The organism is Schaalia suimastitidis DSM 15538 (assembly GCF_000429105.1).
GTDB classification, from domain to species: Bacteria; Actinomycetota; Actinomycetes; order Actinomycetales; family Actinomycetaceae; genus Pauljensenia; species Pauljensenia suimastitidis.
In genome coordinates, this window is the sequence record NZ_AUBF01000006.1 from 230,685 (window position 1) to 288,355 (window position 57,671).

Consider the following 57,671-nt stretch of genomic DNA (forward strand, 5'->3'; position numbering starts at 1 on the left):
ATTCCGTGTCCAACATGGCTTCCAACCGGCACGATTAACCTGTCAGGTGGTAGTCAACAAATCTTCGCTGGCAGAATTGATCTGCCAGCCGGACGCAAATTGGTACTAAAAGTCCCTGTGACCCATACCGTTCCCTGCGCCACCGCAGGCTCTCTCAGCATTAACAACCAAATAAGCGCTGATGCCCGACACATTACGGGCATCACGGTGATGCCGACACTTGCACGCGCAGATGTGACCGGTACTGTGACTACTGCACCGTGTACAGAGGCGACGATCGTTGTCTCCAAAACACAGGACAAAGCCGTCGTCGCTTCTGGGGAAACGTGACACTATCAGCTCGTCTACGAAAACCGTGGCCCTGCAGATCTTAACGGAATAAAGATTATTGACAACTACCGATTCCCACTCAAAGGAAGCACTGCCACGCTGTCAGTGAGCTGTGATGCCTCTAGCACCATTGCCTGTCCAACAGGGTTGCCTCAGGAAGTACACGGACATATACGGTGGTGTACGAAAACCTTGGCCCAACAGATCTCACTGGCGTTTTACTTTCCGATACCTACGGTTTTTCGCAAACAGGATCGACCGCCATCGCGACTGTCAGCTGTGAACCCTCCAGCACGATCCCCTGCCCATCATGGATACCCCAAGGAACCGTGACCTATCCCAGTGGTGCAGGTAGTACCTTTTACAGTCAACCAACAGATTTTCCCGCAGGCTCGCGCCTGGAACTGAAGATACGTGTGACCCATAACGTGCCATGTGCGGGAGGTGGCCTTATTGCCAAGAGCGCTTGGGCGGTGATGAGTGCCGCAAATGTTGTGGGTGTTGCGGTCATCCCGCCAACGGCACGTGCCGATGTGAGTGGGCGTGTCTTCTCAAATGACGTGACAACAGTGACCGCCGTGTCGGATTCACAGCCCCAGCCCTATGAACCTCTCACAGTGACGTCGACGATTACGAATGCATGCGGGGCTATCAGCCATGTGCCAATCGAAGTGATGCTACCTGAGGACGGCATTATCGTGGGCGGTGACGTACTGCCTCAATGTCAGGCGACGGGCACAGCTCAATGCCCCGCCGATTTAGCCTATGACCCCATTCGGCGCGTGATCACCGGCACCCTGACCGCATTACCAGCCAATACGCAGGTGCGTTTGAGTCTTGCTGCCCGTGCTGGAGTAGTTCCAAGTCCTACGTACTCCTATGCGGTCACAACCAACGCCATTTCACCAGGCGACACCAATACCAACAGTAACCTTTCAGATGCGACCTTCGGTTTTACTAATACGCAAACGACTGTTCGCCTCAACCATGAAGTCCGCGCCCTTCCCCCAGGTGGCGTACCAGCAGAAATGACCTTCACCGGCACGCTTGTCTGCGCAGAAAGCGGAACCTTCCCAGCAACCTTCACGGTCCCGCAAGGAGGCACTACCGCCGGGGCCATAGTGACCACCGAAGTCTGGCGTTCCGATACCTGCACCCTGACAACTGAGCGACCTTCCCCGCCTGAAGGCTTTGTGTGGACAGACAGTACTCCCGGCAGCACCACTGCCACCGATGAAGTCATCGTCAGTCCCGTGAGCCATTCCTACGTGTGGATGCTGACCAAACCTGCGGTGAATGTCACCGCTCCTGCTTTGCCACTGACCGGTGGGCTTGGCGCTGACTGGATTTACCTCCTCGGCACTGCCGTTGTTGCGCTTGGTGGTCTTCTCACACTTGCCCTACTCGCGGTGCGCCGCATCGCCCACTGACCCCTTCAACACACAACAAAGGAAAAGGAAATGATTGACACTCGCCCCACATTTTGGCGCAGTCTCATCGCAGTGACACTTGCCTGTGCCCTGACCATCAGTGCACTCCTGATGGCATGGCCAGCACAGGCAGCTGACCCCGCCGATATCGATACCTCTCGCACAGGCACGATCACCATCCACAAGTACGAGACCCCCGCATTCCAAGCACAGGCGGGTAACGGTACCCCCATCGACGTTCCCGTTGACGCGCGCATCGTCGCAGGTGTCACCTTTACAGTGTCAAAAATCAACGTTGATCTGGCAACCGCAGGCGGATGGACCGCGATTGCCTCAATGACACCAACCCAGGCGGCGGGCCAACTCGACACCACCTTCCAAACACAGACCCAGGTAACAGCAGAAAACACTGGTATTGCCACCTTCGCTAACCTTCCACTGGGTGCCTACCTTGTGCGCGAAACCAATGCTCCCGCCAATGTTTCTTCCCGCGCTGAAGACTTCATCGTCACGATTCCTTTCCCGTCAGAAGAAGTTGGCGGCACCTCGTCGTGGGTGTACGACCCACATGTGTACCCAAAGAACGCTGTGCGTGCTGTGCCCGAAAAATCCGTCAATGATGCTGCCGCAGTAAAAGCCGGTGACAACATCGTGTGGACGATCAATCAGACCATGCCTGCACAACCCGAGAACGACGCCCTCACCTCGGTGCTCTTTACCGATGTCCTTGATGCGCGACTCACCTATGTCAGTGCCCGCGTGTTGAAAAATGGACAGGCACTTACCAGTGACGTCCAAGTGACGCATGATGCGGGTAGCCGCACCGTGACTGCCACTGTCACTGGCACAACGCTCGACAACATCATCAAAGAGGATGTTCTCACCCTTGAAATCACAACGACGGCGAATAATGGCGGCACCATACCCAATACGGCGACTGTTGTCTTCAACAAGCCATCAGGCGCCATGAGCAACCAGACAAACGAGGTCAACACCGCATGGGGATACCTTGACGTCGAAAAGACCTCCGCGGAAGGTGAGGGCAAACTTGAAGGCGCCGTCTTCGAGATCTACACCGACGCTACTTGCACCACCGGTAAGGTCGACATCGCCCAGGCACAACTGACCACGGCTGATAACGGTGCTTTCCCAGCGCCCGTGCTCCTGAAAGCGGGTACCTACTACCTGAAAGAAACGCGCGCACCCCTGGGCTACGTCATCCCTGACCAGAACTGCGCCCTTGTTCAAGTCAACGCTGTTCAAGCAACGACGCCCGTGGCAGCCGTACTGCAAGTCACCAACAGCAAGACAAGCGTGCCGAGCCTGCCGCTGACCGGCGCTAACGGGCAGCTGCTCCTCACTATCGCAGGTGGAGCAACGGTCTTGCTGGGTGCAGGTATCGTATTCGTCCTCGTACGTAAGCGTTCACGCGCCTGACAACACGTGTGGGTGGGAGCCATCGTGGCCCCCACCCACACGCTGTTACCAACAAGGGGGTGCCGATGGGGCGACATATACTTGCCGGAGCAGCAGCCGTCGTCCTCATCGCAGGCGTGACGATGTTGCTGTACCCATCAGCTGCCCAATGGGTCAGTTACTACAACCAATCACGTACGACCTCGTCCTATGCTCAACAGATTGGCTACGTCGACCCACGACCAGACGAACAAATTGCTGCCGCGCAGCGCTACAACGATGCTTTGTCGTCCGGGGCTCTCATTGAAGCCAACACCAATGTGCCAACATCGTCGCAACCGAATCTCAGCGCTAGCATTGTCCCCTACGCCCAGCAACTGTACGTTGACGGCACTGGCCTCATGGCGCGTATACGCATACCGAAGATCAATGTCGATCTTCCTGTCTATCACGGAACCAGCGACGACGTTCTCCTACGAGGCGCAGGCCACCTTGAAGGTACCTCCCTTCCTGTCGGAGGGGTCGACACGCGGACGGTGATTACCGGCCATCGCGGCCTGGCCTCGTCACGCATGTTTACCGACCTTGATCAGCTACAGATCGGTGACAGTTTCACCATCGAAACCTTCGGATTGGTCCTGTCTTACCGCGTTACCGACATCATTGTCGTCGACCCTGATGACCGTGAATCTATCAGCACTGTTGCTGGGAAAGATCTTGCGACTTTGGTGACATGCACACCGCTAGGTATTAACTCCCACCGCATTATCGTCACAGGCGAACGTATCGTGCCCACGCCAAGTGCAGATCTCAAACGAGCTGGCCAAGTTGCCTCGGTACCTTTTCCCTGGTGGATGGTGATATGGGTGGTGTGTAGTGGGACGATAATAGTTGGCATTATGGCATTGACGCGCGACAAGAAACGTATGTCGGCGCGTCATCGTGGGTATGTGGGGCCACGTCATTTAAGGGCGAAATAATCCGGATACCGAATCGTATTTCCCCATCATCTTCTGGGCGGCTAGTCTGTAACTGTGAAGGTCCTGCTGGTGGGTAATGGGGGACGTGAACACGCCCTCGCCCGTGCCCTTGTAAGAACGTCCACTACTGAATCTCCGGTCGAACTTATCGTTCAGGCCGGAAATCCGGGTATCGACCCGCTTGGCGAAGCGCTTGTCTTCGATCCGCTCAACCCTGAGGTTGTGGCCGATATTGCGCGCAGTCGTTCAGTTGATCTCGTGGTGGTTGGCCCCGAGGCGCCCCTTGTTGCTGGGGTTGCTGACGCAGTGCGTGCGGCAGGTATCGCATGTTTCGGTCCCGATAAGGCAGCCGCACAGCTCGAAGCGTCAAAATCCTTCGCGAAAGACGTGATGAACGAGGCGGGGGTGGCCACCGCTCGGAGCTTTACGTGCACCACCATGGAGCAGGTGGAGGCAGCCTTTACGGATCTTGGTGCCCCTCATGTCGTCAAAGATGATGCACTGGCCGCAGGTAAAGGTGTCGTTGTTACGACTGACTGTGAGGTGGCACGTGCCCACGCTGCCTCATGCTTGTCGCGCCCTGGGGGCGCTGTGGTTATCGAAGATTACCTTGATGGCCCTGAGGTATCCCTTTTCTGTCTGAGCGATGGCTCTACCGTTGTGCCACTTGTCCCCGCTCAAGACTTTAAACGTCTCCTCGACGACGGGCAGGGCCCCAATACGGGGGGTATGGGCGCATATACGCCATTGCCGTGGATGCCTGAAGGTCTTATTGACGAGGTGGTGGCTGACGTTGCACTACCTACGATAACTCGCATGGCACAGCGCGGCACCCCCTTTATTGGGTTGTTGTACTGCGGTTTGGCTCTGACGAGTCGCGGCACGCGCGTTGTCGAATTCAATGTGCGTTTCGGTGACCCTGAGACGCAGGTTGTCCTTGAACGACTGGATTCGCCGCTGGCGCCGCTTCTGTATGCTGCAGCCACTGGCACGTTGGCGCACCTTGAAACGCCACGTTGGTCGCCAGATGCTGCAGTCACCGTGGTGATGGCCTCTGCTGGCTACCCGGGTGCTTTAAGTACGGGCAAGACCATCACAGGTATTGACGCTGCGGAACGTATTGATGGTGTCCACGTCATTCACGCTGGTACGCGCCTCCTTGTTGAGTCAGCCGATGAGGATGGGGGGCTGCCGGGCGGCGACCAGGAGGCTGCGCGTCTGGTTAATAGTGGGGGACGCGTGGTTGATGTGACAGCCCGCGCCGCCTCAATTGATGCTGCCCGCGATGCTGTCTATCAAGCAGTGGGAGCCATTCATTTTGAAGGCGCTCAGTACCGTTCAGATATTGGCACTTGGCCTGACCATTTAGGCGCCTGAGACTGGCTGCGCGGAGGATACAGCTATGACGACGACACTTTCGACACTGGACCAGTGGCAGCATGTATCCTCAGGGAAAGTCCGCGATATCTACGCGCCACGCGGTCAGGCGAATCCCGACCGTTACCTTATGGTGACGTCGGATCGTATCAGCGCTTACGACTATGTGATGGGCACCGAGGTCCCCGACAAGGGGAAGATTCTCAACCAATTGGCGATCTGGTGGATGGAACAGCTTGCCGATATTGTCCCTACTCATCTTCTGCGTGACGAGGCGGGGGCACTTCTCGCTGTGCCCGATGAGGTTGCTGGTCGCGCCGTTATTTGTCGTGCATTGGATATGTTGCCCATCGAATGTGTGGTCCGCGGCTACCTGACTGGTTCAGGATTGGCGGAATACCGTCAAAGTGGTACGGTGTGCGGCATTGCGTTGCCGGAAGGTTTGACGGAGGCATCGCGCCTGGCAGAGCCTCTTTTTACGCCTGCCGCCAAGGCAGATCTGGGTGAACATGACGAAAATATCACCTTCGCGCGTGCCGAAGAGATGGTTGGGCCTGACGTGGCTGCGCGTCTGCGCGATACGTCGATTGCGCTTTACCAGCGGGCGCGTGCCGCTGCTGCTGAGCGCGGCATTATCTTGGCTGACACAAAATTTGAATTCGGTATTGATCGTGACAGTGGCGCATTGGTGTTGGCCGACGAAATCCTCACCCCGGATTCCTCTCGTTTCTGGCCCGCTGATTTGTGGCGAGTGGGTGAGGTGACCCCCAGCTTCGACAAGCAGTATTTGCGTGACTGGCTGACCAGTGCAGAAAGCGGGTGGGATAAGAACTCGGGTGAGGTGCCACCTCCTCTACCCGCTGACGTCGTTGACAATACGCGTAGTCGTTACATTGAAGCGTTTACGCGCCTGACCGGCAAAGAGCCCCAACTCTAGACCACCCAAAAATCCCAAATATTCACACAACACAGGAGGAAGCGCCGTGGGGCGAATCATCGTTGAAGTCATGCCGAAGCCAGAAATCCTTGACCCGCAAGGTAAAGCAGTTGGCTCGGCATTACCCAGGCTAGGTATCGACGCATTCACTGCGGTACGTCAAGGGAAATGTTTCCATCTGAGTGTGGATGGTCCTGTCACCGAAGAGTTGCTTGCGCAGGCACGCCGCGCTGCTGAAGAGGTGCTGTCCAATCCCATCATCGAAGACGTTGTCCGCGTCGAAGCACTTGATGACGCTGCGTGTGCTTGCGGGGGTGACCAGTGAGTCGCATTGGCGTTGTCACCTTCCCCGGTACTCTCGATGACCGGGATGCTGCGCGTGCGGTGAAACTTGCTGGCGCAGAACCTGTTGCGCTATGGCATAAGGATGCTGACCTGCGCGGCGTTGATGCTGTTGTCTTGCCGGGCGGTTTTTCTTACGGTGATTACCTCCGCTGCGGTGCTATTGCAGCGGTGGCGCCTGTGATGAGTGAAATTGTGCGCGCTGCGAAGGCGGGGATGCCAGTGTTGGGTATCTGCAATGGTTTCCAAGTGTTGTGTGAAGCTCACCTGCTGCCTGGTGCACTGATTCGTAACGATCATCAGAAATTCTTCTGCCGTGATCAGATCCTCCGTGTAGAAAACGCATCCACGGCGTGGACGGCAGATTTTGCGTCCGGCGAGCTTGTTACCGTTCCGCTGAAAAACGGCGAAGGGAATTTCCAGGCGAGCGTCGATACGTTGGAACGTTTAGAGGGCGAAGGGCAGGTTGTCTTCCGCTACGTTGACATGAACCCTAATGGCAGTGCCAATGATATTGCTGGCATTACTAACGAAGCGGGTAATGTCGTCGGCCTCATGCCGCATCCTGAACACGCTGTTGAAGCAGGTTTTGGACCCATTTCCCGTGATGGTCAGATCTACGATGCGCATGGCGGTATCGGAGGTCTCAAACTTTTCACGTCGGTCCTTAGCACCCTCGTAGGATAAATACATACACAGCTGTCCACACCTCTATCCACAATGGTGGGCAGGACATATCTGTCCTATCACCATGCCTGTGGACAGCCTCTGTGAATATCGCGCTTTCTTCTTCACCACCCCTCAGCATCTAACGGAGCCTTCCATGAGTGAAACCCCGGTTAACCGCGAAGTACCGGATACCGTCACTGACGCCGCTGCAACCCCTGATAAAGATATGCCCTGGGCAGAACTTGGCCTCAAAGCCGACGAATACGACCGTATACGCGACATCCTTGGCCGACGCCCCACCAATGCCGAACTGGCCATGTACTCAGTGATGTGGTCCGAGCACTGCTCGTACAAGTCCTCCAAGAAACACCTAGTTGAACAGTTCGGCAAGCGCACCACCGAGGAGATGCGTCGCCACCTGCTGGTCGGCATGGGCCAGAACGCTGGTGTCGTCGATATCGGGGGCGGATGGGCGGTGACTTTCAAAGTCGAGTCCCACAACCACCCATCCTTCGTGGAGCCCTACCAGGGTGCAGCCACCGGTGTGGGTGGCATCGTGCGCGACATTATCTCCATGGGTGCCCGCCCGGTCGCCGTCATGGACCAGCTGCGTTTCGGTGCCCCCGATCACCCCGACACCGCACGTGTCGTACACGGCGTGGTTTCCGGCGTTGGCGGCTACGGCAACTGCCTGGGCCTGCCCAATATTGGTGGCGAAACCGAGTTCGACCCCTCCTACCAGGGCAATCCACTGGTCAATGCCCTGTGCTTGGGTGTACTGCGGCATGAAGATATCCACCTAGCCAATGCCGAAGGTGAAGGCAACCTGGTGGTCCTCTTCGGCGCACGCACCGGCGGTGACGGCATTGGTGGCGCCTCGATCCTCGCCTCCGAAACCTTCGAGGACGGCATGCCAGCAAAACGTCCCTCGGTGCAGGTCGGCGACCCTTTCATGGAAAAAGTCCTCATTGAATGCTGTTTGGAACTATTTGCTGCCGGGGTTGTCCAAGGTATCCAAGATCTTGGAGCTGCGGGTATTTCTTGCGCCACCTCTGAACTGGCGTCAAATGGTTCCTCAGGTATGCACGTTGATTTGGAAAAGGTTCTGCTACGCGACCCTACGTTGACAGCGGGCGAAATCCTCATGTCCGAATCTCAAGAACGCATGATGGCCATCGTGGCGCCCCACGATGAGGAACGCTTCTTTGACATTATCAATAAGTGGGATGTTGAAGCCGCTGTTATTGGTGTCCTCACCGGCGATGGGCGTCTCACCATTGACCACTTCGGTCATCGAATTGTCGATGTGGATCCTAAGACAGTGGCCCATGATGGCCCCGTCTATGACCGTCCTTACGCGCGCCCCAAGTGGCAGGATGCATTGGTTGCCGACACCTCCGCACGCTTAGCGCGGCCACATAGCGCCGCAGAACTACACGAAACCCTTGCAGTGCTGCTGTCTGACGTGAACCAGGCCTCTAAAGCATGGATTACCGACCAGTACGACCGCTATGTTCAAGGCAATACGGCTCTTGCTCAACCTGATGATGCCGGTGTGGTGCGGGTCGATGAAGAAAGCGGCCTTGGTGTTGCCCTTTCAACCGACGCCAACGGTTGGTACACGAAACTTGATCCTTACGCTGGTGCCCAACAGGCCCTGGCCGAGTCTTACCGCAATGTGGCTGTTGTTGGTGCTGAACCGTTGGCTATCACCGACTGCTTGAATTTCGGTAATCCTGAAGATACCGACGCCATGTGGCAGCTGGTCACAGCCATGACGGGCTTGGCTGACGGCTGTATCGAACTGGGCGTGCCGGTAACCGGTGGAAATGTCTCGTTGTATAACTCTTCGGGCACCGTTAAAGGCGAGCCGGATTCTTCAATTAACCCCACGCCGGTGGTTGGCATGCTGGGCGTGATGAACGATGTGCGCCGCGCTAATCCTTCAGGTTTCACTGAAGAGGGGCTTGCGGTGCTGATGCTAGGTACGACCCGCGAAGAACTGGACGGCTCTGCGTGGGCACGTATTATCCACGCACACCTGGGCGGGGTTCCCCCGAAGGTTGATTTCGCTGCCGAGGTGGCATTGGGCAATGTGGTGCGTGCACTGAGCGCTGTTGATGGCCCTGACGGCAAACCTCTGGTGCGGGCAGCTCATGACCTCTCGAATGGCGGCCTGGCGCAGGCTCTGACCGATATGGTTGTGCGTTTCGGCGTGGGTGGTTCCTTCGACCTGTCAGGCATTGTGGGCCGCGATCAGATTGATGATTTCACCGCGCTTTTCTCCGAGTCGCAGGCACGTGCACTCCTTGCCGTCCCCGAGGCGGTGGTGGCCGCCGTTCAAGCGGCAGCGGATGCTGAAGGCGTTGAAGTGGTCCGTATTGGCACCACAGGCGGGGATCTCCTGGTGCTTTCGGGTGCTGATCTGCTGGGTGAGGCCGCAGACGCTGAGGGCATGTCAGGCGCATGGATTATCGAGGTGGAACAGCTGCGTGCCCTTTCCGAGGCGCCGCTGCGTAGCCGTTTCTGAACGGCGGCTTTGGCGCACGGAGGTTGTGTCGCACGCTGTGTGCACGTTGATACCTACAGGAAATGGCGGATTTTCAAGGATTAGTGCCTTGAAAATCCGCCATTTTTGCGCTCGTCATATTGCCCTGACGTGACGCAGTTACAGGCCAAGAGCCTCGCGGGCGAGGTTACGAGCATCGCCCGCGTCACGTGCAGTAAGTACTGCTTCGGCGGCAGCGCGACACTGTTCAAGGCTGACTTGGCCAAGAGCGGCGCCAACGCCGGGGATTGCGCCAGCAGCCATGGACAGCGAGGTCACGCCCATACCGACCAAAACACAGGCCAACACGGGGTCAGATGCTGCTTCGCCACAGACACCAACAGGTGTTTGTGTCGCAGTACCTTCGGCTGCCACCTTACTGATCAAGGTCAGCGGTGCAGGCTGCCACGGGTCGGAGTATTCGGCAAGATCAGGGGAGAGGCGGTCAGCAGCCATCGTGTACTGAGTCAGATCGTTGGTGCCTAGTGACACGAAGTCAATCAAAGGCAGGAATTTCTCGGCCATCACTGCCACTGCGGGAACTTCCACCATGATGCCAGCTTTCAGCGTGACGCCTGCGGCCTCGGCGCGTTCGTGTACCAAGGAAGCAAACCATTCAGCTTCAGGAACGGTGGCCACCATTGGAGCCATCACCCACACTTCTGTTGTGGGGTTTTGCTGAGCAGCAAGGACAAGGGCGTCAACCTGGTGGTCAAGCACCTCCGGGTTGGGGCCGGTGGTACGCAAACCGCGCACACCCAGCGCTGGGTTAGGTTCGTTTTCCAAGGTGGCGTAGGGAACCGGCTTATCAGATCCAGCATCAAGGGTTCGTACGACGACCTTATGTCCATCGAATGCGGCGAAAACTTCAGAATAAATACGTGCCTGCTCGTGGATGGACGGTTCGAAGGGGGCGTCAAGGAAGGCCAACTCGGTGCGCATAAGGCCCACGCCCTCGGCAAGCCCCGCTTGGGCAGCTGAACGCGCGGCCGCGCCATCACCAACATTGGCGAGGAGCTGAACACGATGCCCGTCGCTTGTCTGAGCGGGCCCCTTCCATGCGCGGACTCGTTCGGCGCGCTGTGCGTCAATTTCGACGAGGCGTCGCGCCTTCGCCGGGTCAACACCAATGGTGAGGGTGCCTTCGTGAGAGTCGACAAGGACTGCCACATCTGACTCGATTTCAGACAGGCGTCGCACGGCAACGATGCAGGGGATGCCAAGTTGGCGGGCGATAATTGAGGTGTGCGAGGTAGGGCCACCCAGTTCGGTGGCCATTGCGACACAGACCTTAGGGTCGAGGCCAGCGGTGTCAGCTGGTGTGAGGTCGTCAGCCAGAAGCACATAGGGGCTGGCAAGGTCGGGGATACCCGGCTCTGGTTCACCTTGGAGGTGGGCTAATACGCGGTCGCGAACATCCTTAAGGTCGGTAGTGCGTTCAGCCATAAGGCCGCCTGCCGCTTCGAAGGCGGCGACGAATTTGTCGGTTGCGGCGATCACTGCTTGGATGGCGGGGACGCCGGAGTTAATGCGTTTGGTGACATCCTTGACCCAACCGCGGTCTGTGGCCATAGATGCGGTCATGACGAGCACTTCAGCTGCTTGTCCTTGGGCACGTGAGGCACGCGAGTAAAGGTTGTCGGCAACTTTACGGGCGCATTCGGTAAAGCGTTCGACTTCTTCGGCGCGATCCTCCTCTGGGACAATTTCGCTGGTAAAGGTGGGGAGCTCGGGTCGACGTACCCACACTGCGGGAGCGTATGCGACACCCTGTACGACTGGCGTTCCGTTAATGATCGTCGTCATTGTCGAGGCCTTCCATGGAAGCAGAGGTGAAGTGCTGTGAGCGGTCGCTCACATTGTCTCTTGTGAGTGTAGGCGACAATGGCCCACAACGGAATGGGTGGCCACCACTTGTTCACTATTTTCTGCGATAAATAAAATATTAGCAATGTTTTTATGATGATGACGTAAAGTTCCCTGATGGTAACGATTGACATAAAGAAGGGCTGTGAGCTGTACAAAGGCTGCTCTGGTGTGGATTTAGTGGGTAAAGCATTGGGTGAGGAACAGTCACAGTTCCTCACCCAATGTCACCCATAGCAGTGCCGCCTATGGGGTGGTGCTATCCCAACGGACCACTTGGGGCCGTTGCCTCTTGGAGGTGAAGAGCGAATTCATACCACTGGCTTACTCGGTGGCGAGTGCTTCCACGGGACTGGTGCGCGCTGCACGACGGCCCGGCAGATACGAAGCAACCAGCGCAGCCACGACAGACACAGCGGCCATCACGGCCACGCTCACCCAGGGGAATACGATAATCGTCTGTCCCACACTGATCGGCAATGCGTGGATACCAGCAATTCCGAAAACCGTTCCCAGGCTCACCCCGACAATCGTTCCAGCCAACGCAAGAAGTAGTGCCTCAACGGCAAGCATGGCCCGCATCGCACCACGTTTCATGCCAAGAGCACGCAGAAGCCCATTTTCGCGGGTCCGTTCATGGACCGATAGCGACAATGTGTTGGTGACCCCGACGAGCGCCACCACGATAGACACCCCCAGCATCGCGACGACGGTAGCCAAAACGGCGTTAATCATCTTTTTATACATCGCGCGTTCGGCAGCGGTTCCTGAGACAGATAGCTGCGGATCTAAGGCGTTGATATCAGCTGTGACCTTGTCAAGGTCAACATTATCTGCCAACTTAATAATGACCTCCCCTATAGCGGCCTGCGGATCAAGGGCAGCAAGGGTTGGGGCTGACACGCTGGCACTACCCCACGGTGCCTTCTCGTTAATTGTTGCTCGAAGGTCAATACAGGTATGAGTTGCTGAACATAGAGTCACCACATCGCCATCGCTGACACTGGCCTCAAAGAGCTCTACCACACCATCGTCAAGAGAGGTAACTGGCGAATGCGCCACCGACTGCAGATCCGGCATGCCAAGTACTGCCCATTGGGTGGTATCACCTTCGGTTTGTCCTTCCCAGTTGAGCGTAGCGGTGGATCGGCGAATAGGTACCGTTGCCTCGACGCCTTCCACCTGTGCGATTTGTGCAGCAAGTTCTTCGCTCATCCCAGCGCCGGTATGTGTAGCACTCAGATCAAAGGGACGACGAGCATCCACTTCACCAACGAGCGTTGCTTCCATAGATGCTGCCCCCACGGACATCATGGTGATGAGGGTGACGCCGATAGTGATGGCGACAGCAGTTGCGCCACTACGGCGGGCCGAACGCATGACATTCTCACGAGCCATCTGGGTCACCACACTGCGGCCAAGTAAGCCAAGCCCAAGGGCGAGGCGGGGAAGTAAAGCTGTGCAGAGCACCATGGCACACACAAGGGCGACAATGCCACCAAAGAAGGCGATCAGGAACGACGCAGAGTCGGATCCTTGGAAGAAAGCTGCCCAAATCATTGCCACGGTAGCGAGGCCACCTAGCACCGATGCAACGACAAGGAGTACGGTGCGTGGGCGGCGTTCAGTTACCGATGCCGCTTCCACTGGAGACAGCGCAACGATGGGTGATACCCGGGCCACCGATAATGCTGGCCGCAATGCCATAGCAAGAGTCATGAGGGTCCCCGCAGCCCAGGTCGCAATGGCTGAAGCAGGGGCAAAGACCGCGCTCAAAGCCGTGAGCGGACTAGTCGAGGCGAAATACGACAACCCCACGACCGTCAATAATCCACCACCAAGGATGCCGAGAGCAGAAGCGGTGGCGCCCACAACGAAGGCTTCTCGTATGACAAGGCTGCGAACCTGTGCTGATGTTGCCCCGACAGCGCGCAAAAGGGCTAGTTCGCGGCGGCGCTGCATGATAATCACTTGGAACGTCGTTGCCACAACGATGGCTGCCACCGCAACAGCAATCACCGGAAAAATGAGCAAAGCGGCAGTTAACGTGGCTGAATCCATCCGGGAACGATCAAGATCTGCTTGCTGAGCGGCAGCGGCAGTCGACACAGACAACGACGTATCAGAACCAATGACGTTGCGGATATCTGAGGCAAGCTGTTCTTGAGCCTCAATTCCGGGTGCCTTTTCTCCATTGGACACCACTAGCGAATGGGGTTCGCTGGCGCCTGCATACTGCGTAAGACCGTCGGTCGTCAGCACTACCGATGCCATACCAAGACCTGAATCGGCACTAATGCCAGTGACGGTGAGTTGAGTCGTCGCGACGGTACCGTCATCGGTACTCACAGGGATATCTATGGTGTCACCCACCCCCACAGACAGTGTTTGTGCACTGCCGGTGTCAAGAACGATATCCGTTGCTGCGGAGGGGAGCTTGCCTTGGGCGAGCGACACTTGGTGGAATGGTTCAGCATAGTGCGCCGTGGCGTTGCGGGTCAGCCGTTTACCATCTTTTGATAGTTCCAAAAAACCGAAGCGTTCAGGTAATACTGCCTTTACACCCGGCACACCTTCTATTGCAGATATCGACTCGGTAAGCGAAGGAAGTTCCTCTGTTTGCCTGAAGGCGTCCTGGTCGTAGGTGACAACTACGGCGGCACCCTCATAGCGGGCTTTCACATATGCGGTTAACGATGCGACAAGGGCATTGGCAATACCTAAGCAGGCAATGATAAATGCCGTGGAAATCGCAACCGCAAGGCCAGTTGCCACGTAGCGTCGCGCATGGGTGCGCATATTTGCCTTGAGCAGCTCATTCATCGCAGGGCCTCCGCCAGCACATCAACAGATGGGTGCCGCATATCGCCAACGATTCGGCCATCGCGCGTGACCAGGACACGGTCGGCTGTCACAGCGCATCCCAAGTCGTGGGTGACCATGATGACACTTTGACCAAGCTCGTCCACGCTGGAACGGAGTAGGCTGAGCACCTCCTTTGAGGATTGTGAATCGAGGTTACCGGTTGGTTCGTCGGCCACGAGCACAGCAGGTCGTGACATCAGTGCGCGCGCAACGGCGACGCGTTGCTGCTGACCACCGGAGAGCTCATGTGGCCGGTGCGTCAGACGGTTGGCGATCCCCAGAATTTCCACGATTGTGCCAAGCCACTGCTGGTCCGCTTTCTTTCCGGCCAAACGCAGCGGTAATTCAATATTGGCTTTCGCGTCAAGCGTTGGGACCAGGTTAAAGCTTTGGAAAACAAAGCCGATACGGTCACGCCGCAACTGGGTGAGAGCGTTGTCATTAAGGCTGCCAAGGCGTGTTCCGTCAACGGTGACATCGCCTGAGGTGATCGTGTCAAGGCCCGCCAACGCATGAAGCATCGTTGACTTTCCTGAACCTGAAGGGCCGACGATGGCAGTGAACTCGCCCTGATAAAAGTCGATACTGACTTTATCCAAGGCGGTGACCCGCGTTTCGCCGGAGCCGTAGATTTTGGTGACATTGTGAAGCTGTACGACAGGTGTTGTGGTCATATTTCCACTATCTGCCTGACACAGCGCGCGCATCTACTGGGGGTTGCCCTGAGTGCTCCCTGATTGCTCCCCTGGGGGTGGGGGTCAATGTCCCGACGTTGCCTGCGAGGTTCGCTTGGCTGGGTTGCGCCTCTGGGGGCGGTGGGCCTAAGTCAACGACAGGGCACGGTAACGGTTAACGGCGGCACCAATATCAATTCGGCGCGGTCGCACCAAGGAACCGCTATGCGATCGCGCTCCAGCCTTGACCAGGGTGTCCAGACCTTCCGAGGCGAAGGCGCGTTCCAAGCGATCAAGCAGCTGCGGTAACGGCGTGCGGGCATCCGCATAGTGTTCCAAGACAAGGCGCATTGCCCAGGCAATTGCCTCCGTCTGTCCGCTGTCAACTATCTGTTCGATATCGCTCAGATCCACGGTGTGTTTGTCGAGGAGGACCGCATCAACACCAACGGCCTTCGTCTTTTGCCGCGTCCCACCGCGAGAACGTACCGGGATACGAGGCGCGGCGGGGGTAGGGGCAGGCAGGTCCAGCAGTGGGCGAGGTAGAAGCTTCGTCACCTCGCGTGCCTGATCGGTGACATCGACGCAGCGGTAGTGGTCAAGCATAAGGATACGGTCGGCGCAGTCAAGGTAGTCGCCCGAGCCGCCCATCACCATGATCGTTGAAATGCTGCGTTCAGTTGCCAAAGAGCGGACGCGATCAACCAGGGGTGTAATGGGTTCACGCTGCGCGGCAACAAGCTGTCTCATTCGCGAATCGCGTATCAGGAGATTCGTTGCAGATGTGTCTTCGTCAAGCAGGAGGAGGGGACAACCCAGGTCGATGGCCTCGACTATTGCAGCGGCTTGGGAGGTGGAGCCGGAAGCGTTTGGTGTTGAAAAACGGGTGGTGTCGGCTCCGGTCGGCAAGTGGGAGATAAAGGGCGAGACATCAACGCCAGTGACTGAGCGTCCATCGGCGGCACGGACCTTCATTGCGGCGGCGACGGTGGCTACCCGTTCACGTCCGTCGCCTGGAATATGTGCGTATACGCCGCGTTGGATCGCTGATAACAGCGTGGATTTGCCGTGGTAGCCTCCGCCAACAATAACCGTTACCCCAGGCGGCAGTGCCATGCCGGTCACCTCACCTGCGTAAGGTAGCGTGACGGTGGCGCGTAGCGACTCAGGTGAGGTGAAGGGGACAGCGTCCTCTAGTGGTTCTTGGCTGATACCGCTGCGGCGGGCAAGTATTGAACCATCTGCAACGAAAGCCACCCACTGATATTCGACAAGTGCTTCTTGTAGGGCACGGTAGTCAAGGTAAGTGTGGATGTGGCCGATTAATGCCTGACGTTTAAGGGTGACCGGTGCGCTGTCGGACACGAAGTCGAATACATGGAGCGCAAGGTCAGGTATGTCCTCGTCGAAAATTTGTGCGCCGGCGTGACCCATAATGGTGCGCCCACGTGCGGGTAGTTGTACGTGAAAGCGGATTTCGACCCGATCAGTGGTCACGATGGCACTGGAGCGCTGCAAAATCTCCTGTTCAGCTTTTGCGATCCTCAGCGTGGCACCACTGTGGAACTGTGTGATGCCTTCTGCGAAGATACGCGCAAGGAAGTCCGCACAGGCGATGCGTGCATCGGTACTTGCCAGGGCCTCGGCAGGCAAACCCATACGTTGCGGCGATGCGGAAATGCGCACGGTTGACGGTGGCGCATAAGGGTCAGCTTGGACGTGGTCAATATGCAGTGAGAAATCGCCGTAGTCCCAGTCACCTATAAGGGATTTATACGAACCGTAGGTACGTCCATCAAGTCGACGCAGTGCGCCAATCAGCTCTTCATCTGTTCCACTGCGGCGTCGGGTTGGTCGGTCGTCGGGGCGAGGCGTCATAGGGTTAAGCCTATTGCACACTAGCGCCATAGGGCACGTGCGCACCTACAGAGTCGACGCGAATGTGACCGATACACAGTGTGGCTGCGTCAGATAAGCACTGACACAGCCACACGCATGGGGTTATTCGACTATTGCCCTCACCAAGTGAGGTGAGCCTCCGGTGATCACAGGGAGTTCACGGAATTGATGAGCTCAGGGTTGCTCATCATGGCAAGGACGCCAACAATGAAGAAGATGACGATCAGGACGATGCCGATGGCAGCAAGGATGGTGCCAATCATGCCCATGATGCGGGCATATTTCGCCATGGACACTTCACTTTCGGGCACGCCTGCTGCAGCTGCCTTCTTCACAATGTTGCCGCCCCATACCCAGCCAATGATGGAGCCAATGAGGGGAAGGAAGCCAATGAGACCAAGGATGGCTAGCACGAATGCCACGGTCGCATTGGACTTCAGCGATGCGACGTCAACGTACTCGCCGTTTGCCGCGTAGGCGGGAGCCGGTGCGTAGGCGGGCTGACCATACGCAGGTTGGCCGTATGTGGGCTGTGCGGGCTGTGCAGGCTGTGGCGCGGACTCGGGTGCCCACGATGCGCTCTGGCTAGGTGCACCTTCAGGCGTATTCTCTGGTGACGCAGCGTATGGGTTGGACATGGTTCCTCCAGAATGTCCGTGGCCGAGATGGCCACATCTCTTTGTTGTGTCTCTATCCTATGACGTTTTTTCGTGCCAGTGCATTGAGGTATCGCCCTGATTCTCCCCTGAACGTCCGATGCTAAACCCCTGCTTATCCCCGATTGGGACCAGCAGGGGTGCCGTGGCAGTAGGTGACGCGCCCGTTCGGGGGACACCAGATGGGTGAGCGTCACGCTGTGCCTACAGCATGCAGGACACGCAGCCTTCGACTTCGGTGCCTTCCAACGCCATCTGGCGCAGGCGCACGTAATACATCGTCTTAATCCCCTTTTTCCACGCGTAAATATAGGATTTGTTGAGGTCACGCGTGGTTACTGTGTCGGGGTAGAACAACGTGAGTGACAGGCCCTGGTCAACGTGCTGGGTGGCCACCGCGTAGGTATCGATAATTGCCTCGGGTCCGATGTCGTAGGCATCGCGGTAGTACTCCAGGTTCTCATTGGTCATATAGGGCGCCGGGTAGTAGACGCGACCAATTTTTCCTTCTTTTCGGATCTCAATACGTGAAACGATGGGGTGGATTGACGAGGTTGAGTTATTGATGTAGCTGATCGACCCGGTTGGTGGTACGGCCTGAAGGTTTTGGTTATACATGCCGTAACGCTTGACGTCCTCTGCGAGGGCACGCCAATCCTCGGTGGTGGGAACGCGTATTGACGAGGCAGCCAGCAGCTCGCGGCAGCGCTCGGTTTGCGGTTCCCAGGTGCCGTTAATGTACTTGTCGAAGTACTCGCCAGAGGCGTAAGTCGAGTCTTCAAAACCTTCGAAGGTGATACCGCGCTCGCGGGCAATGGCGCAGGAGGCTTTAATGCACTCATAGGCCACCGTCATAAAATACATATTGGTGAAGTCAAGGGCTTCTTCGCTGCCATAGTGGATATGTTCACGAGCAAGATACCCGTGGAGGTTCATCTGCCCCAAGCCAATGGCATGACTCATGGCGTTGCCGCGCGCTACCGATGGGACGGACTGAATATCAGATAGGTCCGATACTGCGGTCAGTGCGCGCACAGCTGCTTCGACTGTTAGCGAGAAATTCGGTGAATCCATCGTTTTGGCAACGTTGAGGGAACCAAGGTTGCAAGAAATATCCTTGCCAACGCTCGCATACGACAGGTCGGGGTTGTAGGTCGACGCTTCTGACACCTGGAGGATCTCTGAGCACAGATTCGACATGGTGATGCGACCCTTAATGGGGTTTGCGCGGTTCACCGTGTCCTCAAAGACGATATAAGGGTAACCAGATTCAAATTGGATTTCAGCCAATGTTTGGAAGAAACGGCGGGCGTTGACCTTCTTCTTGTGGATACGACCGTCGTTGACCATTTCACGGTACTTTTCGGTCACCGATATTTCTGACAGTGGTACCCCATAGACTCGCTCCACATCGTAGGGACTAAAGAGGTACATATCTTCGTTATTGCGAGCCAATTCAAAGGTGATGTCGGGGATGACGACGCCCAGGGACAGGGTTTTAATGCGGATTTTTTCGTCAGCATTTTCCCGCTTGGTATCCAGGAAGGCCATGATGTCGGGGTGATGGGCGTGCAGATAGACGGCACCGGCCCCTTGGCGTGCACCTAGTTGATTCGCGTAAGAGAAGGAATCTTCAAGGAGCTTCATTACAGGGATGACGCCACTGGATTGGTTCTGAATCTTCTTAATGGGCGCCCCCGCCTCGCGCAGGTTTGTCAGCGATAGGGCAACGCCGCCGCCTCGTTTAGACAACTGCAAAGCGGAATTGATGCCTCGGGCGATGGACTCCATATTGTCTTCGATGCGCAGCAGGAAGCAGGAGACTAATTCGCCGCGCGCAGCTTTGCCTGCATTGAGGAAGGTGGGGGTTGCAGGCTGGAAACGGCCAGTCATCATTTCATCAACGAGGATCTGTGCCAGGCTGACGTCACCACGCGCCAGGTAAAGGGCCACCATGGTGACACGATCTTCGAAGCGTTCGAGGTAGCGGGTGCCGTCAAAGGTTTTCAGCGTGTAGGAGGTGTAGTACTTGAAAGCGCCCAAAAATGTGGGGAAACGGAATTTATGTGCGTAGGCGCGCTTGTAAAGGTCTTTAATGTCGTCGAAACGGTACTGGTCGAGGACGTGTTTCTCGTAGTATCCCTCGGTAACCAGGTATTCGAGTTTTTCTTCGAGGTCGTGGAAGAAAACAGTGTTTTGGTTGACGTGAGTGAGGAAGTATTGGCGGGCGGCTTTTCGATCAGCCTCGAATTGGATGCGACCCTGCGCATCGTAGAGGTTGAGTTGGGCGTTGAGCGCGTGATAGTCCAGGTCGGGGCTGGGTGCTGGCTCTACGCCGGTGTCAGTGAGGTTTTCTGCCAAAACTCGCTCAGTCCTTCGCGAACTCGGGAGACATCCTCGGCGGTGCCAAGGAGCTCGTATTTATACATGTGTGGGACGCCTAATTTTGCGGCGATAATGTCCCCGGCAAGGCAGTACGCCACGCCGAAATTTGTATTTCCTGATGAAATCACACCGACGCAATACTTGCGATTATCGGGATCATTAAGGAAACGGATGACTTGTTTGGGAACTGCCCCTTTGACGGTGCCGCCACCATATGTGGGGGTGACCAGTACGTATGGTTGATCAACGTGGAGGGCTTCGTCGTGGGCGTGAAGGGGAATACGTTGCGCGGGGTAGCCGACTTTGGTGATAAAGCGGTGTGTATTTTCTGTTGCCGACGAGAAGTAGACGATGTGAACCATTGCGATCTCCTTCTATGTCGGTGCATGCCGTGCGTTGGTGCGGGCCTTGTGTTGGCGGTGTTGTCCCTTGCGGGGCAGGGGTCCTATTGCCGAGGCCGTTGCTGGCGGAATGGCGTGCCACGCGGGGTGCTGTGGCGCCTCGTGCCTTTCCTTAGGGTGCGCAAAGTGCGGCGGAATAAATCCCGAAGGGGTCGCCGCCTTCCTTGTGTGTCTTGCTGCGACTCAGGCTTGGGCGACGCGCAATGATGAGGATGCCGCAACTGCGGTAATGGCAGCCTTGATACGGTCGGGGCGGAAGCCGCTCCAGTGGTCATCCCCGGCGACAACAACGGGTGCTTGCTGGTATCCCAGGCCCTTGATGTAGTCGAGTGCGACAGTGTCTTCGGATACGTCGATCGAGGTGTAGGCGATACCCTGCTTGTCCAGCACGCGGTAGGTGGCATCGCACTGGGGGCAACGGGGCTTGGAGTAGACGGTGATCGTCATGGTCGACCTCTTCCTTGATCGGCGGTGAAAGCGCCAATGACAGGCGTGTAATCACATCGGTGTTATTTTGCTTGGGCGTGCTCCGCCCGGCGACTAGAACAACACTACACCTTGTGTTGCATTTCGTCATTGACCCCAAGATGTTGTGTCTCACGTCGAAAGTGGCACTAGAGAAGATGGACTGTGGAAGTAGTGTCAATGTCATGTGGATAGGTCAAATTTCAATAATTTGAACGTCTTTGGTGAGGGCTGGGACGATGTAATGCGCGCCTAGAAAATAGGCCAAAATACCTGCGCGTCGACAGTGAGTATTCGGGGTGAGTGAGGTGTGGAAAAACTGAGAAGTTTTGTCCACAAGCTGTGGACAAAACTGTTGGTAGATCAAAAATTGACAAAAAATTGCTCTCTCATATCGGCGTGTCGCAACTGCGAATCAGGGGTTGACCACAAGAAGTGCTGTTGCATAGGGGACACAAGAAACCATGTGGGGATACTGCCTGTCCACCCCATCGCGTGGCACCCCCAATAACGTGCACGTGTAACGATATGGCCGCTTGACCTGTAACGCTTTGCGGGTGCCACAAAGTACACTCTTAAAGGCAGCGAATAAGTGAGATTGGATCGCGATGAGCACCTTTGGTCCCTATAGGAATGACGACGAATCATCGTATGAACCTACCTTTGCCCCCTTTGGGCATACGTCATATTTTGATTCTGAACAGGACCTGCTGGTCGACGATGATGCCGCTGACGAGGCATATATTCCCACCAAGTATCCATCCCCTTCTTTCTTACCCGTTGAGCAGACGAATCCAGCGTCACACACATCGGTACCGACAGGACGAAGCGCCCCTAGTGCCCCACGAGCCGCGAAACCCCAGCAGCGTGCCACCACACCTGCAGCGCAACGCCCCGTATCCTCCTCGCCCGCGCAGGCGCCTCGTCCCGCACAGCGGCAATCTGCACCACGCCCCAACGCTGGGCGTCAACGCGCAGCGACATCACGCCGAGTAACCACGTCGCGTGGCGCACAGAGTCCCCGAAGAAATAGATACCCCTCAACAAGACAAGCGAAACAGCTCCGCGGACGGGCAATGCTTGGCGTGATGTTTTCTGTCCTTGCTATGACGGTGACATGGTTCGGATCAGGTGGGTCCGAAGATCTCTTAGTCTCGCTAGGGTTGCTGCCAAAAAACGGCGACTATGCCGTGGAATATGCACGCGAAGATCTTGAGCCGCTGAGCGGCAATTCAGCATTATCTAACCTCGAGATTTTCGACCAATCCAGTGTGGCTCTGAGCGGCGACACACTCATTGTCAAAGAAAACGACAATAAGACTATCAACGCCTACGACCTTTCCTCAGGCACCGTCACACCGCTATGGACCTTTGTTGACGAGTACCATATATCAGGATGGCGAACCAACCTGTGGCAAGGCTATGCCGTGGTTGGCGGCCGCCTGATCGACATCAATACCGGCCAACTTTCCGACACCCAACCGCATGAGCACACGGTTTCTGGCCAGTACGTATGCGGCGATATTTTGGTGACACAAGACTTTACGCAACTGTCAGCGTGGCGCACACCCGCCAACCGAACCCCAATGTGGACCGTACTGACAAATGCCTCTCAGGTGAACCTTTCGGACCACCCTCCGTTGATCATCGACGGCACCTGCTACCTCCTTTTAGACGGCGCAAACTATGCCACACGATACGTGCTCAATACCGAAATTGGTGAAATAACGCCCGTTACCTTTAATGTCACGCCAAAGGAAACCTCGTATCGTGAGGTTGTGTTGTCCACCGATGCGTGGGGATTGGTTGACATGACTGATCCTCAGGCGATGCGCGTCGAATGGATTGGCGTTCAAGGCACCGCCATTGACGTATTCACCGCCATTGACTTTATCGACTATTCGCGACCATATGCACTGACCTACGGTGTGACACCGACGCGCGAAGACTATCGGCTGCGTTGGTATGACCAGGCTACGCATGGCGCCTTTGTTCCACTGGCACAAACAGACGCAGGTTGCAGCCCTCTGCAGTATCGCGGGGTGACGCTGGAAGGCGAGCAGGATATGTGCGATATTGGCCAGGCGATGACCACCTCAGATGACACGCGCCTCATCACCAGTAACGGAATCTATGACACCCACACTGGCCAATTGCTGGTGCAATTCGACGATGGAGGCGATTTCCGGATGCTCTCCGATGAGTACATGGTCTGGGAATACGGGGTCAACCAGTCGATATATCGAATACCCTCTTCAGACCTAGTAGAGCTACCAGCTCCTTAGGGTGCGCCCGCGCCAAGGATGCGCATTCACAGGCAAGGCCGCAGGCGACCACAGGCCATTCACAGACTCCTTTGGCGAAATAGTGGGCAGGAAGAAAAATAACCTGAGGAGTCCCACAATGACCACCACCACATTGGCCCTTATCGGCCTTGATCTTGTTGCCATGTCCATTCTGGTCCTTGGCATTTATTTCCCCAGACATCGCCGTTCAGACCTTGTCGCTGCATTCTTTGGAGTCAACGTCGGCGTACTGGCCGTTACGATGGTGTTGGCAAACTCCACTGTGGGTGCCGGACTTGGATTGGGTCTATTCGGCGTCCTGTCGATTATTCGTCTGCGTTCTGATGAGATCACCCAACGCGAAATCGCTTACTACTTCGCTTCCCTGTCGGTGGGTCTCATCACGGGCATGAGCACCTCAATTTCGGTGATGGTCCTGGGACTCATTGGTCTGATCCTCGTCGCCCTTGCTGTCGCTGACTCTAAGCTCCTTATGGGCAATGCCATGCAGCAGCAAATTCAGCTTGACCAAGCAATCACGGATGCCGAAGAACTGCGTGACACCCTGGCCATACGTCTGAACGCGGATATTACCGCTGTCAAAGTCATCAAAGTCGACATGGTGAACGACCTCACTTTGGTGGATGTTCGCTTTCGCCCTCGGCCAGCAGTACCAAAACACGCGGCACCACTGAATGCCGGCACCCGCAGCGAAACAATCGGTAACGCGCACGCTGCCTGAACCTCGTGCCCGGCCTAGCTTGCCCTCATAGAGCAGGGCAGGTGAGGCCTCGGCAATGAAAGGAATGACTATGGATACCGTAGTAATGGAACGTCGGCGGCAAACGGAAGCAACCACACTGGACAATCTAGAGACCATTAGCCTGAACGACATGGTCGCGCAGGCCGAGATGCTCACCCGCGTCGACCGCAAATACGCGCTCCCGTCGGCTGAATTGCCTGAAATCATGTCGCACCTGGATTTGCGCACCCGCATATTGGAGATTGACGGCGCACTAGAGCAGCGGTATCGGTCAGTCTATTTCGATACTGCGGACCTTGATTCCTTCCATGACACAGCGCACCCGAGGCGCCGTCGATTCAAAGTGCGTATGCGCAGTTATGTTGATTCAGAGTTGTCGTTCCTTGAGGTCAAAACCCGGGGGCCACGTGGGCGCACCGTAAAAGAACGCACCGTCATTGACTGCGCGGAGGTCGAGGCTGGCTACCTGAGCCGTACCCGACGCAACTGGGTGGAAGAACACTTGGAACCCTTGGGTTGTGGGCGCCTTGCGTGGGAGCTTGCTCCGGTGCTTAACGGCGGTTATCACCGCACGACGCTGCTGATGCCCAACGGTGCAGGGCGTGCGACAGTCGATACGGGGCTGTGGTGGGAGCTTGCCGGTCCGCTTGCCGAGGCGGGGCAACGTTCGCGATACGAGGCACCAGTGCGTTTGGTGCGTGATGACCTTGTGGTGATTGAAACGAAATCTGGCTCCACACCTTCTGCGCTGGATCACCTGCTGTGGAAGTACGGACATCGGCCCAGACGTATCTCCAAATACGCCACCGCAATGGCCGCCCTTGTTCCCACATTGTCAACCAATCGGTGGACACAAACGTTAAGGCGCTACTTCTAAAAGTGGGATGCGTAGCCGCAGCGGAGCCGTGACAATCAGTGTGGTGAAGGGTTCTCACGCCTGCTGCGATTTTTGCGTTGCAAGATGCCCACCAAGGCGCGCACCTTCAAATTATGCTGGCAGAAAGCACAACACGCGATTGATCAGGAAGTTTCTGCCAATGAGAAAAAGAGAGGTTTCTCAAGAGGGTTCAGCTCAGATACCGCGCCGCAGGTTAGGCAGTTGGCCAACGATCACATTCACCTGCACGATAGGAATGGCCCCAAGCCTCAGTGCGCAAAACGACAATGAGGTACGCCGCGCGGAAGCATCCGATGCGGGGGCATCGCGCGCAGGAGCGCAGCGTGTCGATGACGCCGCTGCAAATATGGCGCAGCCCGCAGGGAGTGTTGAGCGCGTTGGTGAGGAACAGGCATCGCCCGATGGTGTTGCGTCCGGTCCAGAAGGTAGTCAGTCACCGAAAGCTCGACTATGGGTAGGTTTATTTTCTGAGGCTGTTGTCGCTCTGATGCTTTCGGTGACGGTTGTCATTCTTACCTTTTTGTTTGAACAGGCAAGGAATGGGGCGTCACCACAAGCAGATGAGCTTGCAAAAATGTTGCCGAAAATGTGGGATTTCTTCGCCTTGAAGCAAACTAACGTGCTTGAGGTCCAAGGAATAATCGTTGCGATGGTTGTTGCTATCGTCGTCGTATCGCCCAAGAAGTTTTCAAATATCGCGTCCGTTGAGGACATCAAACGCGAATATACCCAAATTGAGGACAGCTACCGTCGTTTTAACGTGTTGCAGGCAATAAGTATGTGCTTGGGATTTTCTCACCTGTCCCTGATATTCCTGCTCACTGTCGGATGGTTTCTTGATAACGGGTGCTCACGGTTGCTAGGAACTCTTGTCGGTCTTTGGGCGGATAATCGTTGTGCGCTGCCGGAGGAAATCCTTATGTGCCAGTGCAGCATCACCGGGTACCCGCTGTCGCCTGCGATCCTTGTGTGCCAGTGGGTGATAGCAATTATTACGTGCATCATTGGCATGACGATGGAAAACCCTGAATTGGGGGCATTTTTTGCCTATCGGAAGCAACTCGGCGTCGCCAAAAGCCTGCCCAATTTCGGAAAGCTGGATCCAGACAAGAGCCCTCAACCTGGCAAGAAGGCTTTGCTATGGCCGATACTCCTATATTGGGGGAGCACGGTCGCGTTCATCAGTTTTGCTGTTGTAGCACAAGGGGCGAGATCTGTATGGCTAACAATTTTATTGCTGTTGCCGGTGACTCTTTGTTCCGTCTTCGTCTGGGGGTCCATCATTGCGATGGCGAGAAGCGTCAGGCTGCAACAACGCGTCGAAAAAGTCATGACCATCGTGGGGGCGATTCCTGGGGCCGTTGGTTATTGGGCACTGTTGCTCTTGGTGTCCGTATTCTTTGCTGCAAGCTTCTACTCTGAGGGAAACGACGAGTATTTCTGGATCGCGTTCGCCTTAGCTGTCGCCGTCATTGTGCTTAATATATATGCGGTGCTCCACCTGTCGATTCTGGCCAGGCGCGACACCACCTACCGGGTCAAACCATTCCGTCGTGCAGCGATACAAGCCGATGAGGAACTTCAGCGCCGAATCGACACACTTGAACGGCGCCTCACTCCCACACAGAAACGTGCCATCGAAGAGCTTGTAAATGAAGAAATGGCCCTTGTTGCAGCCCAATCGACCACACGGACTGGTGACGACAAAAATGCCGCAAAGATTGGACGCCTGTGGAAAAAACTGTGGCACTTCGTGGCACGGCAACTCTGTCTTCAATAGCAGATAGAACGAGGTGGGAGACTTCGCGAGGAATACGCAGTGGCGCGATTTTATCGACTTAGGTGATCAATTGACGTGCAGGGGTTTGTTGAATGAGGTACCTGCGAAGGCCCATTTTGCTGCTACGGCATCTTGGCGACGATGGCTTCGACGGTATCTTTCGCATCGCCAAAGAGCATGGTGGTGTTCTCCTTGAAGAACAAGGGATTTTGGACACCGGCGTAGCCTGCAGCCATAGAACGTTTAAAGACGACAACCTTATCTGCTTCCCATACGCGCAGCACAGGCATACCTGCAATAGGTGAGCCAGGTTCTTGAGCCGCAGGGTTAACTGTGTCGTTGGCTCCAATGACCAGCACAACGTCGACAGAAGCGAAATCGTCGTTCACCTCGTCCATTTCCAACACGATATCGTAAGGTACTTTCGCCTCGGCAAGAAGGACATTCATGTGGCCAGGTAGACGGCCCGCCACCGGGTGAATCCCAAAAACCACCTCGACACCCGCCTTACGCAGATGCTGAACGAGGGAAGCGATAGGGTACTGAGCCTGGGCAACGGCCATACCGTAGCCCGGCGCAATAAGGACCCGCTTGGAGGCAGACAGCATCCGCGCGACGCGACCAGGTGATGTCTCACGGATTTCACCGTCAACGTCTCCCACAGGTGCAGTAGCTGTTGTAGCGTCAGTGCCGAAGCCTCCCAACAGTACCGAAATAAAGGAACGGTTCATTGCCTTACACATGAGGTAAGACAGGTAGGCGCCTGAAGAACCCACCAAGGCGCCCGTGATAATCAGCAGATCGTTGTTGACGAGGAACCCCGTAAAGGCCGACGCCCACCCAGAATAAGAGTTCATAATAGACACGACCACGGGCATATCGCCGCCACCGATGGCAAGGACAAGGTGCACCCCAAAAGCACAGGCGATAAGCGTCATCACGACGAGGCACAGCCACGAGGCCCACGATCCTTCCGGCACCGACACGAAGATTGCGCCAAGGACAACCGATGCAACCAACGCGCCAAGGTTCCACCAGTTATGGCCAGGCAGCATGAGAGGGCGACCTGGGAGACGGCCTTCCAATTTCATTCCGGCAACCACCGAACCGGTGAACGTCACCGCGCCAACGAAGGCTGAAAGGAATACTTCGCCCAAGTGGAAGCGACCAAGAGCAGCTGAGGATGCATCGGGGGCAATATAGGAGTTGTAGCTGACTAGTACGGCTGCCAGACCGACCAGACCGTTAAGGATCGCAATAAGCTGCGGCATCCCAGTCATGGCGACGCGCTTGGCAGCGGCAAGACCAATGACTGCGCCAATGGACAGGGCCAAGGCAATAAGGATCGCTGTCGCCACGATGCCGTGGGTGGGGTCTGAAGCCAAAGCCAGTGCGATTGCGGCGCCACAGGCAACTGCCATACCAAGGGCACCCGCGATATTACCTGCAACAGCTGTGCGGTGTTTGGACAGGCCAGAACAGGCCAACACAAATAGTGCGGCGGCGGCTAGATAGGACAGGGTAACGGGCTGAGCGAGGATTTCCGTCATGGCGGCCTCAGTCCTTCGTGAACATGGCGAGCATACGGTGGGTCACCGCAAAACCGCCGACGATATTAATGGTGGACAAGACGATTGCGACAAAACTGACACCTGCAATCAGCGGGTTTTCATGTCCAATCTGCGATATTGCACCGATGAGGATAATGCCAGATATTGCATTCGTGACCGACATCAGTGGCGTATGTAGAGCTGGCGTGACATTCGAAATAACGTAGAAGCCAAGGATTATGGCCAACATGAGCACGACGTAGTGGCTGGTTGCTGCCGATGGCGTTACCAGTACAAGGCCCGAAAAGGCGGCGATTGCCGCACCTAAACCAACGAAACTCCACATGCGACGCGTTTGGCGTGCCTGCGCGCTGGCTTCTTTGCGCACGTCGGTGTCAACAGGTGTGGCATCACCTTTGTTGTCTGAAGGATGCTCGGCCACGGGGGCACTGACCTGAACAGGTGGTGGTGGCCACAGGATCCCACCGTCGTAGGTGACGGTGATGCTGCGGATGATTTCATCGTCAAAATTAAGGGTGAGTTGCCCGTCCTTGTCGGGTGTCATCAGTGTGATGAGGCTGACGACGTTGCGTCCATACAGTTGAGAGGACTGGGTGGGCAGGAGAGCAGCCAGATCGGGCAGACCAATGATGCGCACACCGTTGGCAGTGGTGGTGATTTCGCCGGGTACGGTGAGCGCACAGTTACCGCCGGTTGCCGCCGCCATATCCACGATAATGGAGCCTGCGTTCATCCCGGCTACGGCAGCCTCGTCAAGGAGGATCGGCGCTGTGCGGCCCGGGATTGAGGCGGTGGTGATGACAATATCGGCCTGGGCTGCCTGTGCGGCGTGGACCGCATTGGCGGCGGCGGCAATATCGTGGCTGAGTTCTTTTGCGTAGCCGTCTAAAGATTTTTCTTCGCCGGTAGGGAGAGCCACGTGGGTGGCACCAAGGGAGGCTATCTGTTCAGCAACTTCGGGTCGCACGTCGGAGGCCCACACTTGTGCACCCATACCAGCTGCGGTACCAATGGCAGCAAGGCCCGCAACGCCTGCACCAATGACGTAAACCTTTGCGGGCGGCATTTTGCCTGCAGCGGTAATTTGGCCGGTGAACATGCGTCCGAAAAGCGCGGCGGCTTCGATGACGGCACGATAGCCCGCAATATTGGCCTGAGATGACAAGACATCCATAGATTGCGCGCGGGAAATACGCGGCACAGTGTCCAGGGCAAGGGCAGTGATATTGGCTGCGCGCAGTTTGTCCAGGAGTTCAGCATTGCGTGCTGGTGCCAGACGCGTAATCAGCGAGGCGCCGGGGCGCATCATTGCGATCTGTTCATCACTGGGCGCATCGAGGGCGATGACGATATCGCTGGCCCACGCATCTGTTTCATTGACGAGGCGGGCGCCTGCCGTTTCGTAGTCAGCGTCAAGGAAGTGTGAGCGCTCGCCTGCGCCGCGTTGGATACAGACCTCATAGCCGAGGCGGATCAATGCCTTGGTGGTGACGGGGGTTGCGGCGACGAGGGGCTGGTCGACGCTTTCTTGGGGTACTCCGATTCGCACGGTGCCTCCTAATGGGTACAGAGCCACAGGGTAAAAGTTTGTTAATGCCGTGACTAGGGACTCTTGGCCCTGGGATTAACGGCCTAAAGTGCCAGGAGGCGACGAAAATGCAGGGTTACGGCAAGACGCCTCGGTAGGCGAGAGTCAATAGAACGGTAATTTTTGGGCAAAAATTGGTGTATCACAGTGTGGATACTGGGCGCAGGAGCGGCACCGAAAGATATTTTCTGCAGGGAAAAATCGGGAGACAGACAAAAAGCTCACCTACCAACAATGGCGGGTTGTCAGAAGATAAATCCTGACAACCCGCCATTGTGGGCTTATTTTGTCGCCCGATTGTTGTGGGCTAAGGCGCGCGCTAGGCTCGGCGGCGGCGCGTCGCACCCAGGCTAAGGCCAACTACAGCGAGCGCTGCCCCTGCGGCCAACATGGCGGAGGCCTGCGTGCCCGTGCGCGCCAAGGCACGTGTAGTGGTCGTAGCCTTCGTACCCTTTGATGGGGACTGACTGTGGGTCCCAGAGGTGCTGCCTGTGCTCCCGGAGGTGTTGCCCGTGTTCCCGGGGGTGGAAGGGCCAGTCGGCTCGCTTGGTTGAGACACTGCCTCGGTCACACTGAAACGTAGGTATGCGACGACGTTATTGCCTGCATCTCGCGCAAAAATCTGGTGTTCTCCAAGAGGAAAATCTTCTGGCACAGTCCAGTTGACCTGAGCGGTATTGGTGGAGGTACCAACTCCTCGCCCAACGTTGACCGGGTCGGAATGGACCCAGAAGTCGACTGATTCTCCTTGGGGTGCAGGGGCAACGAGGGTCACTTGTGTTCCACGTGGAACTGACACAGCCAGCGGCGCCCCATTGGCGTCAAGGATTTGCACGGCAGGTGTTCCGGGCTTTATCTCGTCGTGAGTGATGGGGGCATTATCAACGAGGCGGAAGCAAGCCCTCGCCAACGAAACGAAACGGTTTTCATTTGCCGCATTCGCCCCTCGGGTCGCCTTGACCGTCACCCGAATGTGCGCGCGCTGCCCATCGGCAACCTTTCCGTGTAGAGCTGCCAGAGAAATAGGCCCATCAGCAGGATTGACGTTGCTGGCCAGGATTTCTACGCCGCCTGCGCTCACCAGGGCAATATCAGCAGAAGATATCACACCGTTGAGACCGTTTGGACGTGCAATGAGTTCCAACTGCTCGAGCGTGCTGCTCATGGGCACCGACAGATCGAAACTCAATGGCAGAGGTGAAGGAAGGCCCGCCCAGGGGGTGTGCCAAATACTACCAAGGTCATCATTGAGCATATTTGTCGCTGCCCCGTTTTCATTGGTGGTTTCAGCAGGGATTGTTTCAGGGGCAATAAGGGTGACGTCGGTGCTGCAGTGGGCGTCGAACTGGCCGGGCTGCAAGGTGGCATTCACTCGGAAGCCGCCGGTGTAGTTTTCTGTGTCGCCCTCAAGGCTAACTGTGCCGCTAACCAGCACAGAAGCAGCGTTTTGGTACTTTGAGATCGTAGCTTTGACCAGTACCTCTGCGCTTTGTCCTGCTTCCAATGCTGGGACGGGTACGGAGGCGGTATTCCACTCCCACCCAGGTATTGGCTGCGGCGTGAGTGTTCCTGCTGGCGAGGCGCTTGCACCTGTGTTGGTCACGGTGAAGGTGAGCCAGTTGCCGCCGCGGACAACGTCGCGGCTTATACCCGAAACAGCAACCTTGGGTACCCCGAGCCAGTCCAGGGAGATTTTCATAAAGGAAATACCGCTGCTGGGGTGTTCGTACAAGATGCCGTAGGTTCCTGAGTCAAGTGAGCCGGTGTCGGTTGGTAGGGGTGTGATCGTGGAATATTGCATCCCACCGGTACGGAAAACCTTGCTCTTGGCCCAGCTTGTGCCATCGTCCATTGACAGTTTGACAGTGCCATTTTGACGACCCGAAGTGGATGCTGTATTCGTAAACAGAAGGAAGTGGGATTTCAGTGAACCAGGGTCGGCCTCGGGAAATGCGCGAATGATCGCCGCATTGTTATTGGGGTCAATCAACGAGTGGTCAATATACACGTCACCATAGCTTTGGCCGCCGTCTTCAGATATGGCGACGCGGCGCGCACTCACGCCAGGAGCGCCATAGGATGAGGCCCGAGAATTGACCATGAGACGTCCATCGGCAAGTTCAACGACCTTATTTTCGTCCATACCAGCGCCAAAGGGCTGCCCGGCCTGCCAAGTTTGACCGTGGTCATCAGAGAAAACAGATACAGCTTTGAAAATGCCGCCAACGTTGACGGTGTACTGCTGAATCAGGCGTCCAGCGTGGGGTGCATGGCGTTTCTGAATACCTTCACCTGAGGCCGCAAAACGTGCGGTCCAGGTGTTGACATCGTTGGTAATAGCCTGGGTAATGACCTGTGGCTCACTCCAGGTCTGACCATTATTCGTCGAGTGCATAACGGCAGCGTGGAGGACATTTCGTTGCGAGGGATCCACTCCTGCCGCTGATTGCCACAGGCCCACGTCGTAGGACTTGACAAAGAAGAGGAAGATGGTGCCCGTTTGTCGGTCGACAACGTAGGACGGGTCTGAGTATCCGTGTCGAGGCGTTCCCGTGTTGCCTGCAGCAATGGTCTGTATTGGCTCCCAGGTGCGTCCTCCATCTTTCGAGATGCGTTGAACGATGGAATTTGCTTGAGGGGAGTCAGCACAGTTCGTTGGACGCCCATCCCAGGCGGCCAGTAGCCATCCATTAGGTGCAGTGGTGAGTGCGGGAATGCGGTGACAGCTAAAACCTGCGTCACCGGGCGTTGCTAGGACGATGCCGCGGCCTTCAACGAGTTCTGGCGGCGGAGCAGGGGTATTCACCAGTGTGATGGGTGCGTCAAGGGTGACGCGTAGTCCTGCTTGGATAATGTCTGTGCCTGCACGGTCACGGGTGGCATCAAAGACGATTTCCGGCATAAATGTGCCAGTTGCAGCCAGTTCTGGGGTAATTTCAATCCACGCTGACCCGCAGGTTTTGGTGGCTCCTGGAGCAAGATTTGCCCACCGGCAGTTTCCGACGGAACCTTCCACTGCCGCGGCACGGAGATTAGATGTGCGTGGGTAGGCAGTCAGTGGTGCGGAGGTGTTATTTGTGTAGCTCACAGTGAAGGTAATGCGGTCGCCAATATGTGCACGAGTGGGATCGGCGGCCTCGTCACTGCGACGAAGGGTCAGCGTGAGGGCATTGCTTTGTGCAACTGGGGGATTTTCTGTGCTTGCCGCAGGGCTGGGCGAGCCAGAGGACGCGCTGCCGCCTGCAGCAGCAACGTCATTTCCGGCAGTAGTCGTACGGGTATCTGGGGTTGAGGCGCTGCCTGTTCCTGTGCTTGCGGTGTCTGAATGTGGTGGTGAAGCATCTGCTGCGGGGGCGGTCGATGCTGGGGAGGCTGGAGTGTCGATAGCTGTGGAGGTGTCGGGCGAGGCTGAAGTAGTGGTGCCAACAGTGGGGGGCTCTGTCGGAAGATCGTTGGCGTATGCGGTGCCGATGCTCAGCGTAGATAGACTCGTCACCGTTAGTGCGAGTATGCCAAGGACTGAAAATAAGGGTCGCGAGGGTCTGGGACAGGGGTATGTACTCAATTTGTTCTCCGATGTCACCTATGGCATCTGATATCTGACAAGTTGAGGCGCCTGTGCCTAGTATTGCACTCTTCTGGAGGTGTGAATAGCCCTCATACAATGAAGGGAAAATGCGCATTTTTCATTGAAATAGAGCCAAAAAATCACTATTAATCGTTAGTGATAGGCGAAAAATGACCATTCGTTCAATCTGAATGTTAAAGGATTGACATACATTCATGATAACGCTATGAAATGCGAAGATGCAGTGAAAAACGAGTGTTGTGGGATGCAGCCAAGATGTGCTGCGGCAGCAAAAAACCTCGGAACCTACAAGGCTCCGAGGTGAGTGTGGTGCGCGAGGGGGGAGTTGAACCCCCACTCCATCACTGGAACACGGACCTGAACCGTGCGCGTCTGCCTATTCCGCCACTCGCGCGTGCCTGGTAACAATACGGGAGCAAGCACTCAAGCGTCAAGTTGAATGAAGTGGGTGTACTGAAAAAGTGCCCTGTGTTGAGTGGCTACTGTACGACGAAAAACTTGCCACATGTGCAAGTAATCCCCATAAGAACACTCAATACCGCAGTGTGCTGCGATGCTATGTCCCTAAGGTTCGGGTTAATCACCGTTTGGCATCTCGATCGCCGTCGCACGAGAACGCATGGCCCGATGTGCAAGTATATGCAGCGAATAGGACCTTGGAAACGCATATCGTGGACTGTCTCACAGGTAAGATTCGCTCATAGGCATCCCACTCACTGACGACAGAGGTACCTTCTGATGGCAACGACTCGCCGCCCCAGGATTGACGTCTCCGGCAGAAATATGCCGACCCGTAACCAAAAGAAGGGGGCGGGTCCTCTTGGCATCACAGGGCTCACCTGGCCCAAACTCATCGGACGCATCGGCGCAGTCCTAGCCCTGGTCACATGCCTATTTATCGAACTACCTGGCCTTGATGCGGCAGGTACGCGCATGTTTGGCATCTTCCTTATGGCCATCATGCTGTGGGTCACTGAAGCCATTCCCCTGGCTGCCACCGCGGTGCTGGTGATCTTCCTTGAGGTACTCCTTATCTCCAACCAAGCACTCCTGCCGGTTGCGGAAGAAGCACCAAAAGCCACCACCTTCTTCGGAGCCTTGGCAAACCCCGTCATTATCCTTTTCCTCGGTGGCTTTATGCTTGCTGACGGTGCTTCGAAATACAAGGTCGACCGGGCGCTTTCAGCACTGCTTCTTCGTCCCTTTCTTGGCAGCCCCCGCATGACACTGATGGGCATCATGCTGATTACCGCCCTCATGAGCATGTTTATGTCCAATACGGCCACAACCGCCACGATGTTCGCCGTCATGATGCCAGTCATTATGGCTCTGCCCGAAGGGAAGGCACGCACCGGTATCGCCCTGTCAATCCCGGTTGCCGCCAATGTTGGAGGTATGGGTACGCCTGTAGGCACCCCGCCTAATGCCATTGCTCTGGGTGCACTGGAAAATGTCGGCATCACAGTGTCGTTCCTTGACTGGATGCTTGCTGCAGTGCCAATGATGCTCATTACCCTGGCAGTATCCTGGTTCTTCATTGTGTGGCGATACATTCCAGCGGACGCACAATTCACTGTTGACACCTCAGCAAAATTTGAAACCGGCCGTAACCCGATGATTTTCTACATCGTGGCTGGCATTACCTTGGCGCTGTGGATGACCGAACCACTCCACGGCATCTCATCCAACACTGTCGGTTTCCTGCCGGTCGTTGCATTGCTCGTCCTCAACGTCATGGATGGCGGCGACGTGAAGGCCCTTGACTGGCCGGTGTTGTGGCTAGTGGCAGGTGGTATCGCACTCGGCGCAGGCGTTGGCGCCACCGGCCTGGATGTCTGGCTCATCGGCTCTATTCAATGGAGTGCCGTCCCCACTGCACTCCTCATCCTTGTCCTTGCCCTTGTCGGATGGGTCGTATCCAACGTCATTTCCCATTCCGCCTCGGCAAACCTTCTTGTGCCTATGGGCATTGGCTTGGCAACGACGATCGGCACTTCCTCGATGGAGGCAGCGGTTGTCCTTGCCCTGGGTTGTTCGTTGGGTATGTGTCTGCCTATTTCCACTCCACCCAATGCCATCGCCTACGCCACGGGCACAACTCCCACGAAGGAAATGGCAATCGTTGGCACTGTTGTCGGCGTTGTGGGTGTCCTCTTGCTGGCCTTCTTCGCCCCTTGGACCTGGGAACTCATGGGGCTGATGTAAATGCATGCCTCTACCACCCCCAACGGCGCCACCGAAGAGGCATGGAGGCGGACCTACACGCTACGAGGCGGACATAAGACAGGCTGCGCTGTCCACGTTCTCGTCATTGGTGACGATTCGAAGGATATTGCCCGCGCACTCACTCGCGATATGGCTCAGGCCTTTCCAAATCTCTGCCTTGACCACATCGACAACGCCGCTGATATCGCCGACTACAATGCGAGCCTTGGGCCAGCCGATCACGTGGTCCTCGGCCTGATCACTAGCGCAACCAGTAACATAGATCCGGTTTTGGAAAGCCTCACAGGACTGCCAATACTGGAGTTCACGAAGTGGCTGGTTGTCACCGTTGAGGAGACCCACTCAGACCTCAGTGTCGCCATGTCGTCGGGCCGACTCGCCTCGGTGGTGACGCGCCCATGGACGGTGCCGGTACTGCTGGGGCAGGCATACTCGGTGATGGTCCAATACCTGCAAGCAGAGGGCAGAAGCCCCGAACAAATCCTTGAACTGATTGGGCCACCGCCAGAAACGGCGGTACAAGGTCCGCTGCTTGAAGGCCTCGACAAATCTGAAACACAGGTAGTACGCGACCTCCTTGAAGGCGTCGAACGGGTGATTGGCCGCAGGCCACGCCTTGTGGTGCCTGCCGGAACGGAACTGACCCGTCAAGGCAGCCCAGTGTCGGCGGTATACCTGGTTTTGGAGGGGCACGTGAGTTTACATCGTGATTCTGTGCGCGGTGAAGTACTTGCACACCATGCCACCTCCGGCCCTCTGATTGGTCTGGTGTCGCTTGCACGCAATGAGGACGCCTTCTTCACTTCCGTCACCACCACACCGGCTCGTGTCGTCCGACTGACCAATGAGCAGTTGCAACTGGCCCTTGACGAAGAACCTGAACTGTCACGCACATTGACGGCGCTGACGATCCAGTCCCTGACCCGTCGCCTGATGCGCGCCGAGGACCTGCACCTCGAAAATGCGACCCTTGCTGAAGATCTGGAAAAAGAGCGGGTACAGCTAGCCAAAACCCTTGCTGCCCTTGAAGCCACGCGCGAAGAGCTAGTTGAACGCACACGTTTTGCGATGCTTGGTGAACTATCGGCGGGTATTGCCCACGAACTCAACAACCCGGTCACCGCCCTGGTCCGTTCTGCCGAGCACCTCGCGGAAGATATTAAAGCGCTCTTGGAAGCCTCACCGCAGCTGGAGGCCTCGCGCCAGGCGCTGGTGGCGGCCTTGGAGGCGACGCCGCGTTCGACATCAGTGGAACGTCAACAGGTAGCTGACCTCGTACCGATCGTGGGGGATCGACAATTGGCCAGGCGCCTCGTGCGTGCCGGTATCGTCGATCCGCGTCAGGCAGCGGACTATGCTAAAGGAAAGAATGCGGACCGTCTTGCTGCCATTGAATCTGGGGCGCGGGCAGGCTCTTCTCTACGCGCCGCGCTGGCAGCAGGGGAGCGAGTCATTGAATTGACGCAGTCCCTGAAAGGTTATGCGCGCCCTGACGCTGACGAGATGCGGCCGGTGGATGTACGCGAAGGCCTCGATGACGTGTTGCGTCTGACGAAACATCGCCTGCGAGGTATTGAAGTTGAATGCGATTATGCTGATGTGCCGCTTGTGCGCGCTCATCCAGGTAAATTGCAGCAGGTGTGGACGAATCTGCTGGTCAATGCTGCTGAGGCCTTGGACGATGAAGCAGAAGATGTGCGCACGCGTGCCGACGAAGCCTCCGGTGATGCTTCATTGCCCAGACCAGCCAGAGGCGACCATGCGCCAGCCATCACGGCGAGTGTTTTGCCCGTCGGGAATAACGTTGTGGTTGAGATACACGACAATGGCCCCGGTATCCCCACAGAATTACTTGACAAAATTTTTGAACCGCATTTCACCACAAAAGCTGGACGTGTGCGTTACGGCTTGGGAATGGGGATGTCGATTTCGCGTTCGATTGTCGCTGATATCGGTGGGTCGATGACGATCTGTTCTTCACCTGGGGATACGCGCATACGGGTGTCGATCCCCGCCCTCGGGAACTGAAGGAGATCAGGTGTTGGCAAAGAATTACATGTCTCAAAGTAATGGCGAAAAAGGTCCAGGTGAGGTATCAATGACTCAGGAGGTGCAACGATGACTTTGACAATACTGTCTTTGGAAGACGAAGCCGAGGTGCGAGACGCCCTAGAACGCGATTTGGAAGCCTTCTGGTCGCATATCCGTTTGGAAACAGCCGAAGATGTTGATGACGCGTGGGCAGCCCTAGAGTCGGTGCTCGCCGATGGCGACGAATTAGCGCTCGTCCTGTCAGATCATCGCTTGCCGGGCCGCAGCGGTGTCGATTTCCTTGTTGAGCTTGCTGGGGATCCTCGTTTTGAGGGTGTGCGCACTGTATTGGTCACCGGTCAAGCAGATCAGGATGACACGATCCGGGCGCTCAACCAGGCAGGTCTGGATCATTACATTGCCAAACCGTGGCAAAGTGAAGATCTGGTGGCTGTGGTACGTGACCAGCTGACAAGCTACGTCATTGACCGAGGCATTTCGCCGCTTCCGTACCTTCCTGTCCTTGACGGGGTGCGCGCCATGGAGGCTCTGCGTTAAGAACAGACCCCTCCCGGTGCTGGTAAATATGGTGAACACGAGGGGTTCAAAGGGCTGTACCTTTTGTAGGCACATGGAGGTCTGACAGATCGGCACCTTCATGTGCCAACAGGCGCATTTTCGTTTCGATTCCGCCAGCGTATCCAGTAAGGCTGCCGTTGGCCCCCACAACTCGGTGACACGGGATAATGATGGAAATGGGATTATGTGCCACTGCGCCGCCTACAGCCTGGCTGGACATAGATATTCGTCCACTCTGGGATGCCACTGCGCGGGCAAGTGCCCCGTAGGTGATGACTGAGCCATAGGGTATCTGGCATAGACGCCTCCATATCCGTTGTCGAAACTCTGTCCCGATGAGGTGCAGCGGCAATTCAGACGGATGAGGTTTTTCGTGAGCGAAGTAGCGCTCTAGCCATTCTTGTGTAATGGAAAAGATCGGAAGATTATCGTTTGGGCTAAGTTCTTTCAGTACTGCGGCGCCGAAATGTTTTTGGCCTTTTAACCACAGCCCAATGAGTCGGTCCCCATCACTACCAAGTGTGAGTTCTCCCAGAGGAGACAGGTAAGTCGTTGAGTAGTACATGTTTCATTCGCCTCACGAAGTATCCCGTAGGTAAAGCCTAGAGTTTCTCTATCGCAGGTGCCACCGTACCGCCGTATTCGATGGGCCTTGGCTGAGCAAGTAGGAAAATACGTGATCGCATCATCCCATGCGTCACTTCACGGCAGTTGCGATCGCCTCCATCCGACATGCGATCGTCGACTTGCAGCGCAATGCAATCGGTTGCGTTAGTGTGATGGGGTACGAGGCGATGGCGCTTTGAGTACCAACAGAAACGCAGCAAGGGAGCGTGGCATCTATGGATATTGCAGTCGTCGGATCAAATAACGTTGATCTCATCACGTATATCACGCGTATGCCTGTTGAAGGCGAAACAATTGAAGCACCTGATTTTGCGATTGGTTGCGGCGGTAAAGGCTCGAACCAAGCGGTTGCTGCCGCACGCCTCGGCTCTGAGGTGCTGATGGTCACCTGCGTAGGCGATGACGCATTCGCAACAATGACCCTGGACAATTACAAGGCAAATGGCATCTCGACAGACTATGTGAAACAGGTGCCCGGGACCTCAGGCGTTGCCCCGATATTTGTCGACCCTGAGGCGCATAACAGCATCATTATCGTTAAAGGGGCAAATGCGGGTCTCAAGCCTGAGGATCTTCGTCAGGCGGCACCGGCCATTGCGGAGTGCCGACTCCTTGTCCTTCAACTGGAAATCGACATGGATACCACTCATGCGGCCATTGATCTTGGCTACGAACTGGGTGTGCCGGTCCTGCTTAACCCAGCACCTGCCAATGCTGCCCTTGACGTGGAACGGCTATCAAAATGTGAATTCTTGGTGCCCAATGAAACAGAATTGGCACTGCTGACATCCATGCCTGTGGAAACCGACGATGAGGTACGCGCTGCCGCCACGACACTTCTTGATCGGGGTTGTCGACATGTCATCGTGACTATGGGCAAACGCGGTGTGATGTGCCTGAGCCGCTCCGAAAATGGGTGCGACGTTGATCAGATCTTCGTCGAATCGGTGTCGGTGGATGCTGTTGATACCAGCGGCGCCGGGGATGCCTTTATTGGGTGTTTTGCGCACTGTTATGCGCGCGGCGACAGCCTCAAACAAGCGCTCCGTCAGGCTAATGCCTATGCAGCATATTCGGTGACGGCACGCGGAACGCAGCTGTCTTACCCCGATGGTGCAACCTTTGCGCAATGGCAGCAAGCGCGCCAATAGGTGAGGCTGCGCGCTGATTGTCGAGGCAGTGGTGGGGTGTGCGCTCTGTTGTTTCGCACGCCAATGGTAACGATTGCATAACCATCGCGTAGTTGTGAGACGCAATGAGCACAAAGTGTTGTAGTGTCGGTGTTAACGAAGTTGATCGGCAGCTGCGGTGCGCTAACGACGGTGCGTCGCGGAGTGCGAATCCAACGCAGGACATCGTATTCGCCGACCTTAGGATGCATGTGCCACCTGCGCATATGCGCCACTCGTTGACCATCCATCAACGTCGATGTGTACAGGGAGATAATCCATGAAGTCACGTAGCCTAGCCAGCAGTGCAATCGTTCTCACTGCAGCGGTTGGTCTGGCACTATCCGCATGTTCATCCGGTGGTACCACCACCGACACCGCAACCACCACAACGCAGGGCAGCAGCGACAAGAACTACACCATCGCTATCGTCCCCAAGGACGCCACCAACCCCTGGTTCGTCCGCATGGAAGAAGGCGTCAAGCGCTACGCAGAAGAAACAGGCCTCAACGTATACCAAAAGGGTCCAGCTGAAACCGACGCCACCATGCAGGCACAGGTCATCCAAGACCTCATTGCTCAAGGTGTTGACGCCATCGGCGTCGTACCCGTTGACCCAGGCGCACTGGAACCCGTCCTCAAGGAAGCCATGGACGCAGGTATCGTCGTGGTCACCCACGAAGGCGCCTCCCAAGAGAACACGATATACGACATCGAAGCCTTCAATAACACCGCCTATGGCGCCTTCATTATGGACAACCTCGCCACAGCAATGGGCGAAGAAGGCGTGTACACCACCATGGTTGGCCACGTCACCAACGCTTCCCACAACGAATGGGCTGATGGTGGCGTCGCACACGCCAAAGAAGCCTACCCAAATATGACCCTGCTGGAAGCAGAGCCTCGCGTCGAATCCCAGGATAACGGCGAAACAGCCTACCAAGTCGCCAAGGAGCTCCTGAAGAAATACCCCGAACTTAAGGGCATCATGGGCACCTCCTCCTTCGACGCCCCTGGCGTTGCCCGCGCCATCGAAGAACTTGGTCTCAAAGGCAAGGTCTTCACGGCTGGTACCGGTATGCCTGCCGCCAACAAGCAGATCCTTGTCGACGGCTCGGTGTCCGCACTGACTCTGTGGGATCCCGCTGACGCCGGCTACGCAATGTGCGCGCTAGCGACCAAGATCCTCAACGGCGAGACAATCGAAGATGGTGTCAACCTGGGTGTCACCGGTTACGAATCCATGAAGTTCGCTGAAGGCTCCACCAAGGTCCTTGAAGGTAATGGCTGGATCACCATCACCAAGGACAACGTCGACAGCTTCGGCTTCTAAACCCCACGCTCTGCCTGCCCGTATCGGGCAGGCAGAGCACTGCCCTTCTACTTGCCGCCCTGATTCGGTTCGCCCCACACGTGCCCACACCTCGACAAAACGGCGCACACCGCGCACTAGCGGACCATGTCCCACGCGGTAGCCGCCGCCTCGACAAGACGGCGCACACGCAAGGCTCCGATCCATCCTGAGAACCAGGAGAAAGCGCTCCATGGTCACACCACTGATATCGGTTAAACACGTTTCTAAATCCTTTAAAGGTGTTCACGCCCTCAAAGACATCAATCTGGACATTGCACCCGGGGAAATCCACTGCCTCGCAGGTGAAAATGGCTCCGGAAAATCCACCCTCATTAAGGTCATATCGGGGGTTTACCAAGCTGATGAAGGAGAAATCACCATCGGCGGAAAGACGTGGACCTCACTGACACCACTCGAGGCAATTGCCGCAGGTGTCCAAGTGATTTACCAAGACTTTGCCATCTTCCCCAACCTTTCCGTGATGGAAAACCTTGCACTGAGCACCGAAGTTGCCCAGGGACGTAAATTCGTCAACTGGAAACGCTTCCGTTCCATCGCCGAAGAAGCGGCCGCAAAAATTGGCTTCCACGTCGACCTCGATGCAAAAGTGGGTGAACTGTCGGTGGCTGACAAACAACTTGTCGCCATCTGTCGCGCATTGATGAGCGACGCAAAACTCATCATTATGGACGAGCCAACAACAGCGCTGACAAAACGCGAAGTTGCCGCACTCTTCGACATCATTCTTCAACTGCAACAACGTGGTATCGCCATCCTTTTTGTCAGCCATAAACTCGAAGAAGTCTTTGAAATTTCCGAACGCTTCACCATTATTCGTAGCGGCGAAAAGGTCATCACCTGCCCATCGGCTGAACTTGACCGCAAATCTTTCGCTCGCCACATGACTGGCCGAGACTTCGACGATGAACACTTTGAGGTGGGCGAACTCCCTGAAAAACCGATCCTCGAAGTCACGAAACTGACAATGGATGGCGTATTTGAGGACGTGAGTTTCGAGCTACGCAGTGGCGAAATCCTCGGTATTACCGGCCTTTTGGGGTCGGGCCGTACAGAACTTGCCCTCAGCCTATTTGGCGCCATGAAAGTCGACAGCGGCACCATCGTAGTCAAAGGCAAACAGGTTAACCTCACGTCGATACGTGACGCCATCGCTGCCGGTATCGCCTACGTACCTGAAGACCGACTGACCGAAGGTCTATTCCTTGAACGTTCCATTGGCGACAATATTGTCATTTCGGAACTGGATTCTTTCGCCGGCTTCCTTGGCACGCTCAATCGAGAGGCCATTGCTACCGAACAACGTCAGTGGGTGGACAAGCTTTCGGTGGCAACCCCCGACCCCGACAATGCAGTAAGCACACTGTCCGGTGGGAATCAACAAAAAGTGGTCCTGGCGAAATGGCTGGCCACTCACCCTGATGTCCTCATCTTGAACGGCCCCACAGTCGGTGTCGATATTGGTTCGAAGTACACCATTAATTCGATCCTCCAAGGCCTAGCCAAAGAAGGTATGGCGGTGATCGTGATCTCCGATGACATTGCTGAGGTCCTCACCAACTGTAACCGTGTACTGATCATGCGTGGCGGTCGCCTCGATCGTGCTATTGACCCTGCCACCACCAGCGAAAAGGAACTTGCCGAAATGATGGCTGCTGACGTAGAAGGAGTGGCGTGACATGGATGTGAAACGTCTGCGAACACGCCTATTTCGCGCCAACGAGTTCTGGGTGTTCCTTGTCATCATTGTGTTGGCTGTCATTATCCAAGCTCGTTCCGGCCAGTTTTTCACTGCGAATAACCTGGTAGATATTGCCAATGCCATGGTGGTACCCGGCATCTTCGCCGTTGGCGCCCACCTTGTCATAGTTTCAGGAGGGATCGATGTGTCTTTCCCTGCCTTGGCTTCGCTAGCGGTGTATGCGACGACACGCTTGTTAGTTGATATGGGGTATGACGGTCCGGTAGTTATTCCTTTCCTTATGGCGATTGCCTTCGGCGCCGTTCTTGGGGCATTTAACGGGATTTTCACCTCTCGACTCACAGTGCCGACACTGATTATCACCTTGGGCACGGCGAATGTTTTTTCTGGTGTCATGCAGGGTGCACTGAACTCGGTGCAAATCCCCAATATTCCCAGCTCGATGAGTGCCTTCGGCTCTGCCTCCCTTTTTGAGGTGACTAACCCAAGTTCGGGCTTACGTTCGACGATGCCGCTCAGCTTCCTTCTGTTTGTGGCGGTTGTTGCTGCGGCTTGGTTCCTTACGAGGCGCACAATGTTTGGGCGGGGAATCTTCGCTATCGGTGGCGACGCTGCATCGGCTGAACGCGCAGGCTTCAAAGTCCAGCGCATTCGTTTTTGGTTATACGTGGTCGTTGGTGTGATTGCCGCCATTGCGGGTCTTGTGCGGACCTGCTCCATGGGGCAGATGCATCCAACGAACCTCCTGGGTATGGAAATGATGGTGATTGCTGCTGTTGTGCTTGGTGGCACCGCCATCACAGGGGGTACAGGTTCTCTGACGGGCGTCATCCTTGGCACGGCCCTGATTGTTATCGTGCAAAACTCGATGATTCTTACGGGTATTTCCACCTTCTGGCAAGGATTTGCCTTGGGCTTGCTCATTATCGTCGGCACCGGTATTTCCGCCATGCAAGTCGCGCGGTCGCGTGGACTTCGGATTACGGCAGCGTAAAGGGGTATGACAATGACTTCACCTGCATCTGCACCTACACGTGCGACCAAACCGAATGTCATCAGTGCATTCCTTGCCCGCGATCCGTGGAGCGCTCGACTTTTCCTCGTGCTTATTGGTCTGCTTGCCTTTTTCGCTGTGGTGCGACCTGGACCGTTTTTCTCGGTACGCACATGGACATCAATGGCGATTCAATTCCCAGAGTTCGGGTTGATGGCCCTGGGCGTCATGGTCACCATGTTTACTGCCGGCATTGACCTGTCGGTGGTGGCCATTGCAAATGTCACCTCGATCTGTACAGCGCTGCTCCTGCGTAGCTTTATTGCAGCTGATGTGACGGGAGGCTCGATACTCCTGGCTGTCCTCATTGCACTGGGTACGGCACTGCTTGTTGGTGTGATATGTGGTGCCATTAACGGGTTGTTAATTGCGAAATTGAAGATCCCACCAATTTTGGCAACTCTTGGCACGCTTGAATTATTTGGTGGTATCGCCATTGTGTTGACAGGTGGCAAGCCGGTATCCGGCCTGCCCGAAGCCTTCGGCACGGTTTTTGCGGCACGCCTTTTCGGCACGATACCTGTGGCGCTGCTAATCTTCATTGTCTGTGCCCTGGGTGCTGGTGCCATTTTGGCACTGACAGGTTTTGGCAAGAAGATATTGATGTTGGGAACGAATGAAACGGCAGCCCGTTTCTCCGGTATGCAGATCTCATCCTTGCTTATCCGCACCTATGTCATGTCGGGTGTCCTTGCGGCGCTGGCGGGTATCGTGATGCTGGCCAACTACAATTCGGCCAAGGCAGACTATGGCACCAGCTACACGCTGCTGACGGTCTTGATCGTTGTGCTTGGTGGAGTCAATCCCAATGGCGGTAAGGGACGCCTGTTGGGTGTCATCCTGTCGATCCTCATGCTTCAGGTGTTGTCATCGGGCTTGAATATGTTCCCCGATATCTCTAATTTCTACCGGCCACTTATTTGGGGTGGTGTGCTGCTCTTCGTTATCACAGTGAACGAGGTGCACCTTGGTCAGCGTATACGTGAACTTATTCCTGGAAGGAAGACGGCATGAAAACTTTGCGAGGAAAAAACGTTGTTGTCGGCGCAGATTTTGCGGGTTTCCCACTGAAAGAAGTGGTGAAAGCGCATCTGGAGGAACGAGGGTGGCGCGTAGCTGACCTGACACCTGATATTGAGACTGCTCCGATGTACCACCGTGTGGGTTTTGCCTTGGGTGCCAAGATTGCCGAGGGCGAATTTGAACGGGCACTTGCCTTCTGTGGGACGGGTATGGGGATCCATATTGCCGCATCGAAGGTGCCGCATGTCCATGCGGCGGTCGCCGAATCCCTCCAGGCAGCACGTCGGGCGGCGGCTGCCAATGGTGCGAATCTGTTGGCCATGGGTGCTTTTTGGACCGGGCCGCGGTTGGCGATGGCGATGGCGGATGCATTCCTTGAATCGCAGTTAGGCAGCGGGTACGAGGATTGGGATGGTTTTTATGAGTACCATCGCATCGGGTGGGATGAGTGCGAAAACTTCGACTATGAGGCGTATAAGGCCAATGGGTTCGAGGTTGTGAATCCTCAGTTCGCTCCCTTGGCGCCTCAACCGGTGGGCTTAGCGTATTAAGGCGCTATTAGTACCGTCTTGTTGGGCAAGTACTCGGTCTAGACCATGTGGCCAAGTGAGTGCCATAGGTTTTGGTTCGGGTGATCCATCGAAGGGCTTGTGCTTCCGACAGGATGCCTTATTGCGGCTGCGTGACACGTGAGTGTGACGCAGCCGCAATCGTGTTATGCGCGACGCATTGGGGACGTTGATTCGCGGACTACGAGATGGCCTGGCACCACGATATGGCCTTCCGATTTTTTGTCCGCAAGGAGGATTTCAACACCGTGGCGCGCGATATCGGCTAGGGGCTGGCGGAAGGTGGTGATTGACGGGTGCATCAGAGAAGCGAACTGTATGTCGTCGAATCCGGTAACCATGACCTGGTCAGGTACTGAAATCTTTGCGCGACGTAGTTGAGTGATGGCGCCGATTGCGAGCAAGTCATTGAGGCACACAATTGCATCGGGTAGGTCGGCGCGTTGGAGGATGCGGCGCACGGCAGCGGCACCGGCTTCAACGGAAAAGGCGCACTCGATGGAGTCTTCTTCGCGTAATTCAATGCCGAGGCGTGCGGCGCAGGAAACTGTCGCAGTGACGCGCGTATCGGAAGATAACTCGGATCCGGTATTGGCCAACATCGCAATACGTCGCACGCCTCGCTCAAGGAGGTGGCGCAAAACCGTGTCCATCCCGTCGGGGTCATCAACGCCAATCGTGGGGATTGAGGCGTCGTGGACGCCACGATCTAATTGGACCGTGGGGACAATACTTGCGGTGCGTTCGACCGCTGGGGTGGAGTATGTCTGGTGAAGCGGAACGACGAGCAGCCCATCGACGGCACCCGATTCCAAGGAACGTAACTGACGATTTTCATTGATGACCGACATGCGTGAGTCGCAGAGCAGCAGGTTAAGCCCTCGTTCGGCAAGGCAGTGTTCGACCTGTTCGACTAATTCAATGTAAAACGGATTAGAGATGGAGGGGACCACCATGCCAATGGCGCCTGCGGTGGCCAAGCGTAGTGAACGCGCAATGGGGTTGGCCTGGTAGCCCATGGTTCGTGCCACAGCGCGAACATGATCGCGTGTGGAGGCGGCGATTAGTTCTCCGCCTCGTCCCAATGCGCGTGACGCTGTAGATACGGATACGCCAGCCGCCTTGGCGACATCGACGAGGCGTGGTCGAACGCGGTCGTCGGTGCTCATAGGGGGATTGTATCGACTTGTCCGCATTTGTGTGACGCGGTGAATAATTCAAAAGCTGTATGAAACACTGGGGTGCTGGTCGCTCTTACTCGATCCAATCCAAAGGGTTGTTGACTAGAGCATCAAATACTCGGTGGGCTGCGCCCGTCACGGCAAGCCATGTTGAATCTGGCAGCACCTCAATGGTGGGTGTTTGCCATGGTGCTTGCAGGGTGCGGCCTTTCATTTCGGCCAGTGCGGGTGCGGCAATATGTGCCTCAAGTTCAGCCAGATTTCCACCAAGTATCACCAGTGGTAGATCCACCAGGTTAATGGTGGCAGCCAATGCGCGCCCCAGAGCAATACCGCCTTGCTCAAGTGCGTGTTGGGCCTGCGACGATCCATCTGTGGCTGCCTCGATAATGGTGGTGATAGTGGCATCACGTTCAAGGCCAGCATGTGCAGCTAACGCACGTAGGCCAAGGAAAGCTTCGAGGCAACCATTTGCTCCGCAGGAGCAGGCTGGGCCCGCCGGATCAGTGCAGATATGTCCAATTTCGCCCGACCAGCCATGTGCGCCGGACATGCTCTTGTGATCGATGATAATGCCGGCGCCAACACCGACTTCGCCGGAGACGAAAACGAAGGATGCTGGGCCGCTGGGAACACCGGGCTTGGGGGAGGATACCGCGTATGCCGCGAGGTCAGCTTCGTTGGCAATGACTGTGGGACGTAGGGTGCCCATGGGTTCAAGGAGCTGGTCAAAGGGGATATCTCGCCAACCAAGGTTAGGGGCGATAGTGAGGGCATTGTGGGAGACAAGGCCTGGTAACGCCAGGCCAGTGCCAATAAAGAGTGTGCTATCTGTGCAATGTTGTGTGTGGAGGTGGTGGGCGAGGCGGGCCAGTTCGGTGATGGTATCTGTTGGATCTGAGTCAGCGTAGTCGCCCTGTTTGGTGACTTCTGCCAGTACAGTGCCGCCCAGATCCACCATGCGTGCCCCCAGGCCAGAGACGTTGACCTCTAATCCTAGGGCAATGGCGGTACTTCCTTGGGCAGTGAGGCGGTTGGCGGGCCTGCCGCGGGTACCTTCGTCGATGGGAGGTAATTCATTGACGAGGCCAGAGGCGGTGAGTTCGTCAACGAGGCGTGAGACCGTGGCCGGGGTAATGCCTGTGCGTTGTGCGATGGCAGCGCGGGTGACGGTGTCGCTGTTGGCCAGCGCCTCTTTGAGGACGAGCGAAAGATTCATTGCACGCAGACTGCGGGCCTGGACGCCTGACCGTTGGGCGGAGGGCAAGCCGGTATCTAAGTGAGGATGCTTGCCGGAACTACTCTGTGCCATGGCTTGACTCTACCGCACCCCAGATATAAATTTAGATACACAACTAAATGTGTCGGGCGATGAATGTGCGACACAAGGCAACTCTTGCCTCGTCGATGACGACCTAAGCACCTATCCAACGGAGGACACCATGACCCGTACCCCCACCCCTGAAGACAAATTCTCATTCGGCCTGTGGACCGTTGGTTGGCAAGCCGTCGACCCCTTCGGTGTGGCCACCCGCCCAGCACTTGAACCCTGGGAATACGCCGAAAAACTCGCCGAACTTGGTGCGTGGGGCTTCACCTTCCACGACAACGACGTCTTCGACTTCCATGCCAGCGACGCAGAGCGACACGAGCGGGTCATGAAAGTCAAAGAAGCGGCCGATGCTCACGGCCTCGTCATCGAAATGGTCACCACCAACACCTTCACCCACCCCGTTTTCAAAGACGGTGGCCTGACCAATAATGACCGTTCAATTCGCCGTTTCGGCCTACGTAAAGTCCTGCGCAACGTTGACCTCGCGGCTGAACTTGGCGCAAAAACCTTCGTCATGTGGGGTGGGCGTGAAGGTGCCGAATACGACTCATCCAAAGACCTCTACGCCGCCCACGAACGCTACAAGGAAGGCCTAGACACGGTCGCGGCCTACATTAAAGCCAAAGGCTACGATCTGCGCATCGGTTTAGAGCCCAAACCTAATGAACCTCGCGGTGATATCTTCCTGCCAACTGTTGGGCACGCATTGGCCCTGATCGCACAGCTCGATAACGGCGATGTCGTGGGCTTGAACCCAGAGGTCGGCCACGAACAGATGGCAAACCTCAATTACACACACGCCCTCGCCCAAGCCCTCCAATGTGGCAAACTCTTCCACATTGACCTCAACGGCCAATCGGGCCTCAAATACGACCAAGACAAGGCTTTCGGGCACGGCGACCTTGCCAGCGCATTCTTTACAGTGGATCTGCTGGTCAACGGTTTCCCCGGTGGCGGCCCCCGTTATGACGGACCTATCCACTTCGACTACAAGCCCAGCCGCACCGAAGGTATGGAAGGCGTGTGGGAATCGGCGCGAGCCAATATCGAAATGTGGCTCATGCTGGCTGACAAGGCACGCGCTTTCCGCGCAGATCCTGCCACACAAGAGTTGATGAAAGCTGCATCCATTGATCAGCTGTGCCAACCGACACTGGCTGACGGGGAAAGCTTGGAGGACTTCCTCGCCGATCGCAGTGCCTTCGAAGACTTCGATGCTGATGCAGCAGGTGCTCGCGAATACCACTTCGTTGAGCTCTACCACCAGGCGATGCGTCACCTTATCGGCTGACCTTGTCATCCGGTGGGCATCGAGGTGAGGCTCCCAGCAGCGGAATCCAGCAGAGGATCCAGCAGGAGCACTCACCTCGGTGCCCAACCATTGTCACGCGCGCCACGCCGCCTGATAAGCCGCCAATGCAACGTGGGCGACAAGCGGTGTGTCACTACTATTGCAACAAAATCCGCACACCACAGGAGCCATTATGTCTACACGCCCCTACGTCGCTGGCGTTGACACATCTACCCAATCCTGCAAGGTAGTCATTTGGGACCCTGCCACTGGCAGCATCGTGCGACACGGCCGTGCTGCACACCCTGATGGCACCGAAGTGCACCCCAACGCGTGGTGGGAAGCGTTTCTTCGCGCCGTCGACGACGCAGGTGGCCTCGATGACGTCGCCGCCCTATCTGTTGGCGGCCAACAACACGGTATGGTGTGCCTCGATGTGCACGGTGAAGTGATACGACCGGCGCTGCTGTGGAACGATACGCGCAGCGCAGGTGCGGCAGCCGACCTCGTCAACGAAAAAGGTGCCGCCTGGTGGGCCGCAACCACAGGTTCTGTTCCTGTCGCATCGCTCACCGTCGCGAAATTGCGGTGGCTGGCAGAGCATGAACCAGATAATGCGGCACGTATCGCTGCCATCTGCCTGCCTCACGATTGGCTCACATGGAAAATCATGGGCGCTCCATCGTTAGATGCCTTAGTGACAGACCGCTCCGATGCCTCGGGTACGGGTTACCATGCGCGCTGCACGAAAGATGGGCAAGCGTCATACGCATACCGTCGCGATATCCTCGCTGACGCGCTACGGATTGATCAGGCGGAGGCGGAGGCGATTATTCTGCCGCGTATCCTGGCCCCCTGGGAGATGGCAGGTCGAGGCGATGCTTCGCGAGGGTGGGGCGACATCATCCTCGGTCCCGGCGCAGGTGACAATGCGGGCGCTGCACTTGGTGTTGGCCTGCAGGTGGGGTCAGCGCTCTTGTCGCTGGGAACCTCGGGCGTGGTAGCTGCCGTATCAGCAACACCCGTTGAGGATCCTTCCGGACTGGTCACCGGCTTTTCTGACGCATCAGGGAACTGGCTGCCGCTGGCCTGCACGCTGAACGCCAGCCGCATCATCGATGCCATGATGGCCGTCACCGGTCTAGATTATGCAGCCTTCGACGAGGCAGCATTATCCGTGCCCGACGCTGGAGGACTCACCCTCATCCCCTACTTTGAGGGCGAACGCACGCCGAATTTGCCCGAGGCGAAAGCGGAGTTGCATGGCATGACCCTGGCCAATAGCGACCGCGCCCATGTTGCCCGAGCAACCGTGGAAGGTCTATTGAACCTTATGTGCTACGCCCTCGATGCAATGCGTGATCTGGGTGTGCCCGTGGAACGTGTCCTTGTTGTTGGTGGTGGTGCAAAATCGGCGGCAGTGAGGGCACTGGCATCGGCTCATCTTGACGCCATCGTGGAGTTCCCGGCCGCTGGTGAATATGTGGCGCTTGGCGCAGCCAAGCAGGCCGCGCAGGTACTCGCCGCCCAAGGCTAACTGCGATGGCTGGCGCTGGCCTGAAGATATACCAAGAACTCCTGACGACACCGCATGTGGCTCGTTTTGTTATTGGTGGCGTCATTGCGCAATTTCCGTACGGCATGGTGTCGATGGCGGTCCTTATCGGTGTGCGCGACGGGTACGGTTCGTATAGCCTCGCTGGCTTAGCTGCTGCGGTGATGGCGGCATCGGGCGCATTATGTGGCCCCATTATTGGCAGGCAGGTCGACAAATGGGGACAGCGTCGGGTAGCCGTGGTGGTCGCCGCCTTCTGGCTGATATCGCATGCCTTTTTGGCGTGGGTGCTGACAGCATTGCCGCCACTGTGGGTGTTGATTGTCGCCGTTCTCATGCTGGGCGTGAGTGTTCCATCTGGCGCTCTGCTGCGTGCACGATGGCCGCTGGCCTTATATGAGCGCGGCGGCATGATGAATAGCGCATTGTCACTGACATCGGTGCTTGAAGAAAGTATGTGGGTACTGTCTACGCCGATCGCCACCGTCTTGGCCACCCTTGTTGCGCCCACTGCGCCGCTGCTCTTTTCTGCATGCGCGATCGTCGTCGGTTTGTATTTGCTGCTAGGAAACCGAATATATGAGCCGATTGCATTGGTTGATGCAGCTGGGGTTTTGGTGCCTGAACAGGTATTTCCAGGCGGACCATCTCCAGGTGCGGCTGCCTGTGCTACGCCGCCCTTAAGTGCAGTTGTCACCGATACACCGTCTCCAGATGCGGCCAACCCTGCCGCGCCTCCCCTTACTGCGCGGATTAACGAGGCGCCCAATGACTCCGCTGTCTCCATCGAGGTGACGCAAGCAGGCAACGACAACCCGGTGGGCGCATCGCCTCGTCCAATACCGCCTCGGTACGCATTAGCCACTGTCAGACTGTGGACCGCCTCGTTCGTGGCGCTACTAATAATTCAGGTGTTCTACGGGGCCTTCCAAAGCACCACAGGTATTGCTGTAGTGGCATTCGCGCGTGAACAAGGCGTCCAAGAATGGGCTGGCGTTGTGACAGCCTGTTTCTCCGCGGCATCAATGATTGCTGCGGTACTTTATGGCATGAAACAATGGCGCAGTTCGCTTCTGCTGCGTTTTTATCTTGGATTGGCGGCCCTCGCATTAGGATGTTCTGCGCTCGTAATGGTGCCGTCGATGGCGGCTGCTGGTGCCGTGATGTTTATATCGGGTCTATTCCAAGCGCCTACCGTTGTCAACCTTAATCAGATGCTTTTTCGTATCGTTCCTTCATCGCGTTTGACTGAAGGTATGGCCCACCAGGGTGCGATGTGGGTTGTCGGCATGTCAACGTCGAATCTCGTTGCTGGTGCTGTGATCGATCGCTATGGTGCATTGGGTGGTTTCGGAACGATCCGTGCTTTCGCTGCCATTGCACTCGTCATCGCTGTTGGTGCGTATATGCCTCTGAAACGCCGGGTAGGCAGTAGCAGTTAGTAGCGTTTTGGCATCAGTGTGCTGCCAGGTACGAAGGTCGGTTCGATGAGCTGGTGGAGCGCCTGACGTGGAGGCTGAGAGTTAATACGATCAAGAAGCAGTCGCATCGCTTGTTTTGTCAGTTGATCGGTGCGCATATCGAAATGAGATGGGTGGTCAACGGTGTGGGAATGCTGAGCATCCCATGAGGAGGCAATAAGGCTCACGTCTTGACCGGGCACTAAACCACGGCTGCGAAGCGCGTTACACCAGTCGTCGGCGGGCACGATGGGGGCCAGTAGCAGTGCGTCGCCACTGCGTGGGTCAATGTCATGAAGATGGCGCAAAATATGCTCGTAGGAAACACTCACGGGGTATTCATTGAGTTGCACACCCAGCTCTCGTGCGCGCCGGTGCGTAGACTGGCGAAAACGTTCAATAAAGTTGAGGTTCGCCAGCGATTGGTGTCCTGGAACGAGGAAGGTCACCGTGTGGTGCCCACGATTGGCCAGGTGTTCGATAGCTTGCGCTGCTGCCTGGGCGTAGTCCGCATCAATAGCAATGACGCCTTGTATGTCGCCAGGTATGCCAATGAAGACAGCGGGGGTTTGGGATTCAACTAAGACGCGGGCACGAGGATCGTCGGCGAGGACTTCCATAATGAAAAGGCCATCGCATAATGCTGTGTCAATTACTCGACGAAGACCTGCCGCGCCTTCGTCTGCCGTAAGAAGGAGGATGTCGTAATCGCTTTCTCTGGCAACACTGGCCAGAGATACAAGGAAGTGGTGCTGGGCAGCCGGGTCGGCTCCGGCATGGTAGGGAACCACGACACCCAAGACATTCGAACGGCTTGATCGTAGGGCGCGTGCACCAGAGTGTGGCTGATATCCGAGTTCTTCCATGGCGCGAAGGACGCGGTTTTCTGTCTCAGGTGCAACGACGCGGCGGCCGCTCATGACGTAGGACACCGTGGTTTGAGACACTCCGGCGAGGCGGGCAACATCGTGGCTTGTGGGCTTTTTGATGTTCATGGTCCTACCATCGTTGACAGTGTGAGGGGTCTCGCTTATTCTAAGCGCAACGTGATGTTCTGAGCAGCGAGGTTCAGGACATATTTGTTTAGCAATGCGCATACGTATGCGCGACGGGTGAGGAGGCACATTTATGCTGGACGTCCAGGCTTTTGCCACCGGATTTGAGGCCAGGCATGAGCACTACGTTATGCGCGTAGAGACCTGGGGTGCCGATGCTGTTCGCGTGCGTATGGCGCGCCACAGCCTCGACAAACCTGATCACGGCGCGCTCATTGAGCAGTTGCCTTCAATCAGTGCAAATATTGAAACTAGCGATACGCGCATACGAATGCGCACTGGTCGTATCGGTGTCGATCTCCACCTTGACGCGGGTGCAGGTAATCCGCGCACGATGCTCTCCTTCCTTCGTGATGAACAGGTCGTACTTGCCGAGGCGCCCGAACATTTCTGGTGGCCAGGTGCCCACGGGATCTACCCAATGGGTAGTAGCACCGAGGTTCATCAAGTCTTCGCCTCCACACCGGATGAACGCCTCTTTGGTCTCGGGCAGCACTCCCATGGACACCTCAATCACAAAGGTCTGGTCCTTGATCTCATTCAACGCAATGGAGAAGTCTCCATCCCCTTCGTCTTATCCGACCGCGGCTACGGCCTGTTGTGGAATAACCCCGCCGTTGGACGCGTCGAGTTTTCCACCGACTCCACTCGCTGGGTTGGCTATGGCACCGACATCATCGACTACTGGCTCTGTCTGGCCCCCACGCCTCGTGAAATCCTGATGCGGTATGCCGATGCCGTTGGACATGCTCCAGTGCTCCCACGCTGGGCAACAGGTTTTTGGCAGTCTCGTCTGCGTTATATGTCTCAAGAAGAACTCCTAGCTGTCGCCAGACGCTACCACGAACTGGGGCTGCCGCTGTCGGTGATCGTCACAGACTTCATTCACTGGCCAGCCATGGGGGACTTCCGTTTCGATCCCAATGAGTACCCTGACCCCGCAGCAATGTTGGCCGAATTGGAGCAGATGGGGACCCGACTAATGGTCTCTGTATGGCCAACTGTGTCGCCGCTGTCAGAAAACTACGATGAGATGCAGCAGCGCGGATATCTGGTTGCCACTCATAATGGCGTTGAATTCCATCAAAAATTTAAGGACAAAGGGATGTCGACTGCGATGCCCGTTGCCTTCTACGACGCCACCAACCCACAGGCTCGCGCGTATGTCTGGCAAAAAATTAAAGAAAACTACCACGACCTTGGGGTACGTGTCTTCTGGCTTGATGCATGTGAGCCTGAACTCAACCCGGGACACCCCGCCAACCTGTCATATTTTGCTGGTTCAGGACTTGCCGTCAACAACACCTACCCGCGTGATAACGCCAAGGGATTCTTTGAAGGTATGGCCCAGGCAGGAACCCCCGAAACGGTGTTACTCTGCCGCTCAGCTTGGGCAGGACAAGCACGTTATGGCGCCGCCGTCTGGTCAGGCGACATCGCCCCCACCTGGGAGGCATTGCGGACACAGGTAAGCGCTGGACAAAGTATTGCCATCTCCGGCATCCCATGGTGGACTTCAGATATCGGCGGCTTTCATGGAGGCGATCCCACCGATGTTGCCTACCAAGAGCTCTTTATCCGATGGTTCCAATTCGGCACGTTTTGCCCATTATTCCGACTCCACGGACACCGTGAGCCTCGAGAAGCCGAAGGCTCGGTCAGCCCAGGCGGCCCCAATGAAATCTGGTCCTACGGGGATCGTGCCTTTGAGATCGCGGCAGCTCATATTCGCCTACGAGAAAAACTACGCCCCTATATTGACGCACTGATGGACGAAGCAGCCACCGACGGCATACCCCCAATGCGTCCACTATTCCTCCACTATCCAGACGACCCCATCGCCTGGACAGTGGAAAACCAGTACCTCCTTGGCGCCGACCTCCTCGTATGTCCAATCACCGAGGCAGGGGCGCGTCAAGCAAGCATCTACCTTCCCAACGGCAGTCAGTGGCGCGACCCCGTCACAGGCCACACCTGGGAAGGCGGACAGCGCATCACCATCGACGCGCCACTGGAAAGAATTCCTGTTCTTATCCGAGACGGCGCCACCGTGTCGTTCTAAGCGACACCTTTCTTCCCAACACTGACATCACAGATCCACAAAGGAGTAGGACATGTTCACCACCCCCTCTAGCCGACGCTTCGTTGGCCTAGCAGCAGTGATTGCACTAGGTCTTACCGCATGTTCAAGCGGTGCGTCAAATAGTAACGAAACTGCGGCAACCTCGGATGAGAAAATCACCATTGAAATGTGGGATTACCTGGGTCAAGGCGTATCCAATACCGCCATGGAAGCAGCTGTAGCAGCATTCGAGGCAGCCAATCCCACCTACGACGTGAAACGCACGTCATTCGCATACGGTGACCTGGCAAAATCCATCGTTCAAGGTGGCGTTGGCGGTGCCGTCCCAGATCTTGCCGTCGTAGACGTCGTCGACAACCAGAACTTCGCCGCACTAGGCCTGCTCAAAGACCTCACGGATACGCAAGGCAGCAAAGCCGACCAATTCCACCCTGGCCCGTGGACATCAACACAAATGGATGGCAAAACCTACGGCTTACCGCTCAACTCCAATAACCTCGCCCTGTACTACAACAAAGGCCTTTTCGAAGCCGCAGGCGTCACAGTGCCCACGACATGGGACGAACTGAAGGCCACCGCTAAAGCTGTGACCAACGGTGACGTTACGGGTTTGGCAATATCGGCAGTCAAGAATGAACAGGGCACGTTCCAAGTCCTGCCATTCGTGTGGCAAACCGGTGGGGACCTCGACACCTATGAAACATCTGGGGCACAGGCCTTGGCTTATCTCAAGTCTTTGATTGACGACGGCTCAGTGTCGTCAGCCGTGACCAACTACTCTCAGGAAGATGCGCGTACCCAGTTCACCGCAGGCAAGGTTGCCATGATGGTCAATGGTCCATGGGAACTGCAAAACCTTGCCGACGTTGGCTTTGAGTGGGGTGTGGCACCACTGCCCCTAGGTAAGGCAGCAGGCACAGGCTTGGGTGGCGAAAATGTTGTCGTCATGCAGGAAGGTAAACAGGCCGACGCCGCAGTCAAACTTGCCGAGTTCCTCACCAGCGCGGAAGGAGCAAAGATCTACTGTGACGAATCGGGGCAGCTATCTGCTCGCCCTGACTTGGCTGGCAAACTCAAACTCTCCTCAGATGCCAACCTCAAAGTCTTTGAAGACCAGATGGACGTTGCCCACGCACGTGCCTACGGCAAGCAATACGCCAAGGTTTCCGAGGCAGTTCAGGTGTCAATCCAAGAAGCGCTTACCGGCGTTGCCACACCGGAGGAAGCGGCTAAGAAGGCCGCAGCTGAAATCTCACCGTTGCTGGAGTCTGACCAGTGAAAACGCTGAGTCGTCGGTCCCAGGCCGCGTATGCGCAACGAGGCGCTCGCGGCCTGGGCCTCGCCCTTGCTGCACCAGCCCTTATCTACATCGTCATCTTTCTTCTTGCGCCTCTGGTGTATAACCTGTGGATTTCCATGAGTGATGCCAACGGCGCGAATTTGATCTCGGGGGAGTTTTCGCCGCGCGGCCTGGACAACTATGCCGCGGTCATTGCCGATGGCGACTTTTGGAATGGCGTGCGTCTGAGTGCCATTTTCACCATTGCGTGCCTCGTCTTGCAGTTCATCATCGGCTACGCCCTGGCATTGTTTTTCCGTCGCCCATTCCCAGGTAATGGTGTCATTCGCGCGCTATTGCTGGTGGGG

Annotated in this window: 43 protein-coding genes and 1 tRNA gene (2 of these 44 cut by a window edge); 28 read left to right on the forward strand and 16 right to left on the reverse strand. The window is 56.4% G+C overall.

Annotated elements, in window-relative coordinates:
• The 9 genes from G438_RS0101090 to purL form a co-directional block, all read left to right on the forward strand.
• Positions 1 to 330, forward strand: the 3' portion of a protein-coding gene (locus G438_RS0101090) for a COG1361 family protein (protein ID WP_084402917.1). The gene continues 612 nt to the left of window position 1, outside the view; the window shows 330 of its 942 coding nt (coding positions 613–942); its start codon lies beyond the left edge, outside the window; its stop codon occupies positions 328 to 330.
• A 176-nt stretch (positions 331 to 506) separates the two neighbouring features.
• Positions 507 to 1,760: a hypothetical protein gene (locus G438_RS0101095; protein WP_026459787.1), complete on the forward strand. Its 1,254-nt coding sequence runs from the start codon at positions 507 to 509 to the stop codon at positions 1,758 to 1,760.
• 30 nt (positions 1,761 to 1,790) lie between these two features.
• Positions 1,791 to 3,197: a SpaH/EbpB family LPXTG-anchored major pilin gene (locus tag G438_RS0101100; protein ID WP_026459788.1), complete on the forward strand. Its 1,407-nt coding sequence runs from the start codon at positions 1,791 to 1,793 to the stop codon at positions 3,195 to 3,197.
• 65 nt (positions 3,198 to 3,262) lie between these two features.
• Positions 3,263 to 4,156, forward strand: a complete 894-nt coding sequence (locus tag G438_RS10190; protein ID WP_051259175.1) for a class C sortase — start codon at positions 3,263 to 3,265, stop codon at positions 4,154 to 4,156.
• Between the two features lie 54 nt (positions 4,157 to 4,210).
• Positions 4,211 to 5,533: a phosphoribosylamine--glycine ligase gene (purD, locus tag G438_RS0101110; RefSeq protein WP_026459789.1), complete on the forward strand. Its 1,323-nt coding sequence runs from the start codon at positions 4,211 to 4,213 to the stop codon at positions 5,531 to 5,533.
• A 25-nt stretch (positions 5,534 to 5,558) separates the two neighbouring features.
• Positions 5,559 to 6,470, forward strand: coding sequence for a phosphoribosylaminoimidazolesuccinocarboxamide synthase (locus tag G438_RS0101115; protein ID WP_026459790.1), 912 nt, complete (start codon positions 5,559 to 5,561; stop codon positions 6,468 to 6,470).
• A 46-nt stretch (positions 6,471 to 6,516) separates the two neighbouring features.
• A complete protein-coding gene (locus tag G438_RS0101120) occupies positions 6,517 to 6,795 on the forward strand; it encodes a phosphoribosylformylglycinamidine synthase subunit PurS (protein WP_026459791.1) in 279 nt (92 codons plus the stop codon).
• Positions 6,792 to 7,499 carry a phosphoribosylformylglycinamidine synthase subunit PurQ gene (gene purQ / locus G438_RS0101125; RefSeq protein WP_026459792.1) on the forward strand — a complete coding sequence of 236 codons (708 nt, stop codon included), beginning with the start codon at positions 6,792 to 6,794 and terminating at the stop codon, positions 7,497 to 7,499. Before G438_RS0101120 ends, purQ begins: the two co-directional genes overlap by 4 nt.
• Positions 7,500 to 7,635: 136 nt before the next feature.
• On the forward strand, positions 7,636 to 10,011 hold the full coding sequence (gene purL / locus G438_RS0101130) for a phosphoribosylformylglycinamidine synthase subunit PurL (protein ID WP_026459793.1): 2,376 nt from the start codon (positions 7,636 to 7,638) through the stop codon (positions 10,009 to 10,011).
• Between the two features lie 138 nt (positions 10,012 to 10,149).
• Here the strand turns inward: purL and ptsP are convergent, their stop codons facing one another.
• The 8 genes from ptsP to nrdH all read right to left on the reverse strand — a co-directional run bounded on the left by ptsP (position 10,150) and on the right by nrdH (position 21,222).
• Positions 10,150 to 11,835, reverse strand: coding sequence for a phosphoenolpyruvate--protein phosphotransferase (gene ptsP, locus G438_RS0101135; protein WP_026459794.1), 1,686 nt, complete (start codon positions 11,833 to 11,835; stop codon positions 10,150 to 10,152).
• 384 nt (positions 11,836 to 12,219) lie between these two features.
• Positions 12,220 to 14,718, reverse strand: coding sequence for an FtsX-like permease family protein (locus G438_RS0101140; RefSeq protein WP_026459795.1), 2,499 nt, complete (start codon positions 14,716 to 14,718; stop codon positions 12,220 to 12,222).
• A complete protein-coding gene (locus G438_RS0101145; RefSeq protein ID WP_034284761.1) occupies positions 14,715 to 15,434 on the reverse strand; it encodes an ABC transporter ATP-binding protein in 720 nt (239 codons plus the stop codon). The genes G438_RS0101140 and G438_RS0101145 overlap by 4 nt, the downstream gene beginning before the upstream one ends.
• Before the next feature lie 147 nt (positions 15,435 to 15,581).
• The gene (locus G438_RS0101150; protein ID WP_026459797.1) at positions 15,582 to 17,312 is read right to left on the reverse strand and encodes an ABC-ATPase domain-containing protein; all 1,731 of its coding nucleotides are present in this window, start codon (positions 17,310 to 17,312) and stop codon (positions 15,582 to 15,584) included.
• A gap of 167 nt (positions 17,313 to 17,479) precedes the next feature.
• A complete protein-coding gene (locus tag G438_RS0101155; protein WP_026459798.1) occupies positions 17,480 to 17,971 on the reverse strand; it encodes a hypothetical protein in 492 nt (163 codons plus the stop codon).
• Positions 17,972 to 18,193: 222 nt separating this feature from the next.
• Complete coding sequence (nrdE, locus tag G438_RS0101160; RefSeq protein ID WP_026459799.1) at positions 18,194 to 20,350, reverse strand: class 1b ribonucleoside-diphosphate reductase subunit alpha; 2,157 nt, start codon at positions 20,348 to 20,350, stop codon at positions 18,194 to 18,196.
• On the reverse strand, positions 20,320 to 20,736 hold the full coding sequence (gene nrdI / locus G438_RS0101165) for a class Ib ribonucleoside-diphosphate reductase assembly flavoprotein NrdI (RefSeq protein WP_026459800.1): 417 nt from the start codon (positions 20,734 to 20,736) through the stop codon (positions 20,320 to 20,322). Before nrdI ends, nrdE begins: the two co-directional genes overlap by 31 nt.
• Positions 20,737 to 20,958: 222 nt before the next feature.
• Positions 20,959 to 21,222 (reverse strand): glutaredoxin-like protein NrdH, encoded by a 264-nt coding sequence (nrdH, locus tag G438_RS0101170; protein ID WP_026459801.1) that lies wholly within the window; start codon positions 21,220 to 21,222, stop codon positions 20,959 to 20,961.
• Positions 21,223 to 21,848: 626 nt separating this feature from the next.
• On the opposite strand from nrdH, the gene G438_RS0101180 reads away from it, so the two are divergent.
• From G438_RS0101180 to G438_RS0101195, 4 genes are all read left to right on the forward strand, one after another.
• On the forward strand, positions 21,849 to 23,525 hold the full coding sequence (locus G438_RS0101180; protein WP_131245697.1) for a hypothetical protein: 1,677 nt from the start codon (positions 21,849 to 21,851) through the stop codon (positions 23,523 to 23,525).
• A 118-nt stretch (positions 23,526 to 23,643) separates the two neighbouring features.
• A complete protein-coding gene (locus G438_RS0101185) occupies positions 23,644 to 24,267 on the forward strand; it encodes a DUF4956 domain-containing protein (protein ID WP_026459804.1) in 624 nt (207 codons plus the stop codon).
• Positions 24,268 to 24,337: 70 nt separating this feature from the next.
• Positions 24,338 to 25,165, forward strand: coding sequence for a polyphosphate polymerase domain-containing protein (locus G438_RS0101190; protein ID WP_240470946.1), 828 nt, complete (start codon positions 24,338 to 24,340; stop codon positions 25,163 to 25,165).
• A 28-nt stretch (positions 25,166 to 25,193) separates the two neighbouring features.
• Positions 25,194 to 26,966 carry a hypothetical protein gene (locus G438_RS0101195; protein WP_131245699.1) on the forward strand — a complete coding sequence of 591 codons (1,773 nt, stop codon included), beginning with the start codon at positions 25,194 to 25,196 and terminating at the stop codon, positions 26,964 to 26,966.
• Between the two features lie 122 nt (positions 26,967 to 27,088).
• On the opposite strand, the gene G438_RS0101200 is transcribed toward G438_RS0101195, so the two are convergent.
• The 4 genes from G438_RS0101200 to G438_RS0101220 form a co-directional block, all read right to left on the reverse strand.
• Positions 27,089 to 28,516 carry an NAD(P)(+) transhydrogenase (Re/Si-specific) subunit beta gene (locus G438_RS0101200; RefSeq protein WP_026459807.1) on the reverse strand — a complete coding sequence of 476 codons (1,428 nt, stop codon included), beginning with the start codon at positions 28,514 to 28,516 and terminating at the stop codon, positions 27,089 to 27,091.
• 7 nt (positions 28,517 to 28,523) lie between these two features.
• A complete protein-coding gene (locus tag G438_RS0101205) occupies positions 28,524 to 30,086 on the reverse strand; it encodes a Re/Si-specific NAD(P)(+) transhydrogenase subunit alpha (protein WP_026459808.1) in 1,563 nt (520 codons plus the stop codon).
• Positions 30,087 to 30,444: 358 nt separating this feature from the next.
• Positions 30,445 to 33,621, reverse strand: coding sequence for an exo-alpha-sialidase (locus G438_RS11810; RefSeq protein ID WP_051259176.1), 3,177 nt, complete (start codon positions 33,619 to 33,621; stop codon positions 30,445 to 30,447).
• 400 nt (positions 33,622 to 34,021) lie between these two features.
• A tRNA-Leu gene (locus G438_RS0101220) sits at positions 34,022 to 34,108 on the reverse strand.
• Positions 34,109 to 34,452: 344 nt separating this feature from the next.
• Between G438_RS0101220 and G438_RS0101225 the strand changes: the two genes are divergently transcribed.
• The 3 genes from G438_RS0101225 to G438_RS0101240 all read left to right on the forward strand — a co-directional run bounded on the left by G438_RS0101225 (position 34,453) and on the right by G438_RS0101240 (position 38,529).
• Positions 34,453 to 35,919 carry an SLC13 family permease gene (locus tag G438_RS0101225; RefSeq protein ID WP_026459809.1) on the forward strand — a complete coding sequence of 489 codons (1,467 nt, stop codon included), beginning with the start codon at positions 34,453 to 34,455 and terminating at the stop codon, positions 35,917 to 35,919.
• Positions 35,920 to 37,968 (forward strand): ATP-binding protein, encoded by a 2,049-nt coding sequence (locus tag G438_RS10200; protein ID WP_084402918.1) that lies wholly within the window; start codon positions 35,920 to 35,922, stop codon positions 37,966 to 37,968.
• A gap of 90 nt (positions 37,969 to 38,058) precedes the next feature.
• Complete coding sequence (locus tag G438_RS0101240; protein ID WP_026459810.1) at positions 38,059 to 38,529, forward strand: response regulator; 471 nt, start codon at positions 38,059 to 38,061, stop codon at positions 38,527 to 38,529.
• Between the two features lie 46 nt (positions 38,530 to 38,575).
• Here the strand turns inward: G438_RS0101240 and G438_RS0101245 are convergent, their stop codons facing one another.
• Positions 38,576 to 39,115 (reverse strand): methylated-DNA--[protein]-cysteine S-methyltransferase, encoded by a 540-nt coding sequence (locus tag G438_RS0101245; protein WP_026459811.1) that lies wholly within the window; start codon positions 39,113 to 39,115, stop codon positions 38,576 to 38,578.
• Positions 39,116 to 39,392: 277 nt separating this feature from the next.
• On the opposite strand from G438_RS0101245, the gene rbsK reads away from it, so the two are divergent.
• The 6 genes from rbsK to G438_RS0101280 all read left to right on the forward strand — a co-directional run bounded on the left by rbsK (position 39,393) and on the right by G438_RS0101280 (position 46,048).
• Positions 39,393 to 40,328 carry a ribokinase gene (rbsK, locus tag G438_RS0101255; RefSeq protein WP_026459812.1) on the forward strand — a complete coding sequence of 312 codons (936 nt, stop codon included), beginning with the start codon at positions 39,393 to 39,395 and terminating at the stop codon, positions 40,326 to 40,328.
• A gap of 298 nt (positions 40,329 to 40,626) precedes the next feature.
• Complete coding sequence (locus G438_RS0101260) at positions 40,627 to 41,679, forward strand: autoinducer 2 ABC transporter substrate-binding protein (protein WP_026459813.1); 1,053 nt, start codon at positions 40,627 to 40,629, stop codon at positions 41,677 to 41,679.
• A 211-nt stretch (positions 41,680 to 41,890) separates the two neighbouring features.
• On the forward strand, positions 41,891 to 43,396 hold the full coding sequence (locus G438_RS0101265; protein WP_026459814.1) for a sugar ABC transporter ATP-binding protein: 1,506 nt from the start codon (positions 41,891 to 41,893) through the stop codon (positions 43,394 to 43,396).
• A 1-nt stretch (position 43,397) separates the two neighbouring features.
• The gene (locus G438_RS0101270) at positions 43,398 to 44,414 is read left to right on the forward strand and encodes an ABC transporter permease (protein WP_034284563.1); all 1,017 of its coding nucleotides are present in this window, start codon (positions 43,398 to 43,400) and stop codon (positions 44,412 to 44,414) included.
• Positions 44,415 to 44,426: 12 nt separating this feature from the next.
• Complete coding sequence (locus G438_RS0101275) at positions 44,427 to 45,488, forward strand: ABC transporter permease (RefSeq protein WP_051259177.1); 1,062 nt, start codon at positions 44,427 to 44,429, stop codon at positions 45,486 to 45,488.
• Positions 45,485 to 46,048 (forward strand): RpiB/LacA/LacB family sugar-phosphate isomerase, encoded by a 564-nt coding sequence (locus tag G438_RS0101280; RefSeq protein WP_026459817.1) that lies wholly within the window; start codon positions 45,485 to 45,487, stop codon positions 46,046 to 46,048. The genes G438_RS0101275 and G438_RS0101280 overlap by 4 nt, the downstream gene beginning before the upstream one ends.
• Before the next feature lie 164 nt (positions 46,049 to 46,212).
• Here the strand turns inward: G438_RS0101280 and G438_RS0101285 are convergent, their stop codons facing one another.
• Complete coding sequence (locus tag G438_RS0101285) at positions 46,213 to 47,235, reverse strand: LacI family DNA-binding transcriptional regulator (RefSeq protein ID WP_026459818.1); 1,023 nt, start codon at positions 47,233 to 47,235, stop codon at positions 46,213 to 46,215.
• Between the two features lie 85 nt (positions 47,236 to 47,320).
• Positions 47,321 to 48,559 carry an ROK family transcriptional regulator gene (locus G438_RS0101290; protein WP_205618393.1) on the reverse strand — a complete coding sequence of 413 codons (1,239 nt, stop codon included), beginning with the start codon at positions 48,557 to 48,559 and terminating at the stop codon, positions 47,321 to 47,323.
• Between the two features lie 130 nt (positions 48,560 to 48,689).
• Here G438_RS0101290 and xylA point away from each other — a divergent pair, with 130 nt between their 5' ends.
• The 3 genes from xylA (at position 48,690) to G438_RS0101305 (ending at position 52,868) form a co-directional block, all read left to right on the forward strand.
• Positions 48,690 to 49,871, forward strand: a complete 1,182-nt coding sequence (gene xylA, locus G438_RS0101295) for a xylose isomerase (RefSeq protein ID WP_026459820.1) — start codon at positions 48,690 to 48,692, stop codon at positions 49,869 to 49,871.
• A 193-nt stretch (positions 49,872 to 50,064) separates the two neighbouring features.
• A complete protein-coding gene (locus tag G438_RS0101300) occupies positions 50,065 to 51,408 on the forward strand; it encodes a xylulokinase (protein ID WP_026459821.1) in 1,344 nt (447 codons plus the stop codon).
• Between the two features lie 5 nt (positions 51,409 to 51,413).
• Complete coding sequence (locus G438_RS0101305) at positions 51,414 to 52,868, forward strand: MFS transporter (RefSeq protein ID WP_026459822.1); 1,455 nt, start codon at positions 51,414 to 51,416, stop codon at positions 52,866 to 52,868.
• On the opposite strand, the gene G438_RS0101310 is transcribed toward G438_RS0101305, so the two are convergent.
• Entirely contained in the window at positions 52,865 to 53,881 is a 1,017-nt protein-coding gene (locus G438_RS0101310; protein ID WP_034284569.1) for a LacI family DNA-binding transcriptional regulator, read from the reverse strand. The genes G438_RS0101305 and G438_RS0101310 overlap by 4 nt on opposite strands.
• Before the next feature lie 133 nt (positions 53,882 to 54,014).
• On the opposite strand from G438_RS0101310, the gene G438_RS0101315 reads away from it, so the two are divergent.
• The 3 genes in view from G438_RS0101315 to G438_RS0101325 are tightly spaced (at most 52 nt apart) and all read left to right on the forward strand, a layout consistent with a single transcriptional unit that may run on beyond the window.
• Positions 54,015 to 56,003: a glycoside hydrolase family 31 protein gene (locus G438_RS0101315; RefSeq protein ID WP_026459824.1), complete on the forward strand. Its 1,989-nt coding sequence runs from the start codon at positions 54,015 to 54,017 to the stop codon at positions 56,001 to 56,003.
• Positions 56,004 to 56,055: 52 nt separating this feature from the next.
• On the forward strand, positions 56,056 to 57,303 hold the full coding sequence (locus G438_RS0101320; RefSeq protein ID WP_026459825.1) for a sugar ABC transporter substrate-binding protein: 1,248 nt from the start codon (positions 56,056 to 56,058) through the stop codon (positions 57,301 to 57,303).
• On the forward strand, positions 57,300 to 57,671 hold the 5' end (the start) of the coding sequence (locus G438_RS0101325; RefSeq protein WP_026459826.1) for a carbohydrate ABC transporter permease. 546 nt of this gene lie beyond the right edge of the window; 372 of the gene's 918 nt are visible here — the first part of the coding sequence; its start codon is at positions 57,300 to 57,302; its stop codon lies beyond the right edge, outside the window. The genes G438_RS0101320 and G438_RS0101325 overlap by 4 nt, the downstream gene beginning before the upstream one ends.

Coding starts and splice junctions, on each gene's coding strand:
- G438_RS0101190 (WP_240470946.1), top strand. CDS start 24,338: ATGGATACCGTAGTAATGGAACGTCGGCGGCAAACGGAAGCAACCACA.
- G438_RS0101310 (WP_034284569.1), bottom strand. CDS start 53,881: ATGAACATCAAAAAGCCCACAAGCCACGATGTTGCCCGCCTCGCCGGA.
- G438_RS0101265 (WP_026459814.1), top strand. CDS start 41,891: ATGGTCACACCACTGATATCGGTTAAACACGTTTCTAAATCCTTTAAA.
- G438_RS0101275 (WP_051259177.1), top strand. CDS start 44,427: ATGACTTCACCTGCATCTGCACCTACACGTGCGACCAAACCGAATGTC.
- G438_RS0101155 (WP_026459798.1), bottom strand. CDS start 17,971: ATGTCCAACCCATACGCTGCGTCACCAGAGAATACGCCTGAAGGTGCA.
- G438_RS0101225 (WP_026459809.1), top strand. CDS start 34,453: ATGGCAACGACTCGCCGCCCCAGGATTGACGTCTCCGGCAGAAATATG.
- G438_RS10190 (WP_051259175.1), top strand. CDS start 3,263: ATGGGGCGACATATACTTGCCGGAGCAGCAGCCGTCGTCCTCATCGCA.
- G438_RS0101145 (WP_034284761.1), bottom strand. CDS start 15,434: ATGACCACAACACCTGTCGTACAGCTTCACAATGTCACCAAAATCTAC.
- nrdH (WP_026459801.1), bottom strand. CDS start 21,222: ATGACGATCACCGTCTACTCCAAGCCCCGTTGCCCCCAGTGCGATGCC.
- G438_RS0101260 (WP_026459813.1), top strand. CDS start 40,627: ATGAAGTCACGTAGCCTAGCCAGCAGTGCAATCGTTCTCACTGCAGCG.
- G438_RS0101280 (WP_026459817.1), top strand. CDS start 45,485: ATGAAAACTTTGCGAGGAAAAAACGTTGTTGTCGGCGCAGATTTTGCG.
- G438_RS0101200 (WP_026459807.1), bottom strand. CDS start 28,516: ATGACGGAAATCCTCGCTCAGCCCGTTACCCTGTCCTATCTAGCCGCC.
- G438_RS0101115 (WP_026459790.1), top strand. CDS start 5,559: ATGACGACGACACTTTCGACACTGGACCAGTGGCAGCATGTATCCTCA.
- G438_RS10200 (WP_084402918.1), top strand. CDS start 35,920: ATGCATGCCTCTACCACCCCCAACGGCGCCACCGAAGAGGCATGGAGG.
- G438_RS0101185 (WP_026459804.1), top strand. CDS start 23,644: ATGACCACCACCACATTGGCCCTTATCGGCCTTGATCTTGTTGCCATG.
- G438_RS0101315 (WP_026459824.1), top strand. CDS start 54,015: ATGCTGGACGTCCAGGCTTTTGCCACCGGATTTGAGGCCAGGCATGAG.
- G438_RS0101100 (WP_026459788.1), top strand. CDS start 1,791: ATGATTGACACTCGCCCCACATTTTGGCGCAGTCTCATCGCAGTGACA.
- xylA (WP_026459820.1), top strand. CDS start 48,690: ATGACCCGTACCCCCACCCCTGAAGACAAATTCTCATTCGGCCTGTGG.
- G438_RS0101150 (WP_026459797.1), bottom strand. CDS start 17,312: ATGACGCCTCGCCCCGACGACCGACCAACCCGACGCCGCAGTGGAACA.
- G438_RS0101140 (WP_026459795.1), bottom strand. CDS start 14,718: ATGAATGAGCTGCTCAAGGCAAATATGCGCACCCATGCGCGACGCTAC.
- G438_RS0101320 (WP_026459825.1), top strand. CDS start 56,056: ATGTTCACCACCCCCTCTAGCCGACGCTTCGTTGGCCTAGCAGCAGTG.
- G438_RS0101285 (WP_026459818.1), bottom strand. CDS start 47,235: ATGAGCACCGACGACCGCGTTCGACCACGCCTCGTCGATGTCGCCAAG.
- G438_RS0101305 (WP_026459822.1), top strand. CDS start 51,414: ATGGCTGGCGCTGGCCTGAAGATATACCAAGAACTCCTGACGACACCG.
- G438_RS0101180 (WP_131245697.1), top strand. CDS start 21,849: ATGAGCACCTTTGGTCCCTATAGGAATGACGACGAATCATCGTATGAA.
- ptsP (WP_026459794.1), bottom strand. CDS start 11,835: ATGACGACGATCATTAACGGAACGCCAGTCGTACAGGGTGTCGCATAC.
- purL (WP_026459793.1), top strand. CDS start 7,636: ATGAGTGAAACCCCGGTTAACCGCGAAGTACCGGATACCGTCACTGAC.
- rbsK (WP_026459812.1), top strand. CDS start 39,393: ATGGATATTGCAGTCGTCGGATCAAATAACGTTGATCTCATCACGTAT.
- G438_RS0101245 (WP_026459811.1), bottom strand. CDS start 39,115: ATGTACTACTCAACGACTTACCTGTCTCCTCTGGGAGAACTCACACTT.
- nrdI (WP_026459800.1), bottom strand. CDS start 20,736: ATGGTTCACATCGTCTACTTCTCGTCGGCAACAGAAAATACACACCGC.
- G438_RS0101300 (WP_026459821.1), top strand. CDS start 50,065: ATGTCTACACGCCCCTACGTCGCTGGCGTTGACACATCTACCCAATCC.
- G438_RS0101240 (WP_026459810.1), top strand. CDS start 38,059: ATGACTTTGACAATACTGTCTTTGGAAGACGAAGCCGAGGTGCGAGAC.
- G438_RS0101290 (WP_205618393.1), bottom strand. CDS start 48,559: ATGGCACAGAGTAGTTCCGGCAAGCATCCTCACTTAGATACCGGCTTG.
- G438_RS0101270 (WP_034284563.1), top strand. CDS start 43,398: ATGGATGTGAAACGTCTGCGAACACGCCTATTTCGCGCCAACGAGTTC.